Annotated in this window: 58 protein-coding genes and 4 pseudogenes (1 of these 62 running past the window's edge); 26 read left to right on the plus strand and 36 right to left on the minus strand. The window is 71.9% G+C overall.

Annotation, left to right across the window (positions count from 1 at the left end):
* Positions 1-97: 97 nt before the first annotated feature.
* From AB0M56_RS21590 to thyX, 4 genes and pseudogenes are all read right to left on the minus strand, one after another.
* A pseudogene (locus tag AB0M56_RS21590) lies at positions 98-379 on the minus strand (serine/threonine protein kinase); the annotation flags it as partial.
* Between the two features lie 87 nt (positions 380-466).
* Positions 467-1708: an Nramp family divalent metal transporter gene (locus tag AB0M56_RS21595; protein ID WP_364178911.1), complete on the minus strand. Its 1242-nt coding sequence runs from the start codon at positions 1706-1708 to the stop codon at positions 467-469.
* Positions 1709-1861: 153 nt separating this feature from the next.
* On the minus strand, positions 1862-2260 hold the full coding sequence (locus AB0M56_RS21600; protein ID WP_364178913.1) for an ACT domain-containing protein: 399 nt from the start codon (positions 2258-2260) through the stop codon (positions 1862-1864).
* Positions 2260-3012, minus strand: a complete 753-nt coding sequence (gene thyX, locus AB0M56_RS21605; RefSeq protein ID WP_364178915.1) for an FAD-dependent thymidylate synthase — start codon at positions 3010-3012, stop codon at positions 2260-2262. The genes AB0M56_RS21600 and thyX overlap by 1 nt, the downstream gene beginning before the upstream one ends.
* Positions 3013-3142: 130 nt before the next feature.
* Here thyX and AB0M56_RS21610 point away from each other — a divergent pair, with 130 nt between their 5' ends.
* The gene (locus AB0M56_RS21610) at positions 3143-3649 is read left to right on the plus strand and encodes a toxin-antitoxin system HicB family antitoxin (protein WP_364178917.1); all 507 of its coding nucleotides are present in this window, start codon (positions 3143-3145) and stop codon (positions 3647-3649) included.
* A 15-nt stretch (positions 3650-3664) separates the two neighbouring features.
* Positions 3665-4654 carry a DUF4097 family beta strand repeat-containing protein gene (locus AB0M56_RS21615; RefSeq protein WP_364178918.1) on the plus strand — a complete coding sequence of 330 codons (990 nt, stop codon included), beginning with the start codon at positions 3665-3667 and terminating at the stop codon, positions 4652-4654.
* Positions 4655-5222: 568 nt separating this feature from the next.
* Here the strand turns inward: AB0M56_RS21615 and AB0M56_RS21620 are convergent.
* Positions 5223-6437 carry a crosslink repair DNA glycosylase YcaQ family protein gene (locus tag AB0M56_RS21620; RefSeq protein ID WP_364178920.1) on the minus strand — a complete coding sequence of 405 codons (1215 nt, stop codon included), beginning with the start codon at positions 6435-6437 and terminating at the stop codon, positions 5223-5225.
* Positions 6438-6501: 64 nt separating this feature from the next.
* Between AB0M56_RS21620 and AB0M56_RS21625 the strand changes: the two genes are divergently transcribed.
* Entirely contained in the window at positions 6502-7062 is a 561-nt protein-coding gene (locus AB0M56_RS21625; RefSeq protein WP_364178922.1) for a GNAT family N-acetyltransferase, read from the plus strand.
* On the opposite strand, the gene AB0M56_RS21630 is transcribed toward AB0M56_RS21625, so the two are convergent.
* Positions 7052-7531, minus strand: a complete 480-nt coding sequence (locus tag AB0M56_RS21630; protein ID WP_364178924.1) for a GtrA family protein — start codon at positions 7529-7531, stop codon at positions 7052-7054. The two genes, AB0M56_RS21625 and AB0M56_RS21630, sit on opposite strands and share 11 nt — an antisense overlap.
* 164 nt (positions 7532-7695) lie before the next feature.
* On the opposite strand from AB0M56_RS21630, the gene AB0M56_RS21635 reads away from it, so the two are divergent.
* Together AB0M56_RS21635 and AB0M56_RS21640 are read left to right on the plus strand one after the other, a co-directional pair.
* Positions 7696-8211 carry a hypothetical protein gene (locus AB0M56_RS21635; RefSeq protein WP_364178926.1) on the plus strand — a complete coding sequence of 172 codons (516 nt, stop codon included), beginning with the start codon at positions 7696-7698 and terminating at the stop codon, positions 8209-8211.
* A gap of 27 nt (positions 8212-8238) precedes the next feature.
* Entirely contained in the window at positions 8239-8574 is a 336-nt protein-coding gene (locus AB0M56_RS21640) for a hypothetical protein (RefSeq protein WP_364178928.1), read from the plus strand.
* 48 nt (positions 8575-8622) lie between these two features.
* On the opposite strand, the gene AB0M56_RS21645 is transcribed toward AB0M56_RS21640, so the two are convergent.
* From AB0M56_RS21645 to AB0M56_RS21710, 14 genes are all read right to left on the minus strand, one after another.
* Positions 8623-9099, minus strand: coding sequence for a tetratricopeptide repeat protein (locus tag AB0M56_RS21645; RefSeq protein ID WP_364178930.1), 477 nt, complete (start codon positions 9097-9099; stop codon positions 8623-8625).
* Complete coding sequence (gene dapB / locus AB0M56_RS21650) at positions 9096-9845, minus strand: 4-hydroxy-tetrahydrodipicolinate reductase (RefSeq protein ID WP_364178932.1); 750 nt, start codon at positions 9843-9845, stop codon at positions 9096-9098. The genes AB0M56_RS21645 and dapB overlap by 4 nt, the downstream gene beginning before the upstream one ends.
* Positions 9842-11206, minus strand: a complete 1365-nt coding sequence (locus AB0M56_RS21655; protein ID WP_364178934.1) for a pitrilysin family protein — start codon at positions 11204-11206, stop codon at positions 9842-9844. Before AB0M56_RS21655 ends, dapB begins: the two co-directional genes overlap by 4 nt.
* Before the next feature lie 93 nt (positions 11207-11299).
* The gene (locus tag AB0M56_RS21660) at positions 11300-13546 is read right to left on the minus strand and encodes a polyribonucleotide nucleotidyltransferase (protein WP_364178936.1); all 2247 of its coding nucleotides are present in this window, start codon (positions 13544-13546) and stop codon (positions 11300-11302) included.
* Between the two features lie 238 nt (positions 13547-13784).
* Positions 13785-14054 carry a 30S ribosomal protein S15 gene (gene rpsO / locus AB0M56_RS21665; protein WP_220242296.1) on the minus strand — a complete coding sequence of 90 codons (270 nt, stop codon included), beginning with the start codon at positions 14052-14054 and terminating at the stop codon, positions 13785-13787.
* Between the two features lie 141 nt (positions 14055-14195).
* Positions 14196-14699 (minus strand): RNA 2',3'-cyclic phosphodiesterase, encoded by a 504-nt coding sequence (gene thpR, locus AB0M56_RS21670; RefSeq protein WP_364178939.1) that lies wholly within the window; start codon positions 14697-14699, stop codon positions 14196-14198.
* Positions 14700-14703: 4 nt separating this feature from the next.
* Positions 14704-15177 carry a helix-turn-helix transcriptional regulator gene (locus AB0M56_RS21675; RefSeq protein ID WP_220242298.1) on the minus strand — a complete coding sequence of 158 codons (474 nt, stop codon included), beginning with the start codon at positions 15175-15177 and terminating at the stop codon, positions 14704-14706.
* Between the two features lie 150 nt (positions 15178-15327).
* Positions 15328-16293 carry a bifunctional riboflavin kinase/FAD synthetase gene (locus AB0M56_RS21680; RefSeq protein ID WP_364179272.1) on the minus strand — a complete coding sequence of 322 codons (966 nt, stop codon included), beginning with the start codon at positions 16291-16293 and terminating at the stop codon, positions 15328-15330.
* 48 nt (positions 16294-16341) lie between these two features.
* Positions 16342-17256 carry a tRNA pseudouridine(55) synthase TruB gene (truB, locus tag AB0M56_RS21685; protein ID WP_364178941.1) on the minus strand — a complete coding sequence of 305 codons (915 nt, stop codon included), beginning with the start codon at positions 17254-17256 and terminating at the stop codon, positions 16342-16344.
* Between the two features lie 46 nt (positions 17257-17302).
* Positions 17303-18625 (minus strand): MFS transporter, encoded by a 1323-nt coding sequence (locus tag AB0M56_RS21690; RefSeq protein WP_364179273.1) that lies wholly within the window; start codon positions 18623-18625, stop codon positions 17303-17305.
* Positions 18626-18748: 123 nt separating this feature from the next.
* Positions 18749-19567 carry a PhzF family phenazine biosynthesis protein gene (locus AB0M56_RS21695; RefSeq protein ID WP_364178943.1) on the minus strand — a complete coding sequence of 273 codons (819 nt, stop codon included), beginning with the start codon at positions 19565-19567 and terminating at the stop codon, positions 18749-18751.
* Between the two features lie 21 nt (positions 19568-19588).
* A complete protein-coding gene (locus AB0M56_RS21700) occupies positions 19589-20902 on the minus strand; it encodes an MATE family efflux transporter (protein ID WP_364179275.1) in 1314 nt (437 codons plus the stop codon).
* A gap of 257 nt (positions 20903-21159) precedes the next feature.
* Positions 21160-21912, minus strand: coding sequence for a cytochrome P450 (locus AB0M56_RS21705; RefSeq protein ID WP_364178945.1), 753 nt, complete (start codon positions 21910-21912; stop codon positions 21160-21162).
* 379 nt (positions 21913-22291) lie between these two features.
* Positions 22292-23317 (minus strand): bifunctional oligoribonuclease/PAP phosphatase NrnA, encoded by a 1026-nt coding sequence (locus AB0M56_RS21710; protein ID WP_364178947.1) that lies wholly within the window; start codon positions 23315-23317, stop codon positions 22292-22294.
* Between the two features lie 25 nt (positions 23318-23342).
* On the opposite strand from AB0M56_RS21710, the gene AB0M56_RS21715 reads away from it, so the two are divergent.
* Positions 23343-24386, plus strand: coding sequence for an SAM-dependent methyltransferase (locus AB0M56_RS21715; protein ID WP_364178949.1), 1044 nt, complete (start codon positions 23343-23345; stop codon positions 24384-24386).
* A 14-nt stretch (positions 24387-24400) separates the two neighbouring features.
* Here AB0M56_RS21715 and AB0M56_RS21720 read toward each other — a convergent pair whose 3' ends face one another.
* Entirely contained in the window at positions 24401-25372 is a 972-nt protein-coding gene (locus AB0M56_RS21720) for an amidohydrolase family protein (protein ID WP_364178951.1), read from the minus strand.
* A gap of 70 nt (positions 25373-25442) precedes the next feature.
* Here AB0M56_RS21720 and AB0M56_RS21725 point away from each other — a divergent pair, with 70 nt between their 5' ends.
* Positions 25443-25934, plus strand: a complete 492-nt coding sequence (locus tag AB0M56_RS21725; protein WP_364178952.1) for a MarR family transcriptional regulator — start codon at positions 25443-25445, stop codon at positions 25932-25934.
* Between the two features lie 180 nt (positions 25935-26114).
* Here the strand turns inward: AB0M56_RS21725 and rbfA are convergent, their stop codons facing one another.
* From rbfA to rimP, 6 genes are all read right to left on the minus strand, one after another.
* Entirely contained in the window at positions 26115-26603 is a 489-nt protein-coding gene (gene rbfA / locus AB0M56_RS21730; protein ID WP_364178954.1) for a 30S ribosome-binding factor RbfA, read from the minus strand.
* A gap of 32 nt (positions 26604-26635) precedes the next feature.
* Complete coding sequence (locus AB0M56_RS21735) at positions 26636-26929, minus strand: DUF503 domain-containing protein (RefSeq protein WP_364178956.1); 294 nt, start codon at positions 26927-26929, stop codon at positions 26636-26638.
* Positions 26930-27077: 148 nt separating this feature from the next.
* On the minus strand, positions 27078-30119 hold the full coding sequence (gene infB / locus AB0M56_RS21740; protein WP_364178957.1) for a translation initiation factor IF-2: 3042 nt from the start codon (positions 30117-30119) through the stop codon (positions 27078-27080).
* A gap of 121 nt (positions 30120-30240) precedes the next feature.
* Positions 30241-30462, minus strand: a complete 222-nt coding sequence (locus AB0M56_RS21745) for a YlxR family protein (RefSeq protein ID WP_364178959.1) — start codon at positions 30460-30462, stop codon at positions 30241-30243.
* Between the two features lie 143 nt (positions 30463-30605).
* Positions 30606-31652, minus strand: a complete 1047-nt coding sequence (gene nusA, locus AB0M56_RS21750; protein WP_364178960.1) for a transcription termination factor NusA — start codon at positions 31650-31652, stop codon at positions 30606-30608.
* Positions 31649-32197: a ribosome maturation factor RimP gene (gene rimP / locus AB0M56_RS21755; RefSeq protein ID WP_364178962.1), complete on the minus strand. Its 549-nt coding sequence runs from the start codon at positions 32195-32197 to the stop codon at positions 31649-31651. The genes nusA and rimP overlap by 4 nt, the downstream gene beginning before the upstream one ends.
* Before the next feature lie 134 nt (positions 32198-32331).
* Here rimP and AB0M56_RS21760 point away from each other — a divergent pair, with 134 nt between their 5' ends.
* Positions 32332-33249 carry a ferritin-like domain-containing protein gene (locus AB0M56_RS21760; protein WP_364179277.1) on the plus strand — a complete coding sequence of 306 codons (918 nt, stop codon included), beginning with the start codon at positions 32332-32334 and terminating at the stop codon, positions 33247-33249.
* Positions 33250-33320: 71 nt separating this feature from the next.
* On the opposite strand, the gene AB0M56_RS21765 is transcribed toward AB0M56_RS21760, so the two are convergent.
* The 5 genes and pseudogenes from AB0M56_RS21765 to AB0M56_RS21785 form a co-directional block, all read right to left on the minus strand.
* Positions 33321-33965 carry a hypothetical protein gene (locus AB0M56_RS21765; RefSeq protein ID WP_364179278.1) on the minus strand — a complete coding sequence of 215 codons (645 nt, stop codon included), beginning with the start codon at positions 33963-33965 and terminating at the stop codon, positions 33321-33323.
* Between the two features lie 88 nt (positions 33966-34053).
* Positions 34054-35067, minus strand: a pseudogene (locus AB0M56_RS21770) (aminotransferase class V-fold PLP-dependent enzyme).
* A gap of 482 nt (positions 35068-35549) precedes the next feature.
* Entirely contained in the window at positions 35550-36323 is a 774-nt protein-coding gene (locus tag AB0M56_RS21775) for an isocitrate lyase/phosphoenolpyruvate mutase family protein (RefSeq protein ID WP_364178963.1), read from the minus strand.
* Positions 36324-36667: 344 nt separating this feature from the next.
* Positions 36668-37282, minus strand: a complete 615-nt coding sequence (locus AB0M56_RS21780) for a GPP34 family phosphoprotein (RefSeq protein ID WP_364178965.1) — start codon at positions 37280-37282, stop codon at positions 36668-36670.
* On the minus strand, positions 37279-38745 hold the full coding sequence (locus AB0M56_RS21785) for a glycosyltransferase family 39 protein (RefSeq protein ID WP_364178967.1): 1467 nt from the start codon (positions 38743-38745) through the stop codon (positions 37279-37281). Before AB0M56_RS21785 ends, AB0M56_RS21780 begins: the two co-directional genes overlap by 4 nt.
* A 157-nt stretch (positions 38746-38902) precedes the next feature.
* Between AB0M56_RS21785 and AB0M56_RS21790 the strand changes: the two genes are divergently transcribed.
* Positions 38903-40114 (plus strand): histidine kinase, encoded by a 1212-nt coding sequence (locus AB0M56_RS21790; protein ID WP_364178969.1) that lies wholly within the window; start codon positions 38903-38905, stop codon positions 40112-40114.
* On the plus strand, positions 40111-40761 hold the full coding sequence (locus AB0M56_RS21795) for a response regulator transcription factor (RefSeq protein WP_364178971.1): 651 nt from the start codon (positions 40111-40113) through the stop codon (positions 40759-40761). The genes AB0M56_RS21790 and AB0M56_RS21795 overlap by 4 nt, the downstream gene beginning before the upstream one ends.
* Positions 40762-40764: 3 nt before the next feature.
* Here the strand turns inward: AB0M56_RS21795 and AB0M56_RS21800 are convergent, their stop codons facing one another.
* From AB0M56_RS21800 to AB0M56_RS21810, 3 genes are all read right to left on the minus strand, one after another.
* Positions 40765-41097 (minus strand): hypothetical protein, encoded by a 333-nt coding sequence (locus AB0M56_RS21800; RefSeq protein WP_364178972.1) that lies wholly within the window; start codon positions 41095-41097, stop codon positions 40765-40767.
* 20 nt (positions 41098-41117) lie between these two features.
* On the minus strand, positions 41118-41489 hold the full coding sequence (locus AB0M56_RS21805) for a helix-turn-helix domain-containing protein (protein WP_364178974.1): 372 nt from the start codon (positions 41487-41489) through the stop codon (positions 41118-41120).
* A 120-nt stretch (positions 41490-41609) separates the two neighbouring features.
* The gene (locus tag AB0M56_RS21810; RefSeq protein ID WP_364178976.1) at positions 41610-42044 is read right to left on the minus strand and encodes an SRPBCC family protein; all 435 of its coding nucleotides are present in this window, start codon (positions 42042-42044) and stop codon (positions 41610-41612) included.
* A 50-nt stretch (positions 42045-42094) separates the two neighbouring features.
* On the opposite strand from AB0M56_RS21810, the gene AB0M56_RS21815 reads away from it, so the two are divergent.
* The 11 genes and pseudogenes from AB0M56_RS21815 to AB0M56_RS21865 all read left to right on the plus strand — a co-directional run bounded on the left by AB0M56_RS21815 (position 42095) and on the right by AB0M56_RS21865 (position 51984).
* On the plus strand, positions 42095-42652 hold the full coding sequence (locus tag AB0M56_RS21815; protein ID WP_364178978.1) for a TetR/AcrR family transcriptional regulator: 558 nt from the start codon (positions 42095-42097) through the stop codon (positions 42650-42652).
* Positions 42653-42690: 38 nt separating this feature from the next.
* A complete protein-coding gene (locus tag AB0M56_RS21820) occupies positions 42691-43701 on the plus strand; it encodes an Lrp/AsnC family transcriptional regulator (RefSeq protein ID WP_364178980.1) in 1011 nt (336 codons plus the stop codon).
* A complete protein-coding gene (locus AB0M56_RS21825; RefSeq protein WP_364178981.1) occupies positions 43698-44594 on the plus strand; it encodes a polysaccharide deacetylase in 897 nt (298 codons plus the stop codon). Before AB0M56_RS21820 ends, AB0M56_RS21825 begins: the two co-directional genes overlap by 4 nt.
* A complete protein-coding gene (locus AB0M56_RS21830; RefSeq protein ID WP_364178983.1) occupies positions 44591-45889 on the plus strand; it encodes an MFS transporter in 1299 nt (432 codons plus the stop codon). The genes AB0M56_RS21825 and AB0M56_RS21830 overlap by 4 nt, the downstream gene beginning before the upstream one ends.
* Positions 45889-46680 carry an SDR family oxidoreductase gene (locus tag AB0M56_RS21835; RefSeq protein ID WP_364178985.1) on the plus strand — a complete coding sequence of 264 codons (792 nt, stop codon included), beginning with the start codon at positions 45889-45891 and terminating at the stop codon, positions 46678-46680. The genes AB0M56_RS21830 and AB0M56_RS21835 overlap by 1 nt, the downstream gene beginning before the upstream one ends.
* Positions 46673-47671 (plus strand): 2-dehydropantoate 2-reductase, encoded by a 999-nt coding sequence (locus AB0M56_RS21840; RefSeq protein WP_364178987.1) that lies wholly within the window; start codon positions 46673-46675, stop codon positions 47669-47671. The genes AB0M56_RS21835 and AB0M56_RS21840 overlap by 8 nt, the downstream gene beginning before the upstream one ends.
* Positions 47668-48819, plus strand: coding sequence for a M20 family metallopeptidase (locus AB0M56_RS21845; RefSeq protein WP_364178988.1), 1152 nt, complete (start codon positions 47668-47670; stop codon positions 48817-48819). Before AB0M56_RS21840 ends, AB0M56_RS21845 begins: the two co-directional genes overlap by 4 nt.
* Before the next feature lie 110 nt (positions 48820-48929).
* Positions 48930-49352 (plus strand): hypothetical protein, encoded by a 423-nt coding sequence (locus AB0M56_RS21850; RefSeq protein ID WP_364178989.1) that lies wholly within the window; start codon positions 48930-48932, stop codon positions 49350-49352.
* Entirely contained in the window at positions 49349-49537 is a 189-nt protein-coding gene (locus AB0M56_RS21855; protein WP_364178991.1) for a hypothetical protein, read from the plus strand. Before AB0M56_RS21850 ends, AB0M56_RS21855 begins: the two co-directional genes overlap by 4 nt.
* A gap of 451 nt (positions 49538-49988) precedes the next feature.
* A pseudogene (locus AB0M56_RS21860) lies at positions 49989-50605 on the plus strand (response regulator transcription factor).
* Positions 50602-51984, plus strand: coding sequence for a HAMP domain-containing sensor histidine kinase (locus tag AB0M56_RS21865; RefSeq protein WP_364178994.1), 1383 nt, complete (start codon positions 50602-50604; stop codon positions 51982-51984). Before AB0M56_RS21860 ends, AB0M56_RS21865 begins: the two are co-directional and overlap by 4 nt.
* Here AB0M56_RS21865 and AB0M56_RS21870 read toward each other — a convergent pair.
* Positions 51938-52339, minus strand: a complete 402-nt coding sequence (locus AB0M56_RS21870) for an ester cyclase (protein WP_364178996.1) — start codon at positions 52337-52339, stop codon at positions 51938-51940. The genes AB0M56_RS21865 and AB0M56_RS21870 overlap by 47 nt on opposite strands.
* 55 nt (positions 52340-52394) lie before the next feature.
* Here AB0M56_RS21870 and AB0M56_RS21875 point away from each other — a divergent pair, with 55 nt between their 5' ends.
* The 5 genes and pseudogenes from AB0M56_RS21875 to AB0M56_RS21895 all read left to right on the plus strand — a co-directional run.
* Positions 52395-52961 (plus strand): TetR/AcrR family transcriptional regulator, encoded by a 567-nt coding sequence (locus tag AB0M56_RS21875; protein ID WP_364178998.1) that lies wholly within the window; start codon positions 52395-52397, stop codon positions 52959-52961.
* Between the two features lie 15 nt (positions 52962-52976).
* Positions 52977-53141 (plus strand): annotated as a pseudogene (locus tag AB0M56_RS21880) (LysR family transcriptional regulator); the annotation flags it as partial.
* A gap of 117 nt (positions 53142-53258) precedes the next feature.
* Positions 53259-54113 carry an acetoacetate decarboxylase gene (locus AB0M56_RS21885; protein WP_364179280.1) on the plus strand — a complete coding sequence of 285 codons (855 nt, stop codon included), beginning with the start codon at positions 53259-53261 and terminating at the stop codon, positions 54111-54113.
* A 2-nt stretch (positions 54114-54115) separates the two neighbouring features.
* Positions 54116-55078 carry a 3-hydroxyacyl-CoA dehydrogenase NAD-binding domain-containing protein gene (locus AB0M56_RS21890; protein ID WP_364179000.1) on the plus strand — a complete coding sequence of 321 codons (963 nt, stop codon included), beginning with the start codon at positions 54116-54118 and terminating at the stop codon, positions 55076-55078.
* Positions 55078-55736 carry the 5' portion of an acyl-CoA dehydrogenase family protein gene (locus tag AB0M56_RS21895; RefSeq protein WP_364179001.1) on the plus strand. Its footprint extends 532 nt past the window's final position, so the window shows 659 of its 1191 coding nt (coding positions 1-659); it begins with the start codon at positions 55078-55080; its stop codon lies beyond the right edge, outside the window. The genes AB0M56_RS21890 and AB0M56_RS21895 overlap by 1 nt, the downstream gene beginning before the upstream one ends.

A 55736-nucleotide genomic window follows, 5' to 3' on the forward strand; every position in this document is an offset into this window, starting at 1 on the left:
TCGGTCAAACAACGTTCACAGGCGGGTGCCGGACGACCCCGATCCCTCCCGCCGGCCGACGAGACAGGCTCAACGCCGCACACCCAGCTTGAATGCGTGTCACCACGTCGAACACCGTGACCACGGCCGGGTCGTTGAGCCGACCGCCGGCGCGCACTTCGCGCAGCACGCGTTCGGAGAACACGGCCTGGCCCTCAGTGTCCGGCAGCCGCAGTTCCTTGATGGCCACCTGCCGGCCGATCACCTGATCCTGCGCGCGCCACACCACGCCCATGCCGCCGCGGCCGAGCTCACCCAGCAGCAGATAGCGGCCGGCGACGAGCCGCGGCCCGGGCGCCGGGCGGGTCGGGTCGTACGGACGCGTCTGTTCGTCGGTCACGGGGCCGGGCTCCTCGTTCGGGGTCGCGCAGATGCTAGTCGGACCGCGCGAGGCCCAGGCCGGTTCCTTCGGGTTTCGGCCCCGGGTTCAGCCCGCGACGGTGAGGTAGATGAGCGCGATGTTGAGCGTGATGATCACGGCCGCGACGCACCACGCCAGCACGGTGGTGATCCGGCGGTTCACGTCGGTACCCATGAGCTGCGCGTCCGACGTGAGACGGATCAGCGGCACGAGCGCGAACGGGATGCCGAAGGACAGCACCACCTGCGACACCACCAGCGCCGCACTCGGGTCGGCGCCCAGCGCGAGCACCACGATTGCCGGCGTGAGCGTGACGAGCCGGCGCACGAGGATCGGGAACCTCTTGCGCAGCAAGCCTTGCATGATCATCGCGCCCGCGTAGGCGCCCACCGACGTGGACGCGAGGCCCGAGGCCAGCAACCCGATCGCGAACAGCAGTGCGACGGTCGGGCCGAGCGCGGTGGCGACGGCCCCGTGCGCCCCCTCGATCGAGTCGACGCCGGGCAGGCCTTGGAGGTTCGTCGCGGCGAGCAGCAGCATGCCGAGGTTGACCGCGCCGGCGAGCAGCATCGCGAAGCCGACGTCGTAGCGAGTAGCGCGAAGCAGGCGTCGCCGCTTCTCGGGCGCCGGCGTGCCGTGGCGGTCGCGGACGAGCCCGGAGTGCAGGTAGACCGCGTGCGGCATCACGGTGGCGCCGAGCATCGCGGCGGCGATCAGCACGCTGTCGGCGCCGTCGAAGCGCGGCACGAGCCCGCTCGCGATCCCCGAAGCCGAGGGCGGCTCCACGAACAGGCTCGCCAGGAAGCCGATGGCGATCACGGCGAGCAGACCCGTCACCACCCGTTCGAACGGGCGCTGGCCGCCGCGGTCCTGCACCGCGAGCAGCGTCAGCGACACCAGGCCGGTGATCAGGCCGCCGACCACGAGCGGCAGGTCGAACAGCAGGTTCAGCGCGATGGCGCCGCCGACGACCTCGGCCAGGTCCGTGGCCACGGCGACCACCTCGGCCTGCGCCCAGTACGCAAGCCGCGCCGAGCGGGGCAGCCGTTCACGCAGTGCCTCGGGCAGCGACCGGCCCGTGACCAGGCCGAGCTTCGCCGACAGGTACTGCACCAGCACGGCCATCAGGTTCGCCGCGACGATCACCCACACCAGCAGGTATCCGAACCGCGCGCCCGCGCTGATGTTGGACGCGACGTTGCCCGGGTCCACGTACGCCACGGCGGCGACGAACGCCGGACCGAGCAGAGCCGAGCCCGCGCGCAGGCGGGCGAGCCGCCTGGGCCGGACCGCTTCCGCCACTGCCATTACGTCGCCCTCCATCTGTCGGGTGTCCCAACTCGAAGTTTAGGCACGCCGAACTTTCCAGGGCAAGGGTGTGCTCGACCACCAGCCGGTTGGCCGTATCGGACGACGACGGCACTCCGCCCGTGCGGGCGGAGGGCCGTCGCGTGAGTCTGCTCAGGCGGGCAGGCCGACCTCGTGGCCGGCGTCGCGGAACGCCTTCACCGCGCGGTCGAGCTCCGCGGCGCGCACGAGGATGTGGTCGGTGTCGAAAGTGGACAGTGAGAACAGCGCGACGCCGGCGGCGGCGAGTTCCGAGGCCAGCGCCGAGATCACGCCGGTGAGCGTGAATTCCAGCGGGCCGCGCACGCTCATCAGGCGCCAGCCGTGCTCCACGACGCCACCCGAGGGCTCGCGGCCCGTCGGGCAGATCACCGAAAGCTCCTCCGGCGTGCGGGTCACGGACACGAGCGCGGGCTCGGCCGGGTCGAGCAGGTCTACGGGCACCGGTGCGTCGGCGGGCAGGCGCACCACCGAGTAGTCGCCCGGGCGGACGTCGATCGCGAGTCGTTTCATCAGCCTTCGAGCACCTTCGGGCTCGAGGCGACCTCGGTGCCGTCGGGCAGGGTGGAGATGGTGAAGTCGGCGAACACGTTGCCCGCGGCCTTCTGCAGCTCCCGCAGGCACTCGATGGCCAGCGCGCGGATCTCGACGTCGGCGTGCTCGGTGGCGCGCATGGCCACGAAGTGGCGCCAGGCGCGGTAGTTGCCGGTGACGACGATGCGCGTCTCGGTGGCGTTCGGGAGCACGGAGCGAGCGGCCTGGCGGGCCTGCTTGCGGCGCAGCGTGGCGCTCGGCGCGTCGGCGAACTTCTCCTCGAGCCCGGCGAGCAGCTCGGTGTAGGCGTCGGCGCTCGCCTGCGCGGCCTTGAGGAACTTCTCGTGCAGCTCGGGATCGTTCGCGATCACGTCGGGCTCGACGAAGGCCGCGTCACGCTCGGGGACGTAGCGCTGAGAGAGCTGCGAGTAGGAGAAGTGGCGGTGGCGGATGAGCTCGTGGGTGAGCGAGCGCGAGATGCCGGTGATGTAGAAGCTCACGGAACCGTGCTCCAGCACGGAAAGGTGGCCGACCTCGATGATGTGGTCGAGGTACCCGGCGTTGGTGGCCGTCTTCGGGTTCGGCTTCTTCCACGACTGGTAGCAGGCACGCCCGGCGAACTCGGCCAGGGCCTGTCCCCCGTCGGCGTCCGTCGTCCACGGCACGTCCTCCGGTGGGAAGAACTCCGTTTTCGCGACCAGTTGCACTCTGGGCGACACGGTCTCGACCACGTCAGCACTCCCTCTCCGGCTTGCGGCTCCCGGCCCGCACTCTAACCGCTTGTGTGTTCGACATCGGCGTGACACCACTTGATGTCACGACTTCCTTGACTGACGTCACTGGTGACGTCATAGTGGTGTCATGGACCTGACGCCGTACATCGCGAACCTTCGCGAAGACCTCGCGAACACGGCCTCCGCCGGGGACGAGCAGACCCGGCGCACGGCCGCCCTCCTTTCGTCCGCACTCGAACCCTCGGCTCGGCTGACGTTGATGAACGCGCTGGCCGACCTCGCCGCCGAGGTGACCGCCGCCCTGCCGGGCCAGGTCGTGGACGTCCGGCTCGACGGCCGCGACGTGCGCGTGGTCGTGACCGGCGCGGCCGAGCCCGGCGAACCGGCGCGGACGGACCAGGCGCGCACGCCGCCCCCGCCCATCGACGGCGGGGACATCTCGCGCATCACGCTGCGGCTCGTGGAGCAGATCAAGAGCCAGGCCGAGCAGGCGGCGGCCGCGCAGGGGGTCTCGCTCAACACGTTCGTCGCCCAGGCCGTGCAGGGGGCGCTCGGCCAGGCACAGCACCACCAGCAGCGACACCACCAGGGCGGCCGCTCGGAGACCAAGCTGCACGGCTGGGTCCAGAGCTAGAAGGGCGAAGCGACGATGAGTGAAGAAAATTCCAACTGGGACGAAGCCGCCGAGGAAGCCGTCGCCGGCGCGGCGGAGGAGGCTGTCGCCGCGGCTGATCTTGGTTCGTCCACTTCGGACGATCCACTGGTGCGTTCGCAGGAGTTCGAGGCCGACGGCCCGTTGGAGCTCGACGTCGGCGTGACGATCGGCCGCGTGGAGCTGGTGCTGGACCGCGAGTCCGGCGCGCGGGTCGAGCTTCGGCACGACGCCGGCGAGCAACCGCCGTGGGTCAGTGGTGTGAACAATCTGCTGTCGTGGGTCGGCGAGCGCTTCGGCGACCAGCTGGGCGTGACCGCGGACGCCTCGCCGGCCGACGCGGTGCGCCAGGCGCGCATCGAGAAGACCGGCAACCGGCTCGTGGTGCGGGCGGCGAAGGCGTGGCAGCTGCGGAACGTGCCGGTGGCCGTCACCGTGCACGCGCCGAAGGGCTCCCACGTGGAGGTCCGCGCCGGCGCCGCCGACGTCACGGTCACCGGCACCGCCGGGCGCGCCGACATCCTCACCGGCTCCGGCGAGGTCACACTGGAACAGGCCGACGGCGCCGCCACCGTGCGCACCGGCACGGGCCGCGTGAAGCTCGGCCCGACGCCCGCCGGCCTCCAGCTGCGCACCGGCAGCGGCTCGGTGGAGGCCGCGTCCGTCTCGGGCTCCGCGACGCTCGCCACGGGCACCGGCAACGTCTGGCTCGGCTCCATCGCGGGCGAAGTCATGGCCCGCACCGGCAGCGGCGACCTCTCCGTCGCCGAAGCGGCCTCCGGCTCGATCGACCTGATCACCGGCTCCGGCGAAGTCCGCGTGGGCATCCGCCGCGGCGTCGCGGCCGAAATCGAGCTCGCCTCGTCCGCGGGCCGCGTCCAGAGCGAGCTGGAGGTGTCCGACGTGCCGCCCGAAGCGGGCGCCACCCTGCGCGTCCGCGCCCGCACCGGCACGGGCAACGCGGTGGTGACCCGCGCGGCCGGCTAAGGGGGAGGCGGCGGGCCGGACCGAGGCATCCGGTCCGGCCCGCCGCTTCGTATCCGCAGCCTGTCCGGCGTGAAACGCTTGTGCAGCAAAGCATTCGGGCCCGGCTCGGCCCGCCGCACGCGCCTTCGACACACCACGCACTCCACCGCCGAAAAACGACCCTCCCGCCAGGTGCCCAGCTCCCCTACGCCAGGCATTCGCTCCAGCCCGGCAACTTCGGCGCGAGATCCGTGCGCGGTAACACATTCGGGCCGGCTCGGCTCGCCGCACGCGCCCAAGCGCACCGCCATGGCGCTGAATCCGGGTCTTCCGCCAGGGTGCACAACCCCGGTCCGGCGTGAGGCTTCGTGCAACCTGCAGGCTTCGGCGCGAAGCACATGCCCGGCACAGCGTCGTGGCCGGCTCAGCTTCGTGGCCGGCTCACCGCAACACGCGTGACGACCGCACCGCCGAGTCACCACCCCGGCTGGAACCGGCCGTGCCGCCCGATATCCGCTCCGGCCCGGCCGCTTCTCGCCCCCTCACGTGTTCCGGTGCGAAGTCCTGCCCTCAGAACGTTCAACGTCGCTCAGCGCACCGCGCGCGACAACGGCCCTGCCAGGTCACCGCGCGGGCCCACCGCCACGCCGTCCAGGCCGAGCCACTGCGCCATGTGCGCCAGCTCCCCCGCCAGCTCGTCGGCGACCCGCGGCACGTCGGCGCCCTCCTCGGCGAAGGAGCCCTGCACGCGCAGCACGCCGGCGGCGCGGTCGGACTTGAGGTCCACGCGGGCGGCCAGCGAACCGTCGAGCAGGAACGGGAAGACGTAGTAGCCGTAGAGCCGCTTGGGTTCCGGCACGTAGATCTCGATGCGGTAGCGGAAGCCGAAGAGCCGCTCGGTGCGGGCGCGTTCCCAGATGAGCGGGTCGAACGGGCACAGCAGGGCCCGCCCGGTCACCGCGCGCGGGGTGCGGGCGGCTGTGTGCCGGTAGGCGATGCCGCGCCAGTCGCGGACCTGGACGGGTTCCAGGGTGCCCGCTTCGACCAGCTCGGCGACGGCTTGGCGCGCGACGTCCGGGCCGAGCCGGTAGTAGTCGCGCAGGTCGGTCTCCGTGGCCACGCCGAGAGCACGCGCGGAGCGGTCGATCAAGCCGCGGGCACCCTCCTCGGCCGATACCTGCCGGGACAGGATCTCCGGCGGCACCACGCGTTCGGTCAGGTCGTAGAGCCGCTCGAACGACCGGCGCGTGCCCGTGGACAGGCGGCCGAGGCCGAACAGGTACTCGCACGCCTTCTTGACCACCGAGCGTTCCCACCACGCGCCGGGCCCACGGCCGGCGACCTCCGCTTCGAGCGCCTTCTCGATGGCGCCCGCGCCGATGGGGCCGTGTTCCTTGACGATGGCGAGCACGTCGTCGATCAGGCCCGGCACGGTTTCGATGACGCGGGTGTAGTTGCGCCACCAGCCGTCGCGTTTGGCGCCGGAGCGCAGGAGCGGCCAGTCTTCGACGGGCAGCAGGCTCGCTTCGTGGGCCCACGACTCGACGAGCATCCGCGGTTTGCGCGCGGTGTCGGTCCAGGCGGCGTCGTCGACGAGGGCCTGGTCGTAGGCGCCCAGGCGCGAGAACACCGGCATGTAGTGCGCGCGGACGGCGACGTTCACGGAGTCCAGCTGCAGCAGCTGGACCCGCGAAAGCACCTTGGCCAGGTGCCGGCGGGTGGGCGGCGCGGCGGGGCGCGCGTCGGCGAACCCCTGGGCGGCCAGCGCGGTGCGGCGGGCCGTTTGAAGGCTGATCGTCTGCATGGTCTCGCCATCGTGCCAGCCGCCCCCGACAGTTTCCGCGACGGCGGGCGGTAGATTCCCCCGCGTGAGTGCCGCCGAAGTCCGTCCCGCGAGCCTGTCCGACGCCGCGGAGATCGCCCGTATCCAGCGCCTCACCTGGCGGGCGGCCTACACCGACCTGCTGGGCGCCGAGGCCATCGACGCGCTTGACGCCGCCGACCTCGAAGGCACGTGGGCCGAAACCATCGAATTCCCCGGCACGCGGGTCTACCTCGCGGTGGAAGGCGAGTTCACCGTCGGCTACTGCGTGGCCGGCCCCGCGCCCGCCGACGAGATCGCCACCGCCGACGGCACCGCCCCGCCCGACGCCGCCACCACCGCGCTGATCGCGACGCTCGTCGTCGAGCCGCGCTGGGGCCGCCGCGGGCACGCCGGCCGGCTGCTCGGCACGGCCGCCGCCGACCTGCGCTCAGACGGGCTCGACCGCGGCGTCACGTGGGTCGCGCAGTCGGACCACCCGACGCTCGGGTTCTACCGGCGCGCGGGCTGGGCGCCCGACGGGACCGTCCGCACCCTCGACACGGGCCGCGGCACACTGCGCGAAGTGCGCCTCACCGGCACGTTGCAGCTGGAGCTCACGCACTGACGGCGGGCTCTTCGCGCTTCGCGAAGACGACCCAGCGCAGCACCGAGTACATGAACACGCCCTCGCAGGCCCCCGCGATCAGCCGCGACAGGTGGTACTCCAGGCCCAGCGCGGCGAGCCCGGCGCCGACGCCCAGCAGGAAGGCCGCGTAGTTCACCCCGATCGCCACCACGTACAGCACCGCCTGCCGCCCGACGGGCGCGTGCGAACGGAAGTTCAGCGCCCGGTTGAGCACGAAGCTGAGCCCGAACGCGATCACGTAGGACGCGCTGATCGCCAGCCACACCGGCCAGCCCAGGCTGCTGCGGAACACCGTGAGCAGCCCGAGATCGACGCCGAACGTGAACCCGTTGATGATCACGAAACCGAGAAAGCTCGGCGCGACGAGACGCGAAAGCCCGAAGGGCAGGACTCGGACGACGGCCGCGCAGAACCCCGCGAAGCGATCGGCGAAGGGCACGTCGGTCACGCCCGAATGGTGGCAGGCGGAGGTGTCCTGAACCGAACGTCCAGGTGATCTTCTGGGGTCAGCACCCACCGGAATTGGGGGGTTAGCCCCCGTGACCTTTTCGTGACGACTGCTAGCCTCGAATGACAAGGATCACTTCCGGGCACTTTCAGGGGGGAGGCACGATGGGCTGGTTGCTGCTGACGCTCGGCGTCGCGTTCGGCTCCGCCATCGTGCCGCTGGTCAACGCCGAGCTGTTCGTGGTCGGCCTGTGCGCGAGCCAGCACAACCCGCACTGGCTGTGGCTCGGCGCCGCCGTGGCGGTCGGCCAGATTGCCGGCAAGCTCCTGTACTTCCTCGCCGCGCGCGGTTCCATCCGCCTGCCAAGGTTCCTGCACGACCGGCTCCACCGCGAACGCCCGCCCAGCGCTCGCCGCGACCGCTGGCACCGGCGCACCAAGGTGCTGCGCAGCAAGGTCGAAGCCGTGCGCGAGCGCTGCCAGCGCCACCCGCACTGGATGACGGGCACCTACGGCGTCAGCTCGCTCGTCGGCCTGCCGCCCTTCATGGCCACGAGCGTGCTGGCCGGCATGGTGCGGATGCGGCTGGTCACGTTCGTCGCCGCCGGCCTCGCGGGCCGCTGGGTGCGGTTCAGCCTGCTCGCCGCCGCACCGGCGGTGTTCACCGGCTGGCTCCACTGAGTGGATCAAGGCAAGGTGGATCACGGCATGGTGGATCACGGCACGACCGAGGCTCCCGGCGACGGCACCGTGGAACTCGAGATCCACGAGGTGATCGAGACCGGCCCGGGACAGGCATCCGTCGCGGTGCGCTGCCTGCGCGGGCCGGTTTTCCTCGACGCCGGCTTCACGCAGCTCAGCGGCTCAGCGCGAGCGATCGATCTGAAGCTGACTCGGATGGTCGAGTACGGGCGCGAAATGCCCCAGCTCGACCCTGTTCACACCGCGCTCGTGACACTGCGAGGAGAAGGCGTTCAGCACCTCAGGTCGAGCGCGAGGGACACCGGGTTCCAGGTCGTCCAAGGCGCCAACGCGGTGCCCTGAGCCGGATCATCGACCCCTTCGCTGCCCCGCACGGGCACCGCGGAATGGCTACCCCTGTTCCGCCGCGCCCCCTGTTTTCCCGCGGTCCGCGGCTTCCAGTTCCACTGCCTTGCGCATCGTCGCCCGGGCGCGGCGGCGATCGCCCGCGATGTCGTAGGCGTAGGCCAGGCGGTACCAGCGGCGCCAGTCGTCGGGGGCGGCTTCGACCTCGGTGCGGCGGGCGTCGAACCAGGCGTCGGCGGCGGTGCGGTCGACGCGGCCGGACGGGCGGCGCGGGAGGTCGGACACGTCGGGCAGCGCGCCCTCCGAGTCGAGGCGGCGGGAAAGGCGCTGGATCTGCAGGCCGGATCGCCAGGTGGCCACCACGATCCACACGCCCAGCAGCGGCAGCACGAACACGCCCACGCCGAGCGCGATGCCCGCGGGCGAACCGGTGGCGAACAGCGCCACGGCCCGGTCCGCCAGCAGGACCAGGTACACGACCAGCGCGGCGGTCAGCAGCAGCGCGACGTTGCGGGCTCTCACAGGTCGAGCACGTTCTCCAGGCCGACCGTGAGGCCGGGGCGCGACACCACCGAACGCACACCCAGCAGCACCCCGGGCATGAACGACGTGCGGTCCAGCGAGTCGTGCCGGATGGTCAGGGTCTCCCCCTCGCCGCCGAACAGGATCTCCTCGTGCGCCACCAATCCCGGCAGGCGCACGGAGTGCACCGGGACCTCCGAAACCCGTGCCCCCCGGGCACCGTCCAGTTCGGACGTCGTGGCGTCCGGACCCGGTTCCAGGCCTGCGGCCCGGCGCGCCTCGCCGATCATGCGCGCGGTGTGCGAAGCGGTGCCCGACGGCGCGTCGGCCTTGCGGTTGTGGTGCAGCTCGATGATCTCGGCCGACGCGTAGAACCGTGCCGCCTGAGCCGCGAAGCGCATCGCCAGCACCGCGCCCAGTGCGAAGTTCGGCGCGATGAGGACGCCCAGCGAAGGCTTCGCGGCGAGCAGCGAACGCACCTCCGCCAGCCGCTCCTCGCTGAACCCGGTCGTGCCGACCACGGCGTGCAGGTCGTGCTCGATCAAGTACCGCAGATTGTCCATCACGGCGTCGGGGTGGGTGAAGTCCACCACCACCTGGGCCTCGCCCAGCGGCGCGAAGTCGTCTCCCGCGTCGAGCGCGGACACCAGCTTCAGGTCGGCGGCGCCTTCGACGGCGTTCACCACCGTCGCACCCATGCGGCCGCGCGCGCCCAGCACGCCGACGCGGATCGGGGAGTCGGTCATGACGCGATCACCTCGTGCAGATCGTCCGGCAGGTCGTCGGCGTGAGCGTACGGCCCCACGACCGCCGCCGACGACACCCCACCGGGGCGGCGCAGCAGAGTGCGAGCCAGCGCACACACCTCTTCGGTCGTCACCGCGTCCACCCGGGCCACGGTGTCGTCGACACCCAGGTAGCGGCCGTAGTTCAGCTCGTTCTTGCCGATGCGCGACATGCGCGACGACGTGTCCTCCAGCCCCAGCACCAATCCGCCGCGCAGCTGTCCCTTGGCTCGCGCCACCTCGGCGTCGGTCAGCCCGTCGGCGGCGACACCGTCGAGCACCTCGCGGATCACGCCCGCGACCTGCCCGAGCCGCTCCGGCTGGCAGCCCGCGTACACCGCCAGGTGCCCGGTGTCGGCGTAGCTCGCCACCGACGAGTACACCTGGTACGCGAGCCCGCGCCGCTCCCGGATCTCCTGGAACAGCCGCGAACTCATGCCGCCGCCCAGCGCCGCGTTGAGCACCGACAGCGCGAAGCGGCGCTCGTCGTGGCGCGGCAGCGAGCGCATCCCGAGCATCACGTGGGCCTGCTCGGTGTCGTCGGTGTGCAGCACCAGCTTCGGCACGGTCTGGATGCGCGCGCGGCCCGCCCGCGGCGGCACCGGGACGCCCGCGCCGTTGAGCCGATCGCCCAAAGCCTTGCGCACCAAGCGAAGCACCTGGTTGTGTTCGACGTTGCCGGCCACCGCGAGCACCATCCGCGGCATCGTGTAGCGGCGCTTGTAGAAGCCGCGCAATGCCATGGGCGACATCTCCGTGATGGACTTCTCGGTGCCCAGCACCGGCCGGCCGAGCGGGTGCTCGCCGAGGATCGCGCCCACGAACGTCTCGTGCAGCAGGTCCTCGGGGTCGTCGTCGCGCATCGCGATCTCTTCGAGCACCACGCTGCGCTCGGTGTCCATGTCGCGGTCGGTGCACAGCGCCTCGAACACCACGTCGGTCACGAGGTCCATGGCCAGTGGCAGGTCGGCGTCGAGCACCTGCGCGTAGTAGCAGGTGTGTTCCTTGGCCGTGAACGCGTTGAACTCACCGCCGACGGCGTCGATCTCCTCGGCGATCTGCGTGGCGTCCCGGTTGGCCGTTCCCTTGAACAGCAGGTGTTCCAGGTAGTGCGCGGCCCCCGCGACGGCGAGCGGCTCGTCGCGCGAACCGACGCCGACCCACAACCCCACCGTGGCCGAGCGCGACGCCGGGACGTACTCGGTGATCACCCGCAGACCGCCGGGGAGCACGCTCCGCCTGACGATCGCACCGTCCGGAGTGGACTCGAGCGTGCGGGTGCTGCCGACGGGCTGCTCGTGCCCGGAAACCTGCCGTGCCATGGGTTCCTTACTCACGATGCCGCGAAGGCCCCCTCGCCGCAATCAGCGAGGAGGCCTTCAACGACAGTTGCTTGTTCAGAAGACGAAGCTATCTCAGGCTTCGGCCTTCTCGGCGTCGGCCTTGTCGCCGCCCTCGGCCGGGGCCGCGTCGTCTTCCTTGACCACGATCAGGCTGATCTTGCCGCGGTTGTCGATGTCGGCGATCTCGACGCGGAGCTTGTCGCCCACGTTGACCACGTCTTCGACCTTGGCGATCCGCTTGCCGTTGCCCAGCTTCGAGATGTGGACGAGGCCGTCCTTGCCCGGCAGCAGCGAGACGAACGCGCCGAACGCGGCCGTCTTCACCACGGTGCCCAGGAAGCGCTCGCCGACCTTCGGCAGCTGCGGGTTGGCGATCGCGTTGATCAGGTCGATCGCCGACTCGGCCGACGGGCCGTCGGCCGCGCCCACGTAGATCGTGCCGTCGTCCTCGATGGAGATGTCGGCACCGGTCTGCTCGGTGATCGAGTTGATCATCTTGCCCTTCGGGCCGATGACCTCGCCGATCTTGTCGACCGGGATCTTCACGGAGGTGACGCGCGGGGCGTACGGGCTCATCTCGTCCGGGCCGTCGATCGCCTCGGCGATGACCTCCAGGATGGTCAGCCGTGCGTCCTTCGCCTGCTTCAGCGCGGCCGCGAGGACCTCCGACGGGATGCCGTCGAGCTTCGTGTCGAGCTGCAGCGCGGTGATGATGTCCTTGGTGCCGGCGACCTTGAAGTCCATGTCGCCCAGCGCGTCCTCCGCGCCGAGGATGTCGGTCAGCGCGACGTAGCGCGTCTCGCCGTCGACCTCGTCGGACACCAGGCCCATCGCGATGCCCGCGACCGGCGCCTTCAGCGGCACACCGGCGTTGTAGAGACCCATGGTCGACGCGCAGACCGAGCCCATCGAGGTCGAGCCGTTGGAGCCCAGCGCCTCGGAGACCTGGCGGATCGCGTACGGGAACTCGTCGCGCTTCGGCAGCACCGGGACCAGGGCGCGCTCGGCGAGCATGCCGTGGCCGATCTCGCGCCGCTTCGGCGAGCCGACGCGGCCGGTCTCACCGGTGGAGAACGGCGGGAAGTTGTAGTGGTGCAGGTAGCGCTTCGTCGTCTCCGGGGAGAGCGAGTCGATCTGCTGCTCCATGCGCAGCATGTTCAGCGTGGTGACGCCCAGGATCTGGGTTTCGCCGCGCTCGAACAGCGCCGAGCCGTGGGCCCGCGGGATCACGGCGACCTCGGCCGAGAGCGACCGGATGTCGGTCAGGCCACGGCCGTCCATGCGGATCTTCTCGGTGAGCACGCGCTGGCGCATGATCTTCTTGGTCAGCGCCTTGAACGCGCCGCCGACCTCGCCGTCGCGACCCTCGAAGGCCTCGCCCTCGCCCAGGCCCAGCTTCGCCAGCACGGTGGCCTTGACCTCGTCGGTCGCGCCGTCGCGGTCCTGCTTGCCGGCGATGGTCAGCGCCTTCGCCAGGTCGTCGTTCGCGATCGCGGCGACGGCCTCGTAGATGTCCGGCTGGTAGGCCGGGAACAGCGGGAACTCGCCGGTCGGCTTCGCGGCGTCGGCGGCCAGGCGCTGCTGCGCCTCGCACAGCACCTTGATGAACGGCTTGGCGGCCTCGAGGCCCTGGGCCACGGCGGCCTCGTCGGGCGCCTTGCCGCCGGCGGCGATCAGGTCAAGCGTGTGCTCGGTGCCCTCGGCCTCGACCATCATGATCGCGACGTCGTCACCGACGATGCGGCCCGCGACGACCATGTTGAAGGTCGCCTTCTCCAGCTGCGACCAGGTCGGGAACGCGACCCACTGGTCCTCGATCAGGGCGACGCGCACGCCGCCGACCGGACCGGAGAACGGCAGGCCCGCGATCTGCGTGGACGCGGACGCGGCGTTGATCGCCAGGACGTCGTACGGGTCCTCGGGGTTGAGGCTCTGCACGGTGATGACGACCTGGATCTCGTTGCGCAGACCGCTGGTGAACGACGGGCGCAGCGGCCGGTCGATCAGGCGGGCGGTGAGGATCGCGTCGGTCGACGGGCGGCCCTCACGGCGGAAGAACGCGCCGGGGATGCGACCCACGGCGTACATGCGCTCCTCGACGTCCACGGTCAGCGGGAAGAAGTCGAAGTGCTCCTTCGGGTGCTTCGACGCCGTGGTGGCCGAGAGCAGCATGGTCTCTTCGTCGAGGTACGCGACGACGGAGCCGGCGGCCTGCTTGGCCAGGCGGCCCGTCTCGAAACGCACGGTGCGAGTGCCGAACCGGCCGTTGTCGATCACGGCCTCGGTCTCGTGCACGGTGACTCCGGTGGAGTCGGTCATAGGGTGTATCTCCTCTTTTGTGCTTCGTCCGGCGCGAGTCTCCCACCCTGGGACCCGGTTCGCCCGCGGACGCTCGAGGAATGAGGCCGGTCTTCGATCGAAGTCCCCGGGTCTTCTCACCCGGAAACCACTACCGAGGACCGGCGGACGGATCCTCCAGCGCGCTCGCGCCGCTTCTTTTCTTCTGTTCTGGCACCGAGGGGGAGCGACCGGACCGGTCACTCCCCCTCGGGTCACGCTATCGGCGCAGGCCGAGCCGCTGGATCAGCGACCGGTAACGCTCGATGTCCACCTTCATCACGTAGTTCAGCAGCCGGCGGCGGCGGCCGACCAGCAGCAGGAGCCCGCGACGCGAGTGGTGGTCGTGCTTGTGAGCCTTGAGGTGCTCGGTGAGGCCGACGATGCGCTTGGTCAGCAGCGCGACCTGGGCCTCGGGGGATCCGGTGTCCGAGTCGTGCACGCCGTACTCGGTCAGGATCGACTTCTTCTCATCGGTGGACAGCGCCACTGGTGTTGCTCCTCGTGAAATCGGTGCCGTGGGGCCCGCACCGCACTGCGCGGCCGGGTAGTCGGTCTCGGCCGCCACGGACTGCAGCCGGACCCGATTGTCAAGGTTACCAGCCGTGTGATCAGTGCCTTCAGGCGCGGTTCACGTTCCGGCGGCGCTCAGCGGGAACGTTCGCAGCTCCCGGTAGCGCGGGCCCGCCGTGCCGCCGCTGCCCATGAGCACCACCTCGCCGGCGGTCCACTCGCGGCTGGAGAACCCGGCCAGCCGCCGCGTCCACGGTTCGGCCGCGCCCCGGCGTTCACGCGGGTACCGCGCCAGCGTGAGATGCGCCCGGTAGGGACGCTCCTCCTGGTCCGCGCCGGCCGCTTCCGCGAGCCGCGTCAGCCCATCCCCCTCGACGCCCAACCACAGCACGCCGGGAAATGTTCCCGGGCCGGTCAGTCGGACGTCGACAGCCGGGCAGCCGGCCAGCGCGGGGACGAGCTCGGCGGTCCGTTCGTCCGGGTCGGCTTCGCCGTAATACGCGAGCGTGACGTGCCAGTCCTCCGGCAGCGACCAGCGCAGGCCGGGGCCGGGTTCGCCGAGGGACAGGGCCACGGCGGCCACGACGTCGGACGGCGGGCGCAGCGCGGTGAACAGTCGCACGGAGCTAGTGGCTGGCCCCGGCGCGGCGCAGGAGCTCGGCGAGGATCGGGAAGTCGTCGTCGAGGCGCTTCGCGGCCTCGGTGAGATCCTCCTCCTCGGCGACCTCGCGCAGCGCGGCGAGCACGAGCCGCTCGTCGGAGCCCACCGGGATGTTGTCGCGCCCGACTGTGGGCCGCGAGTCGCGCACGTCCTCCAGCGCCGCCTGCATCGCGTCGCGGTTGCCGGCCGCTACCTCGGGCACGAGGATCTTGCGCTCCAGCATGATCATGCGGGCCAGCACCACGGGGTTGCCGATCTTGGCGCGCCGGCCGCTCATCACCTGGCTGAGCATGGGGGCGCTGATGCCGAGGACCTCCGCGAGGAACGCCTGCGAGATGTCGAAAGCGACGACCAGTCTGCGCACCCGATCACCCAGTGGTTCGCCGTACCACTCCCGCTGCAGCGCGACGTTCCGCTGGACGATCTTGTGGTCCTCCACCAGTTCCGCTCCCCTTGGTCCCCTCGTCCGGCCGGACCGGCGTGTCCGGACCGTTTCACCCGCCCGTGAGCATCTTGCCACCGGACCCGTACCCGGGCGGCCGGAACCGCCCATTCCGCCCCCCGCCGGACCCCGTCCGGGGGAACGGCCTCAGTCTTCGGCGCCCAGCGCCTCGCGGGTGCGCGCCACGTCGTCGTCGATCCGCTCCACCAGCTGCTCGGACCGGCTGAACCGCTCCTGGTCGCGCAGCCGCGTGACGAAGTCCAGGGCCACGTGCTGGCCGTAGAAGTCCTCGTCGACGTCGAGCACGAATGCCTCGACCGTGCGCTCGCGGCCCGAGAACGTCGGGTTCGTGCCCACCGACACCGCGGCGCGCAGCCGCCGCCCCGGGTCCGACAGGCGGGTGAACCACGCCGTGTAGACGCCGTCGGCGGGTACCGCGGCGAACCGCGGCGTCGACAGGTTCGCGGTCGGATAGCCGAGGTCGTGGCCCCGGCCGTCGCCGCGCACGACGATGCCCTCGAGCCGGTGCGGGCGCCCGAGCGCGTCGGCCGCGGCGACGACGTCGCCGGCGTCGATGCACGAGCGCACGTAGGTGGAGGAGAAGGTGATGTCGTTGGCGATGCGGTCGTCGGCGAGCGAACGGCCCTGCAGCTCCGCGCCGTAGGCCACGAAGCCGAAGCGGCTGCCGAGCTTGCGCAGCAGCGTGACGTCGCCCGCGGCCTTGGCGCCGAACGTGAAGTTGTCGCCCACCAGCACGGCGGCGGCGTGCAGCCGGTCCACCAGCACCTCGTGCACGAACTCGTGCGGCGACAGGCGCGAGAGCTCGAGGGTGAAGGGCAGCACGGCGAACACGTCGACGCCCAGGGCCTCCACGAGCTCGGCCTTGCGCCGCAAGGTGGTCAGCTGCGCCGGGTGGCTGCCCGGGCGCAGGACCTCCGACGGGTGCGGGTCGAACGTGAGCACCACGCTCGGCACGCCGCGTTCGGCCGCCGCCCGCACTGTGCGCGAGATGAGCACCTGGTGCCCGCGGTGCACGCCGTCGAACACGCCGATGGTGACCACGCACCGTCCCCAGCCACTCGGGAGATCCCCGAGGCCACGCCACCGCTGCACTGTCGTCAACTCTCCCCGCGCCGGTCTCTCGCCCAACCGCGCCCCACCCTATGCGGGCAGCAGGACCACCACCGACCGGGCCACACCCTCCGTGTCGGCGGCCAGGGCGAGCACGCGCCCGTCGGGCGCGAAGAGGCCGTAGGTCCCGTCGATGCCGGCCGCCGGGATGGCCCGGCCGTGGCGCACGGCCTGCGCTTCGGCGGCGTCGACGTCGCGGCGCGGGAAGGCGGCGGCGACGGCGGCGTCGAGATCCAGCGACAGCTCGGGCGTCTCCTCGAGCTGGTCGAGCGTGCGCGCGCGGGCGAGGGTGAAGGGCCCGACCGTGGTGCGCCGCAACGCGAGCAGGTGCCCGCCGACGCCGAGCCCGGCGCCGAGGTCGCGGGCCAGCGCGCGCACGTAGGTGCCCGACGAGCACTCGACCACGGCGTCGAGCTCGATCCGGTCGTCCTCGCGGCGCGTGGCCAGCACGTCGAAGCGGTAGACGGTCACGGGCCGCGGAGGGAGCACCACGTCCTCCCCCGCGCGCACCCGCGCGTAGGCCCGCTTGCCGTCGATCTTCACGGCGCTGACGGCGCTGGGCACCTGCCGGATGTCGCCGGTGAGCTCGGCGACGCCGGCGGCGAGCTGCTCGTCGGTGATCTTCGCGAGCACGGCCTCATCGCCCTCGGTGAGCACCTCGCCCTCGGCGTCGTCGGTGGTGGTCGAGCTGCCCAGCGACAGCGTCGCGAGGTAGGTCTTGCGGTCGAGCGCCAGGTGGCCCAGCAGCTTGGTGGCTCGCTCGATGCCGAGCACGAGCACGCCGGTGGCCATCGGGTCGAGCGTGCCGGCGTGGCCGACCTTGCGGGTGCCCATGATCCGGCGCGCCCTGGCGACGACGTCGTGCGAGGTCATTCCGGCCGGTTTGTCGACGATGAGCAGACCGGGCGGCGGAGCGGGGCGGCGCGGTTCTTTCGGGCGAGACACGGGCCGAACCCTATCGAGACGTGCGGTTCGGACCGGCGAGCACCTCTCAGGCGGCGACGGCCGCGGGTTCGGCCGGCATCTCACCGTCCCAGCGCCGGCGCGTGAGCCGCACCGGCACGTCCTCGCCGCGGGCCTCGGCGGCGAACACGTGGGCCCTGGCGCGGCGCCACCACACGAGCATCCGCCAGGTGCCCAGCGCGAGCACGACCACGATGCTCAGCAGCGACACGCGGAAGTTCCCGCCCGTCCACTGCAACAGAATGCCGACCACGAGCGAGGTGACCGTGGTCGCGACGAACCCGGCGACGTTCACGAGGCCGGTCGCGGTACCGACGCGCTCGATCGGGTTGTAGTCCCGCGCCAGCGCGAAGCCGATCATCGACACCGGACCGCCGAGCGACAGCAGCGCGAACGCGGGCCCGAGCACGCCGAGCGGGAGGTGCCCGTTCCAGCCGAGCAGTACGGCCCACGTGACGGCCGCGGCGCCGAGGTACCCGCCGACGATCGGCATCCGCAGCTCCGGGTGACGGCTGATGACCGTGCCCAGCACCGGGCCGCCGGCCAGCGAGCCGAACACGAACACGGTCAGCATCGCGCTCGCCGTGGCGGCAGGGATTCCTTGGCCCTCCACGAGAAACGGGACGCCCCACAGCAGCGTGAGCACGTTGGGCGCGAACATCGTGCTGAAATGCGTCCAGAACCCGAGCCGGGTTCCGGGCACGCGCCACGCGGCGCGGATCTGGCGCGCGAGCAGCGCCGGGTGCACCGGCTTGCGCTCGGGCTCGGGGACGCCGAGCGGGGTGTCCCGCACGCGCAGCACCACCGGCACCGCGACCAGGAGTGTGAGCGCGCCGACCGAGACGAACGTGACCGTCCACCCGGGGCCGGCGAGCAGCAACGTGAGCGGCACCGTGGCGGCGAGGTTGCCGATGTAGCCGACGGCGGAGGTGAAGGACGTGATCAACGCGTACTGCCGTGCCGGGAAGTGGGCGGCGATCAGGCGCAGCACGCTGACGAACGTCAGCGCGTCGCCCAGGCCGAGCACGCCGCGGGCGAGCAGGCCGACGCCGTAGCTTTCGGCGAGGCCGAGCAGCAGCTGCCCGGTGCCGAGGATGAGCACGGCGGCGGTGAGTACCCGGCGCGGGCCGTAGCGGTCGACGAGCACGCCGGTGGGGATCTGCATGGCGGCGTAGACCCCGACCTGCAGCACGGTGAACGTGCCGAGCGCCGCGGCGCCGACGCCGAACCGGTCGGCCGCTTCCAGGCCCGCGACCCCGAACGAGGTGCGGTGGAACACGGCGAGCAAGTACACGAAGACAGCGGTGAGCCAGATGAGCCAGGACCGGACGGTGGCGCGGCCGGGCGACAAGGTTTCCTCCTGCGGGTAGCGGTCGTCGGGGAAGGACGACGACACTGCCGCCTCGATGGTTGTATCGCCTCAGCAAGCTCGAAACATAGCCGTTACCTCGGTGGGATGCGCCACATCACCCGATCACCGCAGCGCCACTTGACCTGCGACTCCCACCACTGTGTCGCCGCCCACCCACACCTCGCCGCCCGCGCGCTCGACGTGCACGCGCCCGCGCCGGCCGAGCCGGGTGCCCTGCGCGGCGATGTAGGACTCCGGCGCGCGGCCCGAACCGATGAGCCACTGGCCGATCGCGGCGTTGAGGCTGCCGGTCACCGGGTCCTCGACGAGGCCCGTGAAGGCCCGGACCTCGAACGCCGTGGGCGATCCGGCCGGGTGCGGTCCGACGACGCCGACCTTGTACTTCCCGAGCGCCGCGACGTCGCGTTCGACCGCGAGGACCGCCTCGGCGTCGGTGAGGAGCACGGCGAGCCAGCCGGGGCCGTTGTCGGCCCACCGCGCGTCGACGACGTCGCTCTCGGCCAGGTGCAGGGCTTTCCGGACGGCGGCGAGGTCCTCGGGCGCGACGGGGCCGCCGCGCGTGAGCGGTGGCGCGGCGAAGGCGAGCCGCTGGCCGGTGCGCCGCACGCGGACCAGGCCGGCGCCGCACTCCTGCACGAGGTCTTCGCCCTTCGGCGTGCCGCCGGCTTCGAGCCACGCGCGGGCCGAGCCGAGCGTGGGGTGCCCGGCGAAGGGCAGCTCGCGCTCGACGGTGAAGATCCGCACGCGGTAGTCGGCCTCGGCGCGCGCCGGCGGGAGCAGGAACGTGGTCTCGCTGAGGTTCGTCCACCGTGCGAAGGCGGCCATCCTGTCGTCGGAGAGGCCTTCGGCGTCGTGCACCACGGCGAGTGCGTTGCCGAAGGTGAGCTCATCGGTGAAGACGTCGACCTGGCTGAAGCGCATGGCTCCACCATGGCACGGCGTTCAGGCGCCGCGGACGGCCCCGACCACCGCCCAGCGGCCGGAGCGCCAGCGGATCAGCACGGCGGCCAGGCGGAACACCATGAACAGCGACAGGCCGGTCCAGATGCCCGTGAGCCCCCAGCCGAACGCGAGCGACAGCCAGATCAGCGGCAGGAAGCCCAGGCCCGCGCTGACGAGCGTGGCGGTGCGCAGGAACGCGGCGTCGCCGGCGCCCAGCAGCACGCCGTCGAGCGCGAACACCACACCCGCGATCGGTTGCAGCGCCACGAAGAACCACCACGCGTGCGGGATCTCCGCGAGCACCCCCGGATCCGAGGTGAACGCGTGCGGCAGCGTGCTCCACAACGCACCGAAGAGCACACACAGGACGCAGCCGAGCACCAGCCCGTACGCGACGATCTGGTTCGCGACCCCGCGCGCCTGCCGCTGGGCTCCCCCGCCCAGGGCCGCGCCGACGAGCGACTGCGCGGCGATCGCGACGGAGTCGAGCACGAGCGAGAGGAACGTCCACAGCTGCAGCACGACCTGGTGCGCGCCGACGGCTTCTGTCGACGTGCGCGCCGCCACGGCCGCCGCCGAGACGAAGCACGCCTGGAACGCGAGGCTGCGCAGCACGAGGTCGCGGCCCAGGCTCAGCTGCGCGCGCATCACGCCGAAGTCCGGCCGCAGCGGCACGCGCTCGCGCACCAGCGCCGCGAAGAACAGCGACGCCGAGACCACCTGGGCCACCACGTTGGCGATCGCCGAGCCTTCCAGGCCGAGCCCCGCGACGTAGACGAGCACCGGGCACAGCACGGCCGAGATGCCGTTGCCCGCCAGCACGTAACGCAGCGGCCGCGCCGCGTCCTGCACGCCGCGCATCCAGCCGTTGCCGGCCATGGTGACCAGGATCAGCGGTGCCCCGAACAGCGCGATCCGCAGCCACGACACGGCCACCGCCGCGATCTCGTCACTGCCCGACAGCGCGCGGGCGATCGGCCCGGCCAGCAGCTGACCCGCCACCAACAGCACCAGCCCCACCAGCACCGCGAGCCACGTGGCCTGGACGCCTTCGCTCACCGCGTCGCGCCGCCGCCCGGCGCCGTGCAGCCGCGCGGTGCGCGAGGTCGTGCCGTAGGAGAGGAACGTGAGCTGCGTGGAGATCTGCGACAGCACCACCCCGCCCAGCGCCAGCCCCGCCAGCGGCAACGCGCCGAGGTGCCCCACCACCGCGGTGTCCACCAGCACGTACAACGGCTCCGCCGCCAGCACCCCCAGCGCGGGCACGGCAAGCCCGAGCACGCGGCGCGCGGGGATCCGGTCTTCGGAGGTCAGGGGCGGGGCAGGCGGGGCTTCGTCGGGCACCCGGGGAGCGTAACGACCGCCGCCGACGTTCCGGACGTCAAGCGCGCAGGATCACGGGCAGGGCGGCCAACCCGCGACTGGACGCGCGGCGCTCGACAGAACCGGCAACGCCGCCGTAGCGGATCGTGCGCGAGGGTCGCAAGTCCTCCCGCCCCGCGGCCGCGGCGCCCGGCTCGCCGGGAGCCGGCCGAACGAACCTCGACTGCCGTCCGCGGACCCATCGGACGTCAAGCGCGCAGGATCACGGGCAGGGTGGCCAACCCGCGGCTGCGGAACGACGAGCGCCACACCGGGTCGCCCGCCGGGGTCATCGCCGGGAAGCGGCGCAGCAGGGTGTCGAAGCCGATCTCCAGCTCGAGGCGGGCCAGGGTGCGCCGAGGCAGAAGTGGGGGCCGTGGCCGAAGGCGAGGTGGGGGGTTGTCCGAACGATCTGCGTCGAAGGTCTCCGGGTCGTCGAACACCGTGTCGTCGCGGTGGGCGCAGGCGAGGGCGAGCAGGACGGTGTCGCCGGCGGGGATCTCGGTGTCGCCGATTCGGAGGTCCTGCAGGGGAAAGCGGCGGATGGCGAGCTGGGCCGGGGACGCGTGGCGCAGGATATCGTCCACAATGGACGCCGATGACCCGGCCGGCGCCGACCGCGGTGCCGGGCGGGTGAGCAGCTCGTGCAGGCCGTTGCCCAGCACGTGGACCACGTTCTCGTACCCCGCGAGCAGCAGCAGGAACGCGGCGCTGAGCAGTTCGTCGTCGGTGAGGTCCGGGGCGACGACGACGAGCAGGTCCTCCCCCGGCGCCGCGCGCTTGGCCGCGATGAGCTCGGCGACGAACCCGTACAGCGACCGCATGGCGTCCCGCGCGACCGCAGCGTCCGTCGGCATCAGGACGGCGTCGGTCCACGTGCGGAAGACGGCGACGTCCGCGGGGGCGACGCCGAGCAGCACGCAGATCACCGTGATCGGCAGCGGCACGGCGTAGCCGGCCATCAGGTCGGCCTCGGCCGGGAGCGCGTCGGCGAGCTCCTCGGCGATGCCCGTGACCTCCGGCCGCAGCGCCTTGACGCGCCGTGGCGTGAAGGCGCGCCCCAGGAGGCGGCGCAGACGAGTGTGCTCGGGCGCGTCGAGGTTGAGCAGGTTCTTGTCGAGCGCGGGCGACAGCGCGAGGCCCCGGTAACCGCCCGACGAGTAGGCCTTGTCCAGTGACAGCCGCGGATCGCCGAGGCCGGCCTTGACCTCGGCGTAGCGCGTGACCAGCCAGATCGGCGCGCCGTCGGGTGACTACGCTCGGTGCACGGGGCCGGCGGCGCGCAGCCGGGCATACGCGCACACCGGATCGGCCAGGAACTCGTCGTCGAACCGGACGGGTTCAGGCACTCCGGTTCCCCAGCAGCGGCGCCCGGCCGAGCGCGCCCCGCAGCCGCGCCAGCACGTCGTCCGACGTGCCCTCCATCGTGCAGCCCGCGGCCATCCGGTGCCCGCCGCCGCCGAACTCCGAGGCCACCGCCGACACGTCGACGCGGCCCGCGGACCGCAGCGAGACCGTCCACACAGAACCCCGCTCGGCGGGCGCGAACTCCTTCAGCACGCCCGCGACGCCGGCTTCCCGCGTCGCGCGGACCACGTCGATCACCGACTCGACCTCTTCCGGCCGCACACTCGCCGCCACGGCCGAGCGCACCACCGCGTGCACGAACCCGAAGCCCTGCGCGGCTTCCGGCTCCAGCTCCGCTTCGGACAGCACTGCCGAGAGCATCGGCAGCCACGCGAACGGGTGGTCGTCCACGATCCGCCGCGCCACCTCCGTCGGGTCGACGCCGGCCTCCAGCAGGCGCGCGGCGATCCGGTGCGTTTCGGGGCGGGCGCGGCGGAAACCGCTGGTGTCCGTGACGATCCCCGCGTACAGGCAGCGGGCGGCCGGCTCGTCCAGCTCGACGTTCATGGCCTCGATGATCTGCGCGACGAGCACCGCGGTCGCCTCGGTGGCCTCGTCGACCACGTGGTGCGTGCCGTAGAACGCGTTGGTGGCGTGGTGGTCCACCACCAGCACCGCACCACCGGCGGCGTGGACCGCGTCGACGCGCCCGGCGAGCCGCCCCAGCCGCGCCGGCACCGGCGTGTCGAGCGCGACCAGCAGCTGCTCCGACACGGGCAGATCGTCGGGCTTGGTGAGCAGCCCGTCGACGTCGAGCCAGGTCAGGGTCTCGGGGGCGTCGTCGGGCTCGCCGAAGGACACGCGCACGCGGGCGCCGCGCTGGTGCAGCACGTGGCCGAGGGCCAGTGCGCTGCCGAGCGCGTCGGCATCCGGGCGCACGTGGCCCAGCAGCGTCACGTCGGTGGCCCCGGCGAGCAGGGCGGCGGCGGCTTCGATGTCCTGCGCCAAAGTAGCTGTCACAGTGCGTCACGCTACGCTCTGCGGGATGCCTGAGTACGCGATTCTCGTTCACCCGTCCGCCAACCGGGTCTACGCCGCCTCGTCGCCCGCGCTGCTGCGGGCCGAGCTGGCGGTGTTCGGCGCGGCCGGGCTTTCCGCCGAGCTGTCGGAAGCCGAGGAGGTGGAGTTCGGCGGCGTGGGCTACGTCAAGTTCGCGACGCCGGAGCCGCTGACCGAACCGGACGTCGCGCTGCTGTCCAACCTGTCCTCGCTCTACGCCCTGTTCGAGCTGGGCGACGGCGTGCTGCGCCCTGTCCTGGTGCGGCCGCTGGCGAAGACGGACTCGGACCTGCTGACGATCCAGAAGTACGCGGGCAAGACCAATGAGCAGTTCACGAAGCTGCTGCTCAACGTCACGTTGCTCGCCACCGCTGACCCGACCGGGTGGCTCGAGCGCCCGCGGACGCTGCTCGACCCGCTGTGCGGGCGCGGCACCACGCTCAACCAGGCCGTGATGTACGGCTTCGACGCCACCGGTCTCGACGTGGACGGCAAGGACTTCGAGGCCTACGAGCAGTTCCTCAAGACCTGGCTGCGCACCAAGCGGGTGAAGCACACCGCCGACTCCGGGCAGCTGCGGCGCAACAAGGTCCGCCTCGGGCGCCGCCTCGACGTCGAGTACGCGTTCGACAAGGACGACTACAAGGGCGGCCAGACGCGCCGGCTCACCTACTTCAACGCCGACACCCTCACCACCGACGAGCTGCTGCGCGCGAACTCCGTGGACGTGATCGTGACCGACGCCCCGTACGGCGTGCAGCACGGCAGCCACCGCACGCAGGACGCGAGCCTCGCGCGCAGTCCACGCGACCTGCTGGCGGCGGCCGTTCCTGTGTGGACCCGCGTGCTCCGCCCGGGCGGGGCGCTCGGGATCTCCTGGAACCTCAACGTACTCCCGCGCGAGGAGCTCGTCGCGGTGCTTTCGCGGGCCGGCCTCCAGGTGCGCGAGGGCGGGCCGTACGAGGAGTTCGCCCACCGCGTGGACCAGGCGATCGAGCGGGATCTCGTGGTGGCGGCGAAACCGGCCTGAGGCGTCCTCTGTGGTCAGAGCCCGAGGAGCTTGCGCGCGTTTCCTTCCGCGATTTTCTCGTGCACCTCGCGGTCGAGGTCCAGTGCGTCGAACCACGCGGCGGCCCCGCCCATCGACTCGAACGGGTAGTCGGCTGAGAACAGTACGCGGTCGGCCCCGACCTCGTTGATCGTGAACACCAGCTCGGGCGTCGAGAAGTTGCCGCTCGTGGTGACGTGGAAGTTCTCGCGCAAGTACTCGCGCAAAGGTTTGCGCGCCGGGATGCCCGCAGGCTTGACCTCGAGCCGGTGGTCGGAGCGCCAGATGTTGAACGGCAGCAGCTCGCCCAGGTGCCCGAGGATCACCTGCACGCCCGGATGTTCGTCGAACAGGCCACTGGCCATGAGCCGCAACGCGTGCGTGCCGGTCTCGATCGAGAAGCCCCACGCCGAGCCATAGAGCCACGGGTGACCTTCGAGCATCCGGCTGTCACGCGGCAGCGGGTCGCGCGGGTGCAGGTACACGGGCACGCCCAGGTCTTCGACGGCCGCCCAGAACGGCCGGTACCGCGCCTCGTCGAGGTAGGCGATCCGGTCACCGTCCACTTCGGAGAACCCGTTCACCAGCGCGCCCTTGAACCCCAGCTCGGTCACCGCGCGGCGCAGCTCGACGACGGCTTCTTCGGGGTCCTGCAACGGAAGCGCGGCGAACGCGGCGAAGCGATCCGGCCTCAGCTGCACGTGCCGCGCGGCCACGTCGTTGGTGCGGCGCGCCCAGTCCACGGCCTGCGCACGGTCGGGCAGCCCCTGAATTCCGGGCGCCAGCAGGGAAAGCACGACGATCTCGATGCCGGCCGCGTCCATCAGCTTCAGACGTTCGTCCTGGACGTCCAGCAACTGGCGGCGGTGCGGCGGCCACGTCTGCTCGGTGAAGTGCTCGCGCGACTGCTCGACGATGTCGGGGTCGCCGGTGCCGAAGTGTTCCTCGAGGGCGATCTTGCGGACCATGCTGCGTCTCCTCTCGGTTCCGTGGTCTGAACATAGCATGCTATGAACTCCGGTGATCTAATCTTTCCGGGTGACCGAGCCCTCCGAGCCCTCCGGGTCCCTCGAGCCCGCCGACACCGCCGTCGACCGCTTCGCCGACGCCTGCAACGCGCTCTACTCGGCCATGCGCACCAACCGCGCCCGCCTCGACGCGCAGGCCGCGGCCGCCTCCGCCCTCAGCGACTCGCAGGCCCAGCTCGTGACTCCCCTGGCCCGGCTCGGCGCCATGACCATCGGCGAGCTCGCGCAGGAGGCGAAGCTCGCCCAGCCCACCGTCACGCGCTCAGTGAAGGCCTTGGAGTCCGCCGGCCTCGTCCGCCGCACCCCGCACGCCCACGACGACCGCCGTGTCGTCGTCGACCTCACCGACCGCGGCCGCGCCCACTGGGACCGCGCCCGTACCCGCCTGCGCGACAACCAGCGCGCGGCGTGGGACCTGCTGCCTGACGACCTGCGACCACAGGCGCTGGAACTACTGAAAGCGCTGACCGACGCCGTGACCGCCACCCGGCCGGCGGACTGACCGGATAAAAAAACCGCCGGCCCTGAACGTCGTGCGTTCAGGGCCGGCGGCCTGGTGGGCGGGGTAGCCGCGGGCGGCGTACCCAGCGGGGCGGAGCGCCCGGAGGAGGTGGCGACGAACGGCGCGGCGCCACCGAACAGCGCGCCGCGTCGTGGGACGTCGGGGATCCTCCGGAGCGGTTCAGCCTCGGGTCTCCTTTTCGGCTTCGATGTCGGTGTCGGCGAGGTCTTCGTCGTCTTCGCGCGGCGCCTTGTACGGGTCGGCTTCGCCGGCGTGCTGGGCGCCGGTGGCCTGGCGGGCCACCTCGGCGTCGGCCTCGCGGGCCTTGGCGAGCAGTTCCTCGATGCGGCGCGCGTCGTCGGGGATGCTGTCGGCCACGAACGCGAGGGTCGGGGTGTAGCGGACTCCGGTGCCCTGCCCGACTTTGGTGCGCAGCACACCACGCGCGGACTCGAGAGCCGCCGCGGCGCCGGCGAAGTCCGGCTCCGAGTCGAGGCTTTCGCCGAGCACCGTGTAGTACACCGTGGCGTCGTGCAGGTCCGCGGTGATCTTGGTGTCCGTGATGGTCACGGCACCGAGCCGCGGGTCTTTGACGTCGTGCTCGATCGCCGACGCCACGATCTGCGAGATCCGCTTGGCGAGCTTGCGAGCCCGAGCAGGATCGGCCATGGGAGGTGTCTCCTTCTGAAATGTTCTCCGGTCTAGTCGTCCGGACCCAGCAGCCGGCGGTGCGCCGACAGCAGGACGAACTCCGGTCGCGAGGCCACGAACCGCTCGCACGAGTCGAGCACGTCCCGGACGTGTTCGGCACCCGCGGCGACCACGGCCACCCCGATCAGGGCTCGCCGGTGCAGGTCGAGGTGACCGGCTTCGGACACCGAGACGGCGAAGCGCTTGCGCACCTCCGCCACGACCGGCTTGATCACGGATCGCTTCTGCTTCAACGAGTGAATGTCGTCGAGCAGGATGTCGAGCTCGAGAGCTCCGACGTACATAGGCTCCTTCAAAAGAAACGCAACGACCCCGGGGGGCCAGGGGGCTTGCCCCCTGGCGGGGGTTTGGGGGTTCGACCCCCAAGAAACACCGTGACGGCGGGAGAGGGGCGAGCGCAGCCTGCGAGCCCGCCCCTCTCCCAGCTAGCCGTCACGCACGGGGCTTCTCCCGCTGTTCGTAGGTCTCGATCACGTCGTCGACCTTGATGTCACTGTACGAACCCAGCGTCAGACCGCATTCGTACCCTTCACGAACCTCGACCACGTCGTCCTTGAACCGCCGCAGCGAGCTGATCGGCAGGTTCTCGGCAATGACGGTGCCGTCGCGGAGCAGGCGTGCCTTGGCGTTGCGCCGGATCTCCCCGGACATGACCAGGCAACCCGCGATCGTGCCGATCTTGGAGGACTTGAAGACGTCTCGGACCTCGGCGCGACCGAGCTCCACCTCTTCGAACTCCGGCTTGAGCATGCCCTTGAGGGCCTGCTCGATCTCGTCGATCGCCTGGTAGATGACCGTGTAGTACCGGACGTCGACGCCTTCGCGGGTGGCCCGCTCGGTCGCCTTGCCCTGGGCCCGGACGTTGAACCCGAGCACGATCGCGTCGGACGCGGTCGCCAGGTCGATGTCCGACTCGGTCACGCCACCGACACCGCGGTGCACCACGTTCAGCTCGACGTCGTCGCCGACGTCCAGCTGCAGCAGTGCCGCCTCGAGCGCTTCGACGGTACCCGAGTTGTCACCCTTGATGATCAGGTTGAGGCTGCTCGTCTCCTTCAAGGCGGAGTCGAGGTCCTCGAGGCTGACCCGCTTGCGGCGCGACGCGTTGAGCGCGTTGCGGGTGCGAGCGGAGCGGCGCTCGGCGATCTGCCGGGCGACGCGATCCTCGTCGACCACCAGGAAGGTGTCGCCCGCGCCCGGCACCGAGGTGAACCCGATGACCTGGACGGGACGCGAGGGCAGCGCCTCGGTGACGTCCACGTTGTGCTCGTCCACCATGCGGCGGACGCGGCCGTAGGCGTCGCCCGCGACGACGGAGTCGCCGACGCGCAGCGTGCCTCGCTGCACCAGCACCGTGGCCACCGGGCCGCGGCCGCGGTCGAGGTGCGCCTCGATCGCGACACCCTGGGCCTCCATGTCCGGGTTGGCCCGGAGGTCCAGAGCGGCGTCGGCCGTCAGCAGGATCGCCTCGAGGAGACCATCGATGTTGATGTTCTCCCGCGCGGAGATGTCCACGAACATCGTATCGCCGCCGTACTCCTCGGCCACGAGGTTGTACTCGGTGAGCTGCTGGCGGATCTTCTGCGGGTTGGCGCCTTCCTTGTCGATCTTGTTGACCGCGACCACGATCGGAGCCTTGGCGGCCTGTGCGTGGTTGATCGCCTCGACCGTCTGCGGCATGACCCCGTCGTCGGCGGCCACCACGATCACCGCGATGTCCGTCGAGTTCGCACCACGAGCACGCATGGCGGTGAACGCCTCGTGACCCGGGGTGTCGATGAAGGTGATCAGCCGCGGCGTGCCCTCGAGCTCGGTCTCGATCTGGTAGGCGCCGATGTGCTGGGTGATGCCACCGGCTTCACTCTCGCGCACCTTCGTCTTCCGGATCGTGTCCAGCAGGCGGGTCTTACCGTGGTCGACGTGACCCATGATCGTCACGACCGGCGGCCGGACCTGCAGGTCCTCCTCGCCACCCTCGTCCTCACCGTAGGTGATGTCGAAGGTCTCCAGCAGCTCGCGGTCCTCCTCCTCGGGGGACACGACCTGGACGACGTAATTCATCTCGCCGCCGAGCAGCTCGAGGATGTCGTCGGACACGGACTGCGTGGCCGTGACCATCTCGCCGAGGTGGAAGAGCACCTGCACCAGCGAAGCCGGGTTGGCGTCGATCTTCTCGGCGAAGTCGGTCAGCGAGGCACCACGCGGCAGCCGGATCGTCTCGCCCTGGCCCTTGGGCAGGCGGACGCCGCCGACGCTGGGCGCCTGCATGTTGTCCATGTACTCCTGGCGCTTCTGCCGCTTCGACTTGCGACCCTTGCGCGAGGGACCACCGGGACGCCCGAAGGCACCCGCGGTACCGCCACGGCCACCGGGGCCGCCACGACCGCCGCCGCCACCGCGGAAGCCACCGCCACCGCCGGCAGGAGCACCGGTGCCGCCACCGGGACGGAAGCCGCCACCGCCGCCACCGCCACCGGGACCGCCGCGGAAGCCACCGCCACCGCCGCCACCACCGGGACGGAAGCCGCCGCCACCGCCGCCGCCACCGGGACGACCGCCGCCGCCACCGGGACCGCCACGGGCACCGCCACCGGGACCGCCACGGGCGCCACCGCCCGGACCGGCCGGACGCGGGGTGCGGCCCGGCATCATGCCGGGGTTCGGCCGCGGGGGCATGTTGCCCGGGCTCGGCCGGTTGCCACCGGCGCCACCGCCGGGACGCGGCGCGGGCCGGTCACCGCCGCCACCGGCACCGCCGGGACGCGGCGGACGGTTGTCGCCGCCCTGACCCGGACCGGGGCGCTGGGCCGGCGGACGCGGGGCCGGGGCGCCGGAACCGACGCCGAACGGGTTGTTGCCGACGCGCGGGGTGCGCGGGCCGGGCTTGGGACCGCCGGGCTTGGGGCCCTGCGGCTTCGGCGGCACGACCGAGCCGGACGCAGCGTCCTGCTTCGGAGCGGGCTTCGGCGCCGCGGTGCTGCCACCGGACGGCTCGGCCTTGGCCGCGGGGGCCTGCACCTGGGGCTGCGGTTCCTGCTGCGGCTGGGCCGGAGCGGGCGTGGCCGGGCGCGGGCCGGGACGCGGGCCCGGACCCGGGCGGCTGCCCGGGGTGGCCGGACGCGGGCCGGACTGCTGCGGAGCGGCGGACGGAGCGGCCTTGGCCGCCGGCGCCTGCTGCTGGGTCTGCTGCGGAGCGGGCGCGGCCGCGGGCCGGGGGGCCTGCGGAGCGGGCGCGGCAGCGTTCGAGTTGCCCGAGCCGGGGGCGGGCGGCATGGGCCGCGGGCCGGGCGTCGGGCCGGACTTCTTCCCGCCCTTGGCGGGGTACGCGTCACGCAGACGGCGGGCGACGGGCGCCTCGACCGTGGATGACGCGGACTTGACGAACTCGCCCTGCTCCTTGAGCTTGGCGAGAACTTCCTTGCTGGTGATGCCGAGCTCTTTCGCGAGCTCGTGAACACGGGCCTTGCCTGGCACAGCTCTCCTCATCTAGGGGAGGCCAGGCGGTGAAGAGACCCGCTGACCTCGTCCTTATCGTCGCGCGTTCATGGCGTCGGCTTCACGGCTGACTCATGACGGGTCGACCTGCTTCCTTGATTCACTGCGGTTCCGGGTGGGTCCCGGAGCCCATCTCCATGGTGAACGCCGCGTGCTCACGCAGCCCCGCGGCGTCGAGCGTGCCCTGGGCCCGAAGTGCCCGGGGGAACGCCCGCTTCCGCTCGGCCTTGGCCAGACAATCCGGTGCGGGATGCAGCCACGCGCCCCGCCCCGGCAGCCGCCGACGTTCGTCGACGACCAGCCGCCCGGCCACCGCGATCACTCGCAGCAGCTCACCGATCAGGACCCGCTGCCGGCAACCGACACACGTGCGTACCGGGAAGTGCCGGTGGCGCTGGAGGTCGGTCGTGTCGCCACATCCCCGCGGCGGACCCTGAACCAGTGATGAGTCTAGCGCTTCGACCTTCACTCAGCCGAACCGGTTGTCGCGGCGGGCCGCGCCTGTCCGGCGTGGTCTTGATCACCCGCCGGGTCGGCGGGTGCGGCGTCGCTGCGGATGTCGATGCGCCAGCCCGTGAGCCGGGCCGCGAGCCGCGCGTTCTGGCCCTCCTTGCCGATGGCGAGGGAGAGCTGGAAATCGGGCACGACGACGCGGGCCGTCTTCGCCCGCTCGTCCACGACACGTACCGAAACAACCTTCGCCGGGGACAATGCATTCCCCACGAAGCGGGCCGGATCCTCCGAGTAGTCGATGATGTCGATCTTCTCGCCGGCCAGCTCGCTCATCACGTTGCGCACGCGCGCGCCCATCGGGCCGATGCAGGCGCCCTTGGCGTTCACCCCGGGCACGGTGGAGCGCACCGCGATCTTGGTGCGGTGCCCCGATTCGCGCGCCACGGCGGCGATCTCGACGGTGCCGTCGGCGATCTCGGGCACCTCGAGCGCGAAGAGCTTGCGCACCAGGTTCGGGTGCGTGCGCGAGAGCATGATCTGCGGCCCGCGGTTGCTGCGGGAGACCCCGACCACGAACGCCTTGATGCGCGTGCCGTGCTCGTAGGACTCCCCCGCGACCTGCTCGCCCGAGGGCAGGATCCCCTCGGTGTCACCGACCTGGACCACGACCATGCCGCGGGCGTTGGCGCGCGCGTCGCGCTGCACCACACCGGCCACGATCTCGCCCTCCTTGGCGGAGAACTCGCCGAAGGTCTTCTCGTGCTCGGCGTCGCGCAGCCGCTGCAGGATGACCTGGCGGGCGGTCGTCGCGGCGATCCGGCCGAAGCCCTCCGGCGTGTCGTCCCACTCCTCGTCGACCTCGCCCTCGGGGGTGAGGGTGTGCGCGAGGACGCGGACGAGGCCGGTCTTCTTGTCGATGTCGATACGCGCGTGGGACTGGTGCCCCTCGGTGTGCTTGTAGGCGGTGAGCAGGGCCGTCTCGATGGCCTCGATCACCGTGTCGAAGGGGATGTCCTTGTCCCGTTCGATCGCCCGCAGCGCGGCGATGTCCACGTTCACTTCGGCTCCTCCTTCGCTTCCGTCTGGCCGGCAGGGGTGCTGCTCTTGCCGGACGCGTCCTCTTCCAACAGTTTGAGCTCGTCGACGGGTGGTTGCTTGAACTCGATCTCCACCACGGCCTTCGCCACCGACTTGTAGTGCACGTCTTTCAGCCGGCCCTCGAAGAGCACGGTCACGCGCTCCTCGCCGGCGTGGCCCACCCGCGCGACGAACTCCGCGCCGTCGGCGGGCGTGATGCGGACCAGGCGGAACTTCGCGCGTCGCCAGTGGCGCGGCTGCGCGAGCGGCCGGTCCAGCCCCGGCGAGGTGACCTCGAGGGTGTAGGCGCTCGCGAGCACGTGCTCGTTCTCGTCGAGCGCCGCCGACACCTTGCGGCTGATCTCGGCGATCTCGTCCAGCCCGACCCCGTCGTCGGAGTCGACGACGACCTTGACCAGCTGCTTGCGGCCGGCCTGCTGCACCTCGAACGAGTCGAGGTCGAAACCCGCGACGGTGACGGCTTCGGCCACTATCGGCTGAAGCCGGCTGGCGAGTTCGTTGGGCACGTGGAGCACTCCTGTTCGGCCGAGGTGACGCGGGCTGGTCACGACAGTGGTCGGTGGTGGACCAGCTTATCCTGCGCCCCCAGGAGGACGCGCGAGCGGCGGTGCCGGTGCCGGGCCTGGCAGGATGGGCCGACGTGACCGCAAGACCGACCGACCTTTCCCGGCGCGGCGTTCTGCGCCTGGGCGCCGTCGCCGCTTTGGCCCTCCCGCTGGTGGCCTGTTCCGGGGGATACGACGAGAGCCCCGACCCGCTCGCCCCGCTGCTGTCCGCCGCCGACGCGGACGCCGCTGCGGCCAGAGCCCTCGGAGGCGGGGTCGCCGGGCAGGTCGCCGACGCGCGCGCCGCCCAGGCCGCTGCCCTGAAACCCGAGGTGGACCGGCTGAACCGGCCCAAGCCGACCACGGCGCCCCCGCCCGCGCCCGCCGACCTGGGCGCGTTCAAAGAGCGCTTGGCGACGGCCCGCAAGCAGGCCGAGGACCTCGTGCCCTCGCTCCCGGCCTACCGCGCCGGCCTGGTCGCGGGCGTCGCGGCGGGCTGCGCGAGCCTGCAGCGCCTCGCCTCGACACTCGGGCCCGGCGAAGACGCCCAGGCCGTGGTCGCGCCCGCCGCCACCGCCGCGTCCGACGCCGTCGACCCCCTGCAGAAGGCGCTGGCCTCGGAGCACGCCGCGCTGTGGGTGTACGGGCTGGTCACGGCCTTCCTGCCGGGCGAGTTCGGCGACGCCCTGAAGGCCGGGCGCGCCGAGCACACCGCGCGCCGCGACGTCGTCACCCAGATGATCGAGGCCGCGGGCGGCACGCCGGTGGCCCCGGAAGCGGCGTACGTGCCGCCGAAGCCGGTCAAGGACACCGCCTCGGCCGCCGCCCTGGTGGCGAGCGCCGAGGAGGACTCGGCGGCCGCGTGGCTCGGCGTCGTGACCCACACGGACGACGCGGGGCTGCGGAAGATGGCTTTGCAGGCGTTGATCGCGGCGGCCCGGCGAGGCACGCCGTGGCGCCAGGAGGCGGACGAGAAGCCGACCGCACTGGCGATGCCGGGTCAGCCGGCTTGAGCTGGGTCCGGCGGTGAAAAAAAGGGCCGTTCCCGGTGTCTTCGGGAACGGCCCTTTTCGCGTCGTAGGGGTCAGCGCAGGTCGGGGCCGAGGTCCAGCGCGCTGGTGGCGATGCGCTTGAGCAGCACGTCGTCACGGTGCTTGGCGTAGAAGTCGGCCAGGACGATGGTGACGTCGGTGCCCGTGACCCGGGACTCGTACTCCGCCTGGTCGCCACTCACCTTGGGCGCGCCCGCGGCCTTGTACGTGCCGTCGCGCATCAGGTCGCTCACGTTGCCGGTGCCGTCCTGATCGGTGAGCGCCTTGAGCTGCGCCGCCTGCGCCGCGGTCGGCATGCTCACCTTGACGACGGAGACGAGCGCCTTCGCGTCGCCGTACTCGACCGTGAAAAGCCCGCGCGCGAGCGAGGAGCACGGGTTGGTCTGGAAGAACTTCTTGGTGTCGTCGTAGGCCTTCGCCGCGCAGTCGGTGGACTTGTTCGGGCCTTCCACCAGCTTGTAGTCGAAGGGGTTCGTCTTCACCGGCGCCTGCGCCACCGGCTCGGGCGTGCTGTCGTGCCGGATGAGGAACCAGACCAGCCCGGCCACGACGGCGATCGCGACCAGGCCCGCACCGCGCAGCAGCAGCGCCTTGGTGTCCTGCGGCCGCTGCGGCGGGGTTGGGCCTTGGCCGGAGCCGGGGCCGAGGCCGGGCGGCGACCCCGGCTGCGCGGGCACCGCAGCGAGCGGCGCCGTGTCCGAGGGACCGGGGGTGAATTGGGGACCGACCACGGGCACATACGGTAGTTCACCGCGCTGAGCGCCTTCAGCCGAATGCGGTGAGAAGGCGTTCGACGTCGTCAGGGGTGTTGTAGAGGTGGAATCCGACGCGGACCCGACCGGCGCGTTTGCTCACGACGAGGCCCGCCGCGGCGAGCCGGTCGGGGTCCGCGTCCAGCGACACGATGGCGGTGCCGCGGGGCGGGAGGTCCAGGGGGGCGAGCAGGGAGTCCGCGAGGCCGACGTTGTGGTCGCGGACGGCGGTGAGGTCGAGGCCGGCGACGTACTCCAGCGCCGGCGCCGCGCCGGTGTGGGCGAGCCAGACCGGGGAGAGGTCGAAGGCGCGGGCGTCGCGGGCCAGGTGCAGGGGCAGGCCGTAGACGGTGGTCCAGGGGTCGTCACCCGCGTACCACCCGGCGGCGACGGGTCGGGTGCGCTCGTGGGCGCGCGGGTGCACGGCCAGCCAGGCGCACCCGCGCGGCGAGAACAGCCACTTGTAGCCCGCGCACACCACCCAGTCGGCCCACGCGACGTCGAGCGGCAGCCAGCCGGCGGCCTGCGTGACGTCGAGCAGCACGGCCGCGCCGGCACTCTCCGCTGCGGTGCGCAGGGTCTCGGTGTCCAGGACGGTGCCGTCGGCGGACTGCACCAGGCTGACCGCCACGAGGTCCGTGGCCCTCGACGTGCCCGGCCAGCTGTGCCGGCGGCCGCTCGGTCACTTTGAGGTCGGGCCGCGCGGCGAACGGGAACGTGACACTCGTGAAGTCCCCGGCCGCCACCAGGACGCGCGCGCCCTCGGGCAGGCCTCCCGCGACGTTGGCGACCAGCTGGGACACCGACGCGCCGACGGCCACGCGGTCGGTCGGCACGCCGGTCAGCCGCGCGAAGGCGTTGCGTGAGCGCGCCACGGCCTCGTCGAACCCTCCCGGCAGGTCCGCCCCGACCCGCCAGCGCTGCACGGCCGCCGCCACGGCGTCCGCGACCGCTCCGGCGGGATCCCGATGCTCGGCGTGTTCAGGTACCCGGCGGGAACGGCGAACTCGGCTCCGAAGGCGCGCATGCCTTCGACGCTACTGAACCGGTGGCAGCAACCCGGCCACTTCCGCGTACGGAAGGCCGCCGCGTGCGAGGCGCGCATGGCTCCAGCTCCGCTGACGGCCGTGCGGGCTCCTCGAAACGTCGGCCTGGAAGGGCTCGTCCTGTACCGCCCCTCCCCCAAGTGCTTCTGAAACCGGTGGCGGCAATTCGGCCGCGTCGGCGTAAGGCCGCACCGGCTGCGCCTTGAGGCGCATGTCTCCAGCCCCCGCCGAGCTGTGGCCGTCCGGGCAGCCCGCCACGTCGGCACGGGAGGGCGGAAGCGCGCATCCGCTCACTACAGACCCGGCGGCAGCAACCCCGCCACCTCCGCGTGGACGACGGAAACGACAACGCCCGCGCCCCAAGGCGCGCGCCCGCCGGGCCGTGGCCGTGCGGGCAGCCCGCCACGTCGGCGAACGAACGAGGAAGCGGCGCCGTTCTACCGCGAAGCCCGCATCCCCCTCACTACAGGGCCGGTGGCAGCAAATCCGCTACCTCCGCGTAGGACGGCGGAGGCAGTGGCAGGGAAGTCCCGTCGCGGGCGGCGTCCACGGTCGCCAGGGCGGCGGCCAGCGCGACGCGGTACGGCGTCGAGCCCAGGCTCACCCTCGCCACCCCCAGCTCGGCGAGGCCGGCCAACGTGACGCGGCCCGGCAGGAACAGGACGTTGAGCGGCACGTCCACTGCCGCCACCACCTCCGCGACCTCGCCCGGGTCGGCGAGGCCCGGGACGAACACCCCGTCGGCGCCCGCGTCGCGGTAGGCGCGGGCCCGCGCGATCGCGGCGGAAACCGGGCCCGAGCCGAGCCAGTGGGTGTCCGTGCGCGCGTTCAGGAAAACGGGCGAAGCCGAACGCACGGCCGCGATCAAAGCGCTCTGCACCTCCACCGGCGCGAGGGTGCCGTCCGCGCGGCCGTCTTCGAGGTTCACGCCCACGGCGCCCGCTTCGGCGAGCTCCGCGACCAGGTCGGCGACCTCGGCCGGGTCCGCGCTGAAGCCGTCGGCGACGTCGACGCTCACCAGCACGTCCAGCGGAGCCAGCGCGCGGGTCAGCGCCACTGTCGCCGCGCGGGACGCCGGGGCCCCGTCGGCCAGGCCCGCGGCGGCCGACACGCCGAGGCTCGTCGTGCCGACCGCCGGGTGCCCCGCCGCGGCGAGCGCGGCCGCGAAGCCGAACTCCCACACATTGGGCAGCAGCAACGGTTTCCCGGGCACGTGCAGAGCGGCGAACGAAGTCATGCCCGCAACCTACGCGCGCGACGCTTCGGCGGCCGCCGAAGCAATCCGCTCAGGTGCCGCCTGCGATACCGAGGCCGCTGAGCCGAGCGCTCATTCGCCCGAATCGGCCGTCGCCCAACAGCACTCCGCTCAACTGCCGTTCCCCAGGTTCGGCCGCCACCGGCTGAGCGCGCGACCGCCACCCTCCACAATCGCTCGCCGCCCAGCCACATCCGCTCAAGCACTGCCCCGCCAGGTTCGGCCGCCACCGTGCTCCGCGCTCAACCGCCACCCATCGGTTTCGGTCGCCGGCCAACCCTCACCCGCCACTCACCGCAATCGAGTCACCGCCCAACCGCACGCACTCAGCTCCCGCCCGCCATGATCGCCACCCGGCGAGTGCGCAGCAGTCTGCGCAGCGCCGGCACCGCCGGGCCCGCGGCGTCGTCCAGCTGAGCGAGGCGCGCGGCATGGGGGCGGGACGAGCGGCGGGTGAATCCCACCTGGGCCGCCGCGGCGAGGGCGGTCAGCGCGGCGGCGCGGGTGTCCACTTCGGACAAGGGCGCGCGCAGCGCTCGGTCCACAGTGGCGCGGACCTCATCGGCCCGCACCCGATCGTCGAGGCGGAAAACCTTCCGGCGCAGCACCGGCGTGACGTGTGACCGCAGGAGTCCCGCGGCGGCCAGCTGCAGCTCCAGGGAGCGGAGGGTGTCGGCCGAGTTGCGGCGTAGCAGGCGTCGCCAGCGGGTCGGGCCCTCGTCGGCGAGGTCGGTGAGCAGGTCGTCGAGCAACAGGTCGCCGGTGGGGCCGTGGCCGGCAGCCGAGACGCGGCCGCCGGTGACCGTCAGGTGGCCGCGCAGCAGGAGGTCTGTGACAGCGGAAGCACGCACGAGCAGTGCGGCGTGGCCGCGTCTGCGGATGCGACCCTGGTCCGGGTCGCACGCGAGCAGGTAGGCCTGGGTAGCCAGCGAGGGGGTCATTGCCGCTTCACCGACGGCCAGATCTGGTCCCACGACTGCGTCCTTCCGGTGTAGAGCCAAACAAGTCCTGGCACGACCTCGGTCGCCGACGCGAAGTAAGGCTTCAGCAGCGTCGGGTCGAAGCCGGTGAAAAGCGCGTCCCGCGCCTGGTCCGGTGGCCGGTCGAAGTACCAGTAACCGCGGTGTCCACTGTAGACGTCGGTGATCCCGTACCGCGGGCCGTAGTACTCGACTGCCGCGGCGAACGGGTAGATCTCCGCGTACACCGCCGTCTGGGCCTTCACCCCGGGGGGCAACGACGAGTACGTCTGCCCGACGACGTCGGCGACCTGCTTCTGCGCCGTCTCGCCGTCCGCGAACACCGTGCCGAGCGAAAACGGCCCGAACGACGTCGCCGTGACCGACGCCGGCCACACCGGCAGCGCGGCGACGGTGACGGCGGCCGACAGCCCGAACGCGATCCCCACCGGGATCCGCCACCAGCGCACCAGGTCGCGCCGGCTCAGCTCCGTGGCCGCGGCCGCGAACGGCAGCGCGTAGAGGCTCATCAGGTAGTACGAACGGCCGTGAATCAGCACCACCACGACGGTGACCAGCAGCAACGCCAAGGCAAGGTAGCGGTACGGCCGCAGCTCGGGCGAGCGGAACAGGCGCCACACCCCGTAGAGCAGGGCCAGCACGCCGACGCCCATGCCCGCGCCGAGCAGCCCGTCGCGCGCGAAGGCGAAGTAGCCGGGGAACTCGGCGGCGACGACGTCGGCCATGTGCGCGTACGGCCAGTCGTGCGTGGCCTGCCAGCCGAGCGCGGGGATCGTGGCGACCACCGCGATCAGCGCGCCCAGCCACAGTTTCGGGTGGCTCAGCAGACGACGTGGGCCGACGACCGCCGCGGACACCAGCACGGCGGCCCACAGCGCGGGGATGAGGAACTTGACCTCCAGCGACACCGCCGTGACCGCGCCCGCCCACACGAGCGGGCCGTCGCGGCGCGTGCGGGTCCAGCGGACCAGCAGGAAGCCGACGACCGTCCACAGGAACGGGTCCAGCGCATAGGTGGAGACCCAGTGGCTGAGGACGACCAGGTTGGACGTGGCGGACAGCCCGCCCGCCATCAGCTGCGCCGGGCGGCGGCCGCCCAGTTCGCGGGCGATCAGCGCGGTGACCACCACGCCGGCGCCGACCGCGAGCGCCATCGGCAGCCGGAACGCGAGCAACGAACCGGGGAACAGGCGGTCGAGCGTGCCCGCGAGCAGCGGGACGAGCGGTGGCTGGTCGAAATACCCCCAGGCCGGATGATCTCGACCAGCCACCAGGAAATAGAGCTCGTCGAACCCGTGCGCGTAGCGGACGCTCGTGAGCCCGAGCAGCGCCGCCGCCAGCGCGGCCACGGTGAGCACCGGCAGCCGGGCGAACGGGGCGATCTCCCCCCTGCTGGTCTCGCGGCTCGTCATGAGGCTCGTCATGATCCGAGTCCACCGCGCCGGCCGGGGCCGGCGAAACGGTGATCGGTAGCCGGTGCGGACGACGAACGTTGTCCCGCGCGCAACTTTCGTTGCGGGTCCTGTCCCGGCCGGTGCGATTCCCCCGCGGCGGTCCGGACCAGCCGTTACCGTGACGGGGGTGAGCGAAGTGCGGCGTGGAACCTGGCCCCGGCCGGCCGAAATGGGCTGGCTGCTGGCGGCGGCGGTCCTGTTCGCCGGGCTCGACTTCGCGTTGCACTGGGCCGGACCGACGAGCGGGGCCTTCGGGCCGTACGCCGGGCTGGCGCTGCGCCTCGCGTGCGACCTTTCGCTGCTGGCGGTGTTCCGCTTCCCCGACGCGGTGGCCGGGATGCTCGTGGTGGCGTCGCTGGCGATGCTGGCGTCGGACCTGTTCTGGCCCGGGCTGCTGGTGCCCGCCGACCAGCCGAGCCTGATGACCGTGCCCACGGTGACGCCGGTGGTGCTGAGCCAGCTCCCGCGCGTGATGGACCGGCGGCGGTTGCTGTGGATCGGCGGCGTGCTGGCGGTGCTGGCGACGCGGCCGTGGGACCCCGCCTGGAACACAACGCCGTTCGGGCTGCTGAGCACCGCGTTGCCCGTGGCGGTGGCGCTGTACTTCGAGGCGCGCCGGCAGCTGCTGCGTTCACTGCGGGACCGGGCCGAGCGCGCCGAACGCGAGCAGCACCTGCTCGCGGAGCGGGCCCGCGCCGAGGAACGGCGGCGGCTCGCGGGCGAGATGCACGACGTGGTGACCCACCGGCTGAGCCTGATGGTGCTGCACGCGGGCGCGCTCGGCGTGGTGTCGACGGACCCGTCCGTGCGCTCCGCGGCCGAGGACATCCGCCGTGAGGGCGCGCACGCGCTCGACGAGCTGCGTGATCTGGTGGGCGTGCTGCGCGACGGTTCGAGCATCGAACCCCCCGCCGCTTCGCCGGCCCCGGTCGCTTCGCCGGCGGACCTGGTGGCCGAGTCGGTGGCCGTCGGCGTGGCCACGGAGCTTTCGGTGCGCGGGGACCCGGACCAGGTGTCGCCGACGGTGGCGCGCACGGCGTACCGCGTGGTGCAGGAAGCGCTGACGAACGTCCGCAAGCACGCGCCGGGTTCGTCGGCCGCCGTGTCGCTGCGGTACCACTCGGGTGGTCTCGACGTGTGCGTCACGAACACCCGCGGGTGCCTGCCGCCCGACCCGACGCTCGCCGGCAGCGGCTCGGGCTCCGGGCTGAGCGGGCTCCGGCAACGCGTCGAGCTCGTCGGCGGGCAGCTCGAGTCCGGCCCCGAGCCGGGCGGCGGATTCCGCGTCGGTGCGATACTTCCCGCCTACGTCCCGACGACGGAAGGTGCTCCCCGGTGATCACGGTGGTCGTGGCCGACGACGAGCCGATGGTCTGCGCGCACCTGCGCACGATCCTGGGGTCGGCCGAGGACCTCGCGGTGGTCGCTTCGGCCTCCGACGGCGCCGAAGCGGTCGAGGCCGTCGTCCGGCACCGCCCCGACGTCGTGCTCATGGACCTGCGCATGCCGGGCGTCGACGGTCTCACCGCCATCGCCCGCATCGTGCAACTGCCGGACCCACCCGCGGTCGTCGCGCTGACCACCTTCGACGCCGACACCTACGTCATCCGGGCGCTGCGCGCGGGCGCCGCGGGTTTCCTCGTGAAGTCCACACCGCCCGAAGACCTCATCGGCCTCGTCCGCGTCGCCGCCGACGGCCACACCGTCCTGTCCCCCTCCGCGGCCCGCCGCCTCGTCGCACTGTCGGCCGACGGCCACGCCCGCACCGCCTCGGCCCTCCGCCGCGCCGGCGCCCTCACCGACCGCGAACGCGACGTCCTCACCTGCCTCGGCGAGGGACTGTCCAATGCGGACATCGCCGCCCGCCTGCACCTCGCGGAGGCCACGGTGAAGAGCTATGTGTCGCGGATGCTGGTGAAGCTGGAATGCGCGAACCGGACGCAGGCGGGGTTGCTGGCACATGAGGCCGGGTTGGTGAGTCGCTGAGGTTCAGGCCAGGGCGGTCGACTGCAGAGTCTCGTCCTCGTTGCGCAACTTGGCGAGCAGCGCCGTTCCGAGGTCGGTCAGCGCGTAGTGAGCGCCACCTCTCTGAGAGAGGAAGGAGTTCTCGGTGAGGTTCGTGATCAACTGCAGCGATTCCAATGAGTTCAGGATCATCCTCATCACCCACAGCCAGGTGTGGCATCGCGGCAACCACGTTGTCGCGGGAGCACTCACTCTCGGCGCCATAGTCGCCGCATCCTTGCCGGCGTCGGCCTTCACGTAGTTGGAGAGCTTTCCCTCGACGCGCTCCACCTCGCCGCAGCCACCTTCGTCAGCCATCGGCCCTCATTCGCGCTACCTCAAGCCGAAGCCGGCGTGTGTTCCGCGTCGAACGCCTCGCGGGCGGCGGTCACCTGGGTCATGTGGTGGCGGGCCCAGCGGTCGAGCATGTCGAGGGGCTCGGACAGGTCGCGGCCCAGCGGGGTGAGTTCGTATTCCACGCGGGGTGGGATGACGGGGTAGGCCGTGCGCGTGAGGATGCCGTCGCGGACGAGGCTGCGGAGGGTTTGCGTCAGGACTTTCTGGGAGATGCCCTCGACGCGTTTGCCGATCTGGGTGAAGCGCAGCGGGCCGTCGCGGAGGGAGCCGACGATGAGGACGGTCCACTGGTCGCCGATGCGGTCGAGGAGCTGGCGGGTCGGGCAGTCGCGGTCGTAAGGGTTTCCCAGCACCACAGGCCTCCTCGAATCACTCTCTCAAAGAGAGTAACACTCCTGGGCACCACCGCACCTCAACCCGAGGGCACCGCCGCACCCCCAGCGCAGCGCTGCCCGAACCCGAGGGCCGGAAACCTACCGAGCGACCCGAGACGTCTCCGCCACCAAACCCGCCACCACGCGGCCGATGAACCGCGCCAGCACCAGCCGGTAGAACCACCCCGTCCCCGGCACCTTGCCCGTGAACGACGAGTGCCAGTGGATCTCCGTGCCGCCGTCGACCGGGGTCAGGTCGACGTAGGCGCGATAGTCGCGAAGGGGCAGGCCGCTGCGCAAGGCGTAGCCGAAATGGCGGTCGGGGACCAGTTCGATCACCTCCTCGCAGGAGCGCGTGCGGCCGGTGCGGAACACGCGCAGCGCACCCAGCCCCTCGCGTTCCGACGAACCCGCACGGGCCAGTTCGAACGAGCCCAGCGGCGACCAGCGCGGCCAGCTCTCGCCGTCGCGCAGCAGCGCGTAGACCGTCGCCGGATCGGCGGGCGTGCGGGCCCGGACCGAGATTCGTTGCATCAGGCCTCCTCAAAGAGCATGTACCACGTGGTACATGTACCATCTGGTACATGGCGGAGGCAAGGGCGAAGCTCCTCGACGCGGCCGTCGAGCACATCGCGCGGAACGGGGCAGAGCAGAGCCTCCGCGCGCTCGCGACGGCGCTCGGCACGAGCCACCGGATGCTCATCTACCACTTCGGCTCGAAGGAAGGCCTGCTCACGCAGGTCGCGCGCGAGGTGGAACGCCGGCAGCGCGCCGTGCTCGCCGACCTCGACCCGAGCCTGCCGCCGGACGAGCTGGCGCGCGTGTTCTGGCGCCGGCTCACCGACGAAGCGCTGCGCCACAACGAAAAGCTCTTCTTCCAGCTCTACGGCCAAGCCCTCGGCGGCGCGCCCGGCACGGCGGAGTTCCTCGACGGCGTGATCGACGGCTGGCTCGCGCCCGTCGAAGCGCTGCTCGAACGGCTCGGCGTGCCCGAGCAGCACCGCGCGGCGCAGGCCCGGCTCGGCCTCGCCGTGGCGCGCGGGCTGCTGCTCGACCTCGTCACCACGGGTGACCGCGAAGCCGTCGACGCGGCGATGGAACGCTTCCTGAACCTGCAGAACGCCGGTTTCTTGCAGACCTGACCCTTGACTTGACGTTTTCCTGCATCCACGATGCAGTCGTGCCCGACGAAGTCAAAGTCAGCGATCTGGACCGGCGCATCGTCGCCGCATTGCAGCTCAACGGGCGCGCGTCGTGGGGCGCGATCGCCCGGCACGTGGGCACGAGCGAGTCCACCGTGCTGCGCCGCGCCGGCCAGCTGACGGAATCCGGCCAGCTGCGCGTGATCGGCGTGGTCGACGTGCTGCGCTGCGGCCTCGGCGTGCCGGTGCTGGCGCGGCTGCGGTGCCGGCCCGGTACGGCGGCCGCCGTCGCCGAGGCGCTGGCCGCGCGGCCCGAGGTCCGCTACGCCACCGTGCTCGCCGGCAGTGCCGACTGCTCAGCCGAGTTCGTGCTCCCCACCTACCGCGAAATCGCGCGTCTCCAGGGCGATTTCCCCGCCGCCGACAACGTCCGCGACGCCGAGACCTTCGCCGTGATGCGCACGTTCACCTCCAACCACGACTGGAACTCCGGCGAGCTCAGCGCGGAAGCGGCGGCCGAGCTGCGCGGCGGCGAGGTACGGCCGTTCGAGGAACAGCACTGGGAACGCCCCCCGGAGCAGCTGGACGAGCTGGACCTCGCGATCAGCGCCGCACTCGGCGAAGACGGCCGGCTGTCGTTCAAAGAGGTCTCGCGCCAGGTCGGCACGAGCGAGTCCACCGTCGCGCGCCGCATCGACTCCCTCGTACGCCGTGGTTGCCTGCGCTTCCGCACGCTCGCCGAGCCCGCGATGTTCGGCTACGCCCTCGAGTTCATGCTCTGGCTCTCGGTCGTCCCGGCCGAGCTCGACCGCGCCGGACAGCAGCTCGCCGCTCACCCGGGCACCAAGTACCTCAGCGCCACGACCGGCCGCTTCAACCTCGTCGGCCAGATCGTGCTGCGTCACTACGGCGAGCTCTACCGCCACACCACCGACGTCGTCGGCGCCCTGCCGGGCCTGCGGGAAGCCGACGTGACCCTGCAGGTCTCGACCCTCAAACGCGCCTGGTCGCCCACGCCGGCGGCCACAGCAACCCGGGAGGAAGCATGACCGAACAACCATGGCTCTGGGACGAGAAGACGTGGCGGGGACACGTCGAGCACGTCCGCGCCGGCCGCTCACTGCGGCCGGCGTCGTGGCCCGGCGGCGCGAAGGTGGCCGTGGCGCTGTCCTTCGACTCCGACCACGAGACGCCCGCCCTGCGCGACGGTGAAGTGCTGCCCGGCAAGCTCGCCCAAGGCGAGTACGGCGCCCGCGTCGGCGTGCCGCGCCTGCTCAAACTGCTGGACCGCTTCAACGCCCCCGCGTCCTTCTTCGTCCCCGCCGTGTCGGCCCTGCTGCACGACGGCGAAGTCAAGTCCTATGTGGACGCCGGTCACGAAGTGGCCCTGCACGGCTGGATCCACGAACGCAACACCGCGCTGGCCGAGACCGAGGAGCGCGACCTCGCCTTCCGCGCCGCCGACGTGCTGGAACGCCTCACCGGCACCCGTCCGGTCGGCATCCGCACGCCGTCGTGGGACTTCTCGGCCCACACCCTCTCCATCACGCGCGAGCTCGGCCTGAAGTACGACTCCTCGCTGATGGCCGACGACGACTGCTACGAGCTGCTCGAGAACGGCGAGCCCACCGGCGTCGTCGAGCTGCCCGTGGAGTGGATCCGCGACGACGCGCCGTACTTCATGATGGACCGCTTCGCCTCGCTGCGGCCGTACACGCCGCCGCGTGGAGTGCTCTCGATCTGGCGCGACGAGTTCGACGCCGCCTACGCCGAGGGCGGGCTCTTCCAGCTCACCATGCACCCGCACATCATCGGGCACCGCTCACGCGTCACGATCCTCACCGAGCTGCTCGACCACATCAGCGGCCACGCCGGCGTGTGGTTCGCCACCCACGCCCAGGTCGTCGACCACGTCCTCGCAACCGAAGGGACGCAGCCATGACGACCGTACCGTCCACTTCGGATACCTCCACCAAAACCCACCGCCTGAACCCGAAGCAGCGCAAAGCGATCGTCGCCGGCTCGATCGGCAACACCGTCGAGTGGGTCGACTGGGCGGTGTACGCCACCTTCTCCCCCATCTTCGCCGGCCAGTTCTTCGCCGGCGGCAACGAAACCACGGCACTGCTGTCCACGCTGGCCGTGTTCGCCGTCGGCTTCGTGATGCGCCCGATCGGCGGCGCGGTGCTCGGCGCGTATGCCGACCGGCGCGGCCGCAAGAAGGGCCTCACACTCACCATCTCGCTGATGGCGGGCGCGTCGATCGTGATCGCGGTCTGCCCCACCTACACACAGATCGGCGTCGGCGCCCCGATCGTCCTGCTGCTCGCCCGGCTCGTGCAGGGCTTCTCGGCGGGCGGCGAGTTCGGTTCGTCGTCGGCGTTCCTCATCGAGTCGGCCGCCACCGGACGCCGGGCGTTCGCCGGGTCCTGGCAGCAAGTCTCCGTCGGCGCCGGCTCGCTCATCGCGGCCCTGCTCGGCACCATCCTCAACTCGACACTGTCCGACTCCGACCTGCACGGCTGGGGCTGGCGCCTCGCGTTCGGCGTCGCCGGGCTGCTGGGCCTGGTCGGGCTGTGGCTGCGCCGCTCGGTGCACGAGACGGAGGCGTTCGGCAAGATCACCGCCAAACCACGCCGGAACCCCGTCGTCGCGATGTTCCGCGACCACCCGGGCGCGGCGCTGCGCGTGGCCGGCGTGACGATCGCCGGCACGCTCATCTACTACGTGTGGGTCAGCTACATGCCGGCCTACGCCCACCTCGCCACCGGAATCCCGCTCAAGACGGCGCTGCTGGCCAACACGCTGGCGATGCTCGTGTTCATCTGCCTGCTGCCCTTCGGCGGGCTGCTGTCCGACCGCATCGGCCGCAAACCCACGATGACGGCGTTCGCGGCCGGGTTCGTGATCTTCGCGTGGCCCGCGTTCCACTTCCTGGCCAACGGGTTCTGGAGCGTTTTCGTGATCGAGCTCATCGGGCTCGTGCTGATCGTCGGCTACTCGGCCAACTGCGCGGTGATCATGGCCGAGCAGTTCCCGCCCGAGGTGCGCACCACCGGCATCGGGCTGCCCTACGCGCTGGCCGTCGCCGTGTTCGGCGGCACCGCGCCGTACGTCACGACCTGGCTCAACGCCAATCACCACGGGGATCTCGTGTGGATCTACGTCGCCGTCGCTGCGTTGATCGGCGTCGCGGTGTACCTCACGATGCCCGAGACGAAGGGAAAGCAGCTCTAGTGCGCACTGTGCTCGTCACCGGTGCCGCGGGCGGGATCGGGGCCGCGATCGCGGCCCGCTTCGCCGCCGCGGGCGACCGGCTGACTTTGTCGGACCTGCGTCCGGCCGAACTGTCCGCGGTGGCCGGAAAGCTACGCGCCGACCACGGCGTGACCGTGGCCGAGCTGCCCGGCGACCTCGCCGACGCCGCCTACGCCGAAGGCCTGGTGGACGCGGCCGGCGCGGTCGACGTGCTCGTCAACGCGGCCGGTATCTACCCCGCCACGCGCCTGCTCGACATGACCGCGCAGCGCTGGGATCGCGTGCAGGACGTGAACGTACGGGCGGCGGTGCTCACCACCGTCGCGTTCGGACGCAAGCACGTGGCCGCCGGCACCACCGGCGCGGTCGTGAACATCTCCTCCGGCGCGGCCACGCGCGCCCGGCCCGGCGCCTCGCACTACGCGACGTCGAAGGCCGCGCTGGAGATGGCGACCAAGGCGTGTGCCGTGGAGCTCGGTCCGCACGGCATCCGCGTCAACGCCGTGAGCCCCGGGTTCGTGACGGTCGACAGCGAAGCCAATCCCGTGACCGAGGCCTACGCCGCGGCTGTGTCGGTGAACCCGCTCGGCCGCCGCGGTGTGCCGCGTGAGATCGCCGACGCCGTGTTCTGGCTCGCCGGCCCGGAAGCCGGGTGGATCACCGGCACGGTGCTACGCGTCGACGGCGGCTCGACCGCGGGTGCGGCGGGCCTGCCGCTGCACTGGTCCGGAGAAACCCCAGTCCAAACGGGAGGAAGCACTCATGTCTGACCGCCGCTCTTACACGGTGGTGGGTGGCGGCGCGATCGGCGGAACGCTGGCGTTCCACCTCGCGAAAGCCGGGCACCCGGTGGTGATCGTCGACGCCGACGCGGCGCATGTGGCCACGATCAACGAGCGCGGGCTGACGCTGGTGCGATCCGAAGGTGAGGAGCGCGTCGACCTTCCCGCGTTCGTTCCCGACGAGGCGCCGCCGGAGCTGAGCCGCGTGCTGCTCTCCGTGAAGGCCCAGGCCACGGAGCACGCCATGCAGTGGCTCGAACCGCGGCTGGCGTCCGACGGGTTCGTGGTGTCCCTGCAGAACGGCCTCAACGAGCAGCTCATCGCGTCGTTCGTCGGCGAGCAGCGCACGGTGGGCGCGTTCGTGAACCTCTTCGCCGACGTCGCCGAGCCCGGCGTGGTGCGCGACGGCGGGGCCGGCGCCCTGGTCATCGGCGAGCCCGACGGCCGGATCACCGGCCGTGTCGAGGAAGTCGTGGCCGATCTGCAGGCCTGGGGCCCGGCCAAGGCGACCGCCAACGTCGAGGGCTACCTGTGGGCCAAGCTCGGCTTCGGCGCGATGCTGACCACGACCGCACTGGCCGACGCGCCGATGGCCGACCTCATCGACCGGCACCAGCCGCTGATGCACGCGCTCGCGGCCGAGGTGTTCGCCGCGGCCGGTTCGCGGGTCCTGGAGCCGTTCGACCAGTTCGATCCCACCGCGTACCTGCCGGGCGCGGACGGGCGCGAGGCGGCGACGGACCGGCTGGTGGCCTGGCTGCGCTCGCAGCCGAAGGACCGCAGCGGGATCTGGCGCGACATCGCCGTGCGCCACCGTCCGGTGGAGGTCTTCCACCACTACGCGCCGGTGCTCGACGAAGCCGCCGAGCTGGGGATCGGCCTGCCGCTGCTCACGGCCGTGCTCAAACGCCTCGGCGACGTCGAGGCCGGCGCCGCGATGTCCGAGGACCACCTCACCGAACTGGAGGCACACCTGTGACCGGAATCCGCGAGCTGCACGAGTGGGTGCGCGCGCACCGCGACGACCTGCTCGCCGACCTCGCCGAGTACGTCGGCATCGAGACTCCCAGTGACGACAAGGAAAGTCTCATCCGCGGGCTGTCCTGGGTGGACGGCTGGCTGCGCTCCCGGCTCGGCGATCCGACGGCCGTGCGTGAAGTCGACGGCGGCCGCCACGGCGACATCAAGGTCTACGACTACCCCGGCGCCGGCGAGCAGCCCGTCCTCCTGCTCTGCCACTACGACACCGTGTGGCCGCTGGGCACGCTCGCCGAGTGGCCGTTCACCGTCGACGGCGACCGCGCGACCGGGCCGGGCATCTTCGACATGAAGTCGGGCCTGGTCCACGCCGTGTGGGCGCTGCGCGCACTCGACGCCGCCGGCGTGGCCCGCCCGGCGATCCGGCTGGTCCTCAACGGCGACGAGGAGCTCGGCAGCCCCGCCTCGCGGCCGACGATCGAGGAGGCGGCCGCGGGCACGAAGGCGACGCTGGTGTTCGAAGCCAGCGCCGACGGTGCGGTGAAGACCTCCCGCAAAGGCGTGGGCCTGTTCCAGGTACACGCGAAAGGCGTGGAATCCCACGCGGGCCTCGACCCGACGAAGGGCGCGAGCGCGATCGACGAGCTGGCCCGCGCGATCCTGGCCCTGCACGCGATGACCGACCTTGACGCCGGGACCACCGTGAACGTCGGTGTGATCTCCGGCGGCAGCAGGCAGAACGTGATCGCGGGGGCGGCGCGCGGGGAGATCGACGTGCGCGTGTCCAGCGCCGCCGAAGCCGCGCGCATCGACGCGGGCGTCGCGGCCATCACGGCCCACGACCCGCGCGCCACCGTCACCGTGGAGGGCGGCTGGAACCGGCCCGTGATGGAGCGTTCGGACGGCATCGCCCGGCTCTACGAGCTCGCGCGCGGCCTCGCGGCCGAGCTGGGCGTGACCCTGCGCGAATGCTCCGTCGGCGGCGCGAGCGACGGCAACTTCGTGGCCGCCCTGGGCCACCCCGTCCTCGACGGCTTCGGCGCCGTCGGCGACGGCGCCCACGCGCGTCACGAGCACATCAGCGTCGAAGGCATGCTCGAACGCACCGCGCTGGCGGCCGCGGTCCTGCACCGGCTCGGCACCGAGTAGGCACCCGGGCTTTACGAAGCCCGAACATTCACCCCACACCCCTCGTACACCGGGACGAGAAGGTACTGCCCGTACCCGGAACTCACCGGTCACGAGAGGGAGAACGAACGATGCGAGGAACCACCTGGACCCGGCGGCTGGCGTTGGCGGGCGGCGGTGTCGCGGCCGGGCTGCTGGTCGTGACGCCGCTGGCCGTGGCGGACACCACCGCTCCCCCGGCGCCGTCCAGCGTCGCGCCGATCACGCTCAGCCCCGAGGAGTCGCAGCAGGTCTGCGGCGAGTGGGTGCCCAAGCTGCAGAAGCGGGCGCAGAACCTGACCGACCGCATCAACGGCGGCGCGGAGGTCGCCGGGTCCGTCGCGAACCTCGAGGCGCGCTCGGCCGACCAGAAGGCCAAGGGCCACACCGCGGCGGCCGACCGGCTGCAGAAGCGCGCGGACAAGCGCCAGAGCCGGATCAGCCAGCTCGGCGACGCGAAGAGCAAGCTCGACGCGTTCGCCTCGGCGCACTGCAAGCCCGCGGGCACGAAGTGAGGGCGGCCCGGCTCGCGGCCGCGGTCGGGGCGGCCGCGCTACTGGCGCTGGGGTGCACCGCGTGCGACGGTGGCGACTCGGCGGCGCCGTCGGGCGGTGGCGCACAGGCGACGAGCGAACTCAACGGCATCCAGTCCACGCTCGACAGCATCGAGTCGGACATGGCCGGCGACGGCTCACCGTGAGCCAGGCCGGTAACGGCTCACCCTGAGCCGGCCATGGCAGGCGGCAGCCCACCCCGAGCTCGCCACCACGGGAACCAGCCCGCCGTGGCACGGTCAGCGCCAGCAGCGGCTCACCCCGCCTGACACCGCAGGCACGAATCAGCCACCGAGGGCAGCAGCCCACCGCAAGTCGGACACCGCGGGCGACGCCTCGCCCTGAGCGGGCCGTGGCGGCCATCGCAAGCCGGTCGTCGCGGGCACCGCCCGCCGCCCCCGGCGTCGCGGGTGGCGGCTCACGCCGAGTCGCACAGCCCGCGATGTCCCCCACATCGCGAGCGACGGCTCGCCCTGAGCCGCGTAGTCTCTCGGCCGACGTTGGCGGAGACGGAGAACGGGAGCCCGCATGGGGTCAGCCGGGCGCGGGCTCGTCCTCGTCGTCGAGGACGAGGCCGCGATCGCCGAACTCGCTGCGATGTACCTGCGGCGCGACGGGTTCGGCGTGCACGTGGAGTCAGACGGCGCGGCCGCGCTGGGGGCCGTCCGCCGGCTCAAGCCGGTGGCCGTGGTGCTCGACATCGGACTGTCCGGAATGGACGGGATCGAGATCTGCAAGGCGTTGCGCGCGGCCGGCGACTGGACGCCGGTCCTGTTCGTCACCGCACGCGACGACGAGCTCGACCGTCTCCTCGGCCTCGAGATCGGCGCCGACGACTACCTCACCAAACCCTTCAGCCCGCGCGAGCTGGCCGCGCGCGTGCGTACGGTGCTGCGCCGCGCGTCCGGGGGCACGCCGGCCGCGGAGACCTTCGAATGCGGTGGCGCGCGCGTCGACGTGACGAGCCGCCGGGCCTGGGCGGGCGGGCAGGAGATGGCGCTGACGTCCACGGAGTTCGATCTGCTCACCCACCTCGTCCGCCACCCCGGCCACGTGCTCTCGCGCGACCAGCTGCTGTCCGCCGTGTGGGGCTACTCCGCCGCGGCGGGCACCCGCACGGTCGACGTGCACGTGGCTCAGCTGGCGCGAAGCTCGGCGAGCACAGTCCGATCAGGACGGTGCGCGGCATCGGCTACGCGGCGGACGCCGGATGAGGGGCACGCTCGCGCTGCGCATCACGGTCGTGTGCCTGGCGGTGGCGGGGATCGCCGTGATCGTCTCGGGTCTGGTGGCGACGCGGCTCGTGCGCACGACCGCCGACACCGTGCTGCAGCAGTCGTTGAAAGCCCAGGCCGACGTGGTCGCCACGCAGCTCGACGACACCGGCATCGGCAACCGCCTCGGCGTCGGCAAGGTCGCCGACGTGGTGCGCGGCCAGGGCATCGCCGTGGTCGTGCGGCGCCCGGGCGGCCAGGACGTGGGCGACGCGACGTCGACCCGAGTGGCCGAACGGGCCGGCCTCGCGTCGGGCGAGAACCAGTCGGACCGCGTGACGGTGGACGGGCAGCAATACCTCGTGGAGGTCCGAGCCGTCGGCCCGCGCGCGGCTGCGTTCGCGCTGGTCCAGCCCGCGCGTAGCGGTGAGGCGACGCAGCGCGCGCTGGTGCGCAACATCGCGCTGGCGCTGGGCATCGGGCTGCTGGTGGCGGCCGTCGCCGGGTACGCGTCCGGACGGCTGCTCGGCCGGCCCCTGCGGAAGGCGGCGGCCGCGGCGGTCAGCCTGCGCACCGGCCGACGTGACGTGCGCGTGCCCGTGGAAGGACCCGTCGAGGTCGCCGAGGTCGCGGGCTCACTCAACGAATTGGCCGACGCCCTGGCCCACAGCGAGGCGCGCCAGCGGGAGTTCCTGCTGTCGGTGTCCCACGAGCTGCGCACCCCGCTCACCGCGGTGACCGGCTTCGCCGAGGCCATCGCCGACGGCGTCGCCGAGGGCCCCGACGCGCGCCGCGCGGGCCAGACCATCCACCGCGAGGCGCAGCGGCTCGAACGCCTGGTGAGCGACCTGCTCGAACTCGCCCGCCTCGGCGCCGACGAGTTCCGCCTCGACCTCGCGACGCTCGACCTGGCCGCGCTCGTCGGCGACCGCGCGCAGGTCTGGCAGCTGCGCTGCGAACGCGAAAACGTGCCCCTGTACGTCGATTCGCCCGCCGCCCCGGTGCTCGTCACCGCCGACGCGCGCCGGCTGCAGCAGGTGGTCGACGGCCTCGCGGAGAACGCCCTGCGGGTGACCCCGGCCGGCGCGCCGATGGTGTTCTCCCTGGTCCTGGACCAGGGGCACGCGCATCTCGCCGTGCGCGACGGCGGGCCCGGCCTCGCGCCGGAGGACTACGCCGTGGCCTTCGAGCGCGGCGTGCTGAACAAGCGCTACCGCGACCGCCGCCCCGTCGGCTCCGGCATCGGCCTGGCCCTGGTCCACGGCCTGGTCGAGCGCATGGGCGGCGCGCTCCGGGCCGGGCCGGCCCCCGAGGGCGGCGCCGCGTTCACGATCACGCTCCCGCTCGCAGCTGTGCCGCCCGGTCCGTCACGTCCATGAGCGCCCAGTGCTCGACGATCCGCCCGTCGCGCACCCGGACCATGTCCATGCTGGTCACGGCGTACGAACGTCCGGTGGAGACCTGCGTGCCGGTGCTCGTGTAGCGGTTCACGGAGAACTCGCCGTCGCTCACGTTCTGCTCGACGCGCACCGCCAGGTCGCGGAAGTCCGCGAGGAACTCGCCGCGGCTGATCGCGGCCCACTTCTCCCGCCACGCGGCGATGCCGACGTGATCTCCCCCGGCGCCGCCGCGGTGATCGATGACGTCCGGGTCCACGTACTTGAGGCCCTCCTCGGTGAACGCCGTCTCGACGATCCGGCGATGCACCTCGGCCGGGGTGAGTTCGCCGGTCATGACCGCGTACTCTAAGTGGGGAACTCCCCACTTAGCAACCCCGAGGAGGCCGGCCGTGACACCACGGGCCGACGCACGCGACAACCGGGCGCAGCTCGTGCGCGCCGCCCGTGAGGTGTTCGCCGCCGAGGGCAGCGACGCGCCACTGGACCGCGTGGCCAAGCACGCCGGCATCGGCAACGCCACGCTGTACCGCCACTTCCCCCGGCGGCGCGACCTGCTCGCGGCGGTCTACACCGAAGAGGTCGAGACACTCCGAGCCGAGGGCGAGGCCCTGCTGGCCCACGAGGACCCCGAGGCCGCGCTGTTCGTGTGGCTCGGACTCTTCCTCGACCACGTCCGGGACAAACGCGACCTCGCACTGTCCATAACGGACGATCCCGGCAGCGACCGCGAGGAGCTTTTCTCCTGCTGGCACGGGGTGATGACCGACACAGCCACCGCCCTCGCCACCCGCGCCGGCCTCATCGAGGAGGTCGAACCCCTCGACCTGCTGGTACTCACGACGGGAATCGCCTTGTCCGGCGCGGAAAAACCCCGCATCGAACGGCTGCTGCGCGTGATCCGCCGGGGCAGCACCGGCGCCGGTCAGGCAGGCGCCGGTCAAGCTCGCACGGGTTAAGCTCACGTCGTGGAAATGCTGCACCTGCGCTACTTCGTGGCCGTCGCCGAAGAGCTGAACTTCTCGGCGGCCGCGCGGCGGCTCCACATGGCCGCGTCGCCGTTGAGCCAGCGGATCAAGGATCTCGAGCACGAGCTCGGGCAGCAGCTGTTCGACCGCAGCACACACCACGTCACCCTCACCGTCGCGGGCACCGCGTTGCTGCCGATCGCGCGCGACGTGCTGGAGCAGGTGAACTCCATCCCGTGGCGGCTGCGCGAGGCGGCGAACCCCCAGCGCAGCACGGTGTTCCTCGGCATGCCCGCGGGCGTGCACCCGGATCTGCGCGACCGCGTCACGGCGCTGGCCGAGCGGGTGCGCGAGCGGTTCGAGCTCAAGCGCTGGCCCGGCGCCAGCCCCGACCTCGTCGACGCCGTGCTCGACGGGCGGCTCGCGTTGACGTTGGCGCGCATGCCCGTGACCGATCCGGCGCTCGGAGCACTGCCGGCGATGTCCGAGCGGCTCGCCGCCGTGGTGCCGGCCGACCAGTTCACCGGCCGGGACTCGGTGAGCCTGGCCGAGCTGTCCGGGTTCGCCTACATCGCCTCACCCGAGGATTCGACACCGGGCGACGTGAGCGGCTACGGCCCCTACACCGAGTCGGGCCAGGCCATCCCGGTCACCTTCGACGGCGAGCGCGGCGAGTACCTGCACGCGATGTACCTCGACAACTTCCCGGCCACCGCGTCGGGCCGCGAGGTCAGCGCCTACCCGAAGACCATCGGGGCGCCGAATCTCTATGTCGACAACGGCGCGCTGGTCGGCACGCTGGACTACGGCACGCTTCGCGTCGCCACCGCGACCATGGGCTACAAGCACTTCGCCCTCGACACCGAGGCCGCCGGAGCACAGATCACCGTGCCGACGTTCATGCTGAAGATCATCCTCGGCTACGACGGCGCGCCTCGAGTGATGGAGCTCGTGCGGACCGAGATCACCGACGTCGTCGTGAAGGAGGCCTGGACCGGCCCCGCGCGGCTGCAGCTGTTCGAGCACGTACTGGCGCCGCTGGCCGACCTGCCGGTGCGCGAGATCGTCTCCGCGAGCCACATTCTCACCGACCTCACACTGGCGCCCGTCACGCCGGTCCACGACTACCTCAAGGGAGCTTGACCATGAGCACCACCGAGTTCCGCGGCGAGTTCCGGCAGGCCGCCGTGATCGGCGCGGGCACCATCGGCCTCTCGTGGACCGCGTTGTTCGCCGGCCACGGCCTCACCGTGAAGGTCACGGACCCGCGCCCCGACCTGGCCGAGGCCGTCGCCGCCGCGCTGGCCGAGTACGCCCCGCACCTCGCGGCCCAGGGCCTCGACGTGACCGGCCTGGCCGACCGCGTCCAGATTGCCGCCGACGTGACCGAGGCCGTCCGTGACGCCGACGTGGTGCAGGAGAACGGTCCCGAGAGCGTCGAGTTCAAAAAGGAACTGTTCGCCACACTCGTGGAAGCAGCGCCGAAGCACGCGCTGCTACTGAGCTCGTCGTCGGCGATACCCTCGACCGCCTTCACCGGCCAGCTGGCCGACGCGAGCCGGGTCCTCATCGGACACCCGTTCAACCCGCCGCACCTCATCCCGCTCGTCGAGGTCGTCCCGGGCGAGCGCACCGGCGAGGACGCGACCCAGGCGGCCGTCGACTTCTACACGTTCCTCGGCCGCGTGCCGGTGGTGGAGCGCAAGGAAATCCCCGGCTTCGTCGGCAACCGCCTGCAGAACGCACTGAGCCGCGAGGCGATCTACCTCGTCGAGCAGGGCGTGGTCACGCCCGAGGACCTCGACAAGGTGATGACCAACTCGCTCGGCATCCGCTGGGCCACGGTCGGCCCGTTCCTCGGCTCGCACCTGGGCGGTGGCCCCGGCGGCTACCGGCACATGGCCGAGCACATCGGCCCGTCGATGAAGAAGATGTGGACCGGCCTCGGGCAGCCCTCGCAGACCCCGGAAGAAACCGAACGGCTCATCGAAGCCGTCGAAAAGGCTTACGGCTCCTCCACGTACTCGCAACTCGCCGAGGCGCGCGACCGCAAGCAACTCGCCGTTCTGTCTGCTTTGGACAGCGCGGACCGCAAGGAGGAGAACTGATGACGACTCTCGAAGACCAGCTGATCGCCGACTTCTACGACTACGAAACCCTGCTGAGCGACGAAGAGCGCAAGCTGCTCGTCAAGGCCCGCGGGTTCATGCGCGACGAGGTCAAGCCGCTGGTGAACGAGAACTGGGCCGCCGGCACCTTCCCGAAGGAGCTCATCGCGAAGTTCCGCGAGAGCGGTCTCGCGGGCCTGCCCTACGAGGGCTACGGCGAGCACCGCGCCGCGACCAGCCACCTGCTCACCGGCATGATGGCCATGGAGATGAGCCGCACCGACGCGTCGGTCGCCACGTTCTTCGGTGTCCACAACGGACTCGCGATGTACTCGATCTACTCCGGCGGCAGCCAGGAACAGCGCGACCGCTGGCTCCCCGAGATGGCCGCGATGGACAAGATCGGCGCGTTCGCCATGACCGAGCCGCTCGGCGGGTCCGATGTGGCCGGTGGCATGCGCACCACCGCGCAGCGAGATGGTGACACCTGGATCCTCAACGGTGCCAAGCGCTGGATCGGCAACGCGACGTTCGCCGACTACGTGGTGGTCTGGGCGCGCGACGTCGACGACCACAACGTGAAGGGCTTCGTCGTCGAGAAAGGCACACCGGGCTTCTCGCCGGTGAAGATCGAGAACAAGATCGCGTTCCGCATCGT

The organism is Amycolatopsis sp. NPDC051372 (assembly GCF_040682095.1).
Classification (GTDB): domain Bacteria; phylum Actinomycetota; class Actinomycetes; order Mycobacteriales; family Pseudonocardiaceae; genus Amycolatopsis.

What these genes read in the sequence shown, in the direction of transcription:
- AB0M56_RS21595 (WP_364178911.1), bottom strand. Translation starts at nt 1,708, where the DNA reads ATGGCAGTGGCGGAAGCGGTCCGGCCCAGGCGGCTCGCCCGCCTGCGC.
- AB0M56_RS21600 (WP_364178913.1), bottom strand. Translation starts at nt 2,260, where the DNA reads ATGAAACGACTCGCGATCGACGTCCGCCCGGGCGACTACTCGGTGGTG.
- AB0M56_RS21610 (WP_364178917.1), top strand. Translation starts at nt 3,143, where the DNA reads ATGGACCTGACGCCGTACATCGCGAACCTTCGCGAAGACCTCGCGAAC.
- AB0M56_RS21615 (WP_364178918.1), top strand. Translation starts at nt 3,665, where the DNA reads ATGAGTGAAGAAAATTCCAACTGGGACGAAGCCGCCGAGGAAGCCGTC.
- AB0M56_RS21620 (WP_364178920.1), bottom strand. Translation starts at nt 6,437, where the DNA reads ATGCAGACGATCAGCCTTCAAACGGCCCGCCGCACCGCGCTGGCCGCC.
- AB0M56_RS21635 (WP_364178926.1), top strand. Translation starts at nt 7,696, where the DNA reads ATGGGCTGGTTGCTGCTGACGCTCGGCGTCGCGTTCGGCTCCGCCATC.
- AB0M56_RS21640 (WP_364178928.1), top strand. Translation starts at nt 8,239, where the DNA reads ATGGTGGATCACGGCACGACCGAGGCTCCCGGCGACGGCACCGTGGAA.
- dapB (WP_364178932.1), bottom strand. Translation starts at nt 9,845, where the DNA reads ATGACCGACTCCCCGATCCGCGTCGGCGTGCTGGGCGCGCGCGGCCGC.
- AB0M56_RS21655 (WP_364178934.1), bottom strand. Translation starts at nt 11,206, where the DNA reads ATGGCACGGCAGGTTTCCGGGCACGAGCAGCCCGTCGGCAGCACCCGC.
- AB0M56_RS21660 (WP_364178936.1), bottom strand. Translation starts at nt 13,546, where the DNA reads ATGACCGACTCCACCGGAGTCACCGTGCACGAGACCGAGGCCGTGATC.
- AB0M56_RS21695 (WP_364178943.1), bottom strand. Translation starts at nt 19,567, where the DNA reads ATGCGCTTCAGCCAGGTCGACGTCTTCACCGATGAGCTCACCTTCGGC.
- AB0M56_RS21705 (WP_364178945.1), bottom strand. Translation starts at nt 21,912, where the DNA reads ATGGCCGGCTACGCCGTGCCGCTGCCGATCACGGTGATCTGCGTGCTG.
- AB0M56_RS21715 (WP_364178949.1), top strand. Translation starts at nt 23,343, where the DNA reads ATGCCTGAGTACGCGATTCTCGTTCACCCGTCCGCCAACCGGGTCTAC.
- AB0M56_RS21720 (WP_364178951.1), bottom strand. Translation starts at nt 25,372, where the DNA reads ATGGTCCGCAAGATCGCCCTCGAGGAACACTTCGGCACCGGCGACCCC.
- rbfA (WP_364178954.1), bottom strand. Translation starts at nt 26,603, where the DNA reads ATGGCCGATCCTGCTCGGGCTCGCAAGCTCGCCAAGCGGATCTCGCAG.
- AB0M56_RS21735 (WP_364178956.1), bottom strand. Translation starts at nt 26,929, where the DNA reads ATGTACGTCGGAGCTCTCGAGCTCGACATCCTGCTCGACGACATTCAC.
- AB0M56_RS21775 (WP_364178963.1), bottom strand. Translation starts at nt 36,323, where the DNA reads ATGACTTCGTTCGCCGCTCTGCACGTGCCCGGGAAACCGTTGCTGCTG.
- AB0M56_RS21780 (WP_364178965.1), bottom strand. Translation starts at nt 37,282, where the DNA reads ATGACCCCCTCGCTGGCTACCCAGGCCTACCTGCTCGCGTGCGACCCG.
- AB0M56_RS21785 (WP_364178967.1), bottom strand. Translation starts at nt 38,745, where the DNA reads ATGACGAGCCTCATGACGAGCCGCGAGACCAGCAGGGGGGAGATCGCC.
- AB0M56_RS21800 (WP_364178972.1), bottom strand. Translation starts at nt 41,097, where the DNA reads ATGGCTGACGAAGGTGGCTGCGGCGAGGTGGAGCGCGTCGAGGGAAAG.
- AB0M56_RS21810 (WP_364178976.1), bottom strand. Translation starts at nt 42,044, where the DNA reads ATGCAACGAATCTCGGTCCGGGCCCGCACGCCCGCCGATCCGGCGACG.
- AB0M56_RS21815 (WP_364178978.1), top strand. Translation starts at nt 42,095, where the DNA reads ATGGCGGAGGCAAGGGCGAAGCTCCTCGACGCGGCCGTCGAGCACATC.
- AB0M56_RS21825 (WP_364178981.1), top strand. Translation starts at nt 43,698, where the DNA reads ATGACCGAACAACCATGGCTCTGGGACGAGAAGACGTGGCGGGGACAC.
- AB0M56_RS21830 (WP_364178983.1), top strand. Translation starts at nt 44,591, where the DNA reads ATGACGACCGTACCGTCCACTTCGGATACCTCCACCAAAACCCACCGC.
- AB0M56_RS21840 (WP_364178987.1), top strand. Translation starts at nt 46,673, where the DNA reads ATGTCTGACCGCCGCTCTTACACGGTGGTGGGTGGCGGCGCGATCGGC.
- AB0M56_RS21850 (WP_364178989.1), top strand. Translation starts at nt 48,930, where the DNA reads ATGCGAGGAACCACCTGGACCCGGCGGCTGGCGTTGGCGGGCGGCGGT.
- AB0M56_RS21865 (WP_364178994.1), top strand. Translation starts at nt 50,602, where the DNA reads ATGAGGGGCACGCTCGCGCTGCGCATCACGGTCGTGTGCCTGGCGGTG.
- AB0M56_RS21870 (WP_364178996.1), bottom strand. Translation starts at nt 52,339, where the DNA reads ATGACCGGCGAACTCACCCCGGCCGAGGTGCATCGCCGGATCGTCGAG.
- AB0M56_RS21885 (WP_364179280.1), top strand. Translation starts at nt 53,259, where the DNA reads ATGCCCGCGGGCGTGCACCCGGATCTGCGCGACCGCGTCACGGCGCTG.
- AB0M56_RS21890 (WP_364179000.1), top strand. Translation starts at nt 54,116, where the DNA reads ATGAGCACCACCGAGTTCCGCGGCGAGTTCCGGCAGGCCGCCGTGATC.